This is a genomic window from Pseudomonas sp. ASL7 (assembly GCF_056680375.1).
The window spans coordinates 2,461,281-2,517,745 of sequence record NZ_CM155279.1; the positions used below are offsets into that span (position 1 = coordinate 2,461,281).

Annotated in this window: 53 protein-coding genes and 2 pseudogenes (2 of these 55 cut by a window edge); 29 read left to right on the plus strand and 26 right to left on the minus strand. The window is 59.3% G+C overall.

Translation table 11 applies throughout. The annotated features are described in order from the left end of the window. From AC1MDT_RS11175 to AC1MDT_RS11195, 5 genes are all read right to left on the minus strand, one after another. Positions 1–1,850, minus strand: partial view of an efflux RND transporter permease subunit gene (locus tag AC1MDT_RS11175; protein ID WP_480422761.1) — the 5' portion only. 580 nt of this gene lie to the left of the window's left edge; 1,850 of the gene's 2,430 nt are visible here — the first part of the coding sequence; its start codon is at positions 1,848–1,850; its stop codon lies beyond the left edge, outside the window. A 27-nt stretch (positions 1,851–1,877) separates the two neighbouring features. Continuing rightward, positions 1,878–2,954, minus strand: coding sequence for a WD40/YVTN/BNR-like repeat-containing protein (locus AC1MDT_RS11180; protein WP_480422078.1), 1,077 nt, complete (start codon positions 2,952–2,954; stop codon positions 1,878–1,880). A 74-nt stretch (positions 2,955–3,028) separates the two neighbouring features. Continuing rightward, a complete protein-coding gene (locus tag AC1MDT_RS11185) occupies positions 3,029–4,393 on the minus strand; it encodes a DUF1329 domain-containing protein (RefSeq protein WP_480422079.1) in 1,365 nt (454 codons plus the stop codon). A 32-nt stretch (positions 4,394–4,425) separates the two neighbouring features. Beyond that, a complete protein-coding gene (locus AC1MDT_RS11190; RefSeq protein ID WP_480422080.1) occupies positions 4,426–6,255 on the minus strand; it encodes a DUF1302 domain-containing protein in 1,830 nt (609 codons plus the stop codon). 293 nt (positions 6,256–6,548) lie between these two features. After that, positions 6,549–7,598 carry an AraC family transcriptional regulator gene (locus tag AC1MDT_RS11195; RefSeq protein WP_480422081.1) on the minus strand — a complete coding sequence of 350 codons (1,050 nt, stop codon included), beginning with the start codon at positions 7,596–7,598 and terminating at the stop codon, positions 6,549–6,551. A 209-nt stretch (positions 7,599–7,807) separates the two neighbouring features. On the opposite strand from AC1MDT_RS11195, the gene AC1MDT_RS11200 reads away from it, so the two are divergent. The 3 genes from AC1MDT_RS11200 to AC1MDT_RS11210 all read left to right on the plus strand — a co-directional run bounded on the left by AC1MDT_RS11200 (position 7,808) and on the right by AC1MDT_RS11210 (position 11,128). Then, positions 7,808–9,469 carry a GMC family oxidoreductase gene (locus tag AC1MDT_RS11200; protein WP_480422082.1) on the plus strand — a complete coding sequence of 554 codons (1,662 nt, stop codon included), beginning with the start codon at positions 7,808–7,810 and terminating at the stop codon, positions 9,467–9,469. Next, positions 9,438–9,797, plus strand: a complete 360-nt coding sequence (locus tag AC1MDT_RS11205) for a hypothetical protein (protein WP_480422083.1) — start codon at positions 9,438–9,440, stop codon at positions 9,795–9,797. The genes AC1MDT_RS11200 and AC1MDT_RS11205 overlap by 32 nt, the downstream gene beginning before the upstream one ends. A gap of 209 nt (positions 9,798–10,006) precedes the next feature. Next, positions 10,007–11,128, plus strand: a complete 1,122-nt coding sequence (locus tag AC1MDT_RS11210; protein WP_480422084.1) for a CaiB/BaiF CoA transferase family protein — start codon at positions 10,007–10,009, stop codon at positions 11,126–11,128. 152 nt (positions 11,129–11,280) lie between these two features. Here AC1MDT_RS11210 and AC1MDT_RS11215 read toward each other — a convergent pair whose 3' ends face one another. The 4 genes from AC1MDT_RS11215 to AC1MDT_RS11230 all read right to left on the minus strand — a co-directional run bounded on the left by AC1MDT_RS11215 (position 11,281) and on the right by AC1MDT_RS11230 (position 17,284). Further along, a complete protein-coding gene (locus tag AC1MDT_RS11215) occupies positions 11,281–11,832 on the minus strand; it encodes a DUF2889 domain-containing protein (RefSeq protein ID WP_480422085.1) in 552 nt (183 codons plus the stop codon). After that, positions 11,829–13,607, minus strand: a complete 1,779-nt coding sequence (locus tag AC1MDT_RS11220; RefSeq protein ID WP_480422086.1) for an arylsulfatase — start codon at positions 13,605–13,607, stop codon at positions 11,829–11,831. The genes AC1MDT_RS11215 and AC1MDT_RS11220 overlap by 4 nt, the downstream gene beginning before the upstream one ends. Positions 13,608–13,755: 148 nt before the next feature. After that, entirely contained in the window at positions 13,756–15,225 is a 1,470-nt protein-coding gene (locus AC1MDT_RS11225) for an aldehyde dehydrogenase family protein (RefSeq protein WP_480422087.1), read from the minus strand. A 10-nt stretch (positions 15,226–15,235) separates the two neighbouring features. After that, the gene (locus tag AC1MDT_RS11230) at positions 15,236–17,284 is read right to left on the minus strand and encodes an alkyl/aryl-sulfatase (protein WP_480422088.1); all 2,049 of its coding nucleotides are present in this window, start codon (positions 17,282–17,284) and stop codon (positions 15,236–15,238) included. 351 nt (positions 17,285–17,635) lie between these two features. Between AC1MDT_RS11230 and AC1MDT_RS11235 the strand changes: the two genes are divergently transcribed. The 5 genes from AC1MDT_RS11235 (at position 17,636) to AC1MDT_RS11255 (ending at position 23,350) form a co-directional block, all read left to right on the plus strand. Beyond that, positions 17,636–18,421, plus strand: coding sequence for an enoyl-CoA hydratase/isomerase family protein (locus tag AC1MDT_RS11235; protein ID WP_480422089.1), 786 nt, complete (start codon positions 17,636–17,638; stop codon positions 18,419–18,421). A gap of 34 nt (positions 18,422–18,455) precedes the next feature. Then, positions 18,456–19,703: a thiolase family protein gene (locus AC1MDT_RS11240; RefSeq protein WP_480422090.1), complete on the plus strand. Its 1,248-nt coding sequence runs from the start codon at positions 18,456–18,458 to the stop codon at positions 19,701–19,703. Between the two features lie 11 nt (positions 19,704–19,714). Further along, positions 19,715–20,872, plus strand: coding sequence for an acyl-CoA dehydrogenase family protein (locus AC1MDT_RS11245; protein ID WP_480422091.1), 1,158 nt, complete (start codon positions 19,715–19,717; stop codon positions 20,870–20,872). A 72-nt stretch (positions 20,873–20,944) separates the two neighbouring features. Next, entirely contained in the window at positions 20,945–21,721 is a 777-nt protein-coding gene (locus tag AC1MDT_RS11250) for an SDR family NAD(P)-dependent oxidoreductase (protein WP_480422092.1), read from the plus strand. Positions 21,722–21,763: 42 nt separating this feature from the next. Beyond that, positions 21,764–23,350, plus strand: coding sequence for a class I adenylate-forming enzyme family protein (locus AC1MDT_RS11255; protein ID WP_480422093.1), 1,587 nt, complete (start codon positions 21,764–21,766; stop codon positions 23,348–23,350). 19 nt (positions 23,351–23,369) lie between these two features. Here the strand turns inward: AC1MDT_RS11255 and AC1MDT_RS11260 are convergent, their stop codons facing one another. Then, entirely contained in the window at positions 23,370–24,044 is a 675-nt protein-coding gene (locus AC1MDT_RS11260; protein WP_480422094.1) for a DUF3313 domain-containing protein, read from the minus strand. A gap of 260 nt (positions 24,045–24,304) precedes the next feature. Here AC1MDT_RS11260 and AC1MDT_RS11265 point away from each other — a divergent pair, with 260 nt between their 5' ends. Beyond that, a complete protein-coding gene (locus AC1MDT_RS11265; RefSeq protein WP_480422095.1) occupies positions 24,305–24,760 on the plus strand; it encodes a glycine zipper 2TM domain-containing protein in 456 nt (151 codons plus the stop codon). A gap of 109 nt (positions 24,761–24,869) precedes the next feature. On the opposite strand, the gene AC1MDT_RS11270 is transcribed toward AC1MDT_RS11265, so the two are convergent. Together AC1MDT_RS11270 and AC1MDT_RS11275 are read right to left on the minus strand one after the other, a co-directional pair. Beyond that, positions 24,870–25,166: a hypothetical protein gene (locus AC1MDT_RS11270; protein WP_480422096.1), complete on the minus strand. Its 297-nt coding sequence runs from the start codon at positions 25,164–25,166 to the stop codon at positions 24,870–24,872. Between the two features lie 547 nt (positions 25,167–25,713). Further along, a complete protein-coding gene (locus AC1MDT_RS11275) occupies positions 25,714–26,478 on the minus strand; it encodes a DUF2092 domain-containing protein (protein WP_480422097.1) in 765 nt (254 codons plus the stop codon). A gap of 355 nt (positions 26,479–26,833) precedes the next feature. Between AC1MDT_RS11275 and AC1MDT_RS11280 the strand changes: the two genes are divergently transcribed. The 3 genes from AC1MDT_RS11280 (at position 26,834) to AC1MDT_RS11290 (ending at position 30,522) form a co-directional block, all read left to right on the plus strand. Beyond that, the gene (locus AC1MDT_RS11280) at positions 26,834–28,447 is read left to right on the plus strand and encodes an arylsulfatase (protein WP_480422098.1); all 1,614 of its coding nucleotides are present in this window, start codon (positions 26,834–26,836) and stop codon (positions 28,445–28,447) included. Between the two features lie 69 nt (positions 28,448–28,516). Beyond that, on the plus strand, positions 28,517–29,785 hold the full coding sequence (locus tag AC1MDT_RS11285; RefSeq protein WP_480422099.1) for an OmpP1/FadL family transporter: 1,269 nt from the start codon (positions 28,517–28,519) through the stop codon (positions 29,783–29,785). 47 nt (positions 29,786–29,832) lie between these two features. Then, a complete protein-coding gene (locus AC1MDT_RS11290) occupies positions 29,833–30,522 on the plus strand; it encodes a DUF3313 domain-containing protein (RefSeq protein WP_480422100.1) in 690 nt (229 codons plus the stop codon). On the opposite strand, the gene ligD is transcribed toward AC1MDT_RS11290, so the two are convergent. Beyond that, a complete protein-coding gene (gene ligD, locus AC1MDT_RS11295) occupies positions 30,523–33,075 on the minus strand; it encodes a DNA ligase D (RefSeq protein WP_480422101.1) in 2,553 nt (850 codons plus the stop codon). It lies immediately after the preceding gene. Between the two features lie 171 nt (positions 33,076–33,246). Between ligD and AC1MDT_RS11300 the strand changes: the two genes are divergently transcribed. Beyond that, positions 33,247–33,690 (plus strand): cupin domain-containing protein, encoded by a 444-nt coding sequence (locus tag AC1MDT_RS11300; protein WP_480422102.1) that lies wholly within the window; start codon positions 33,247–33,249, stop codon positions 33,688–33,690. A gap of 26 nt (positions 33,691–33,716) precedes the next feature. Here AC1MDT_RS11300 and AC1MDT_RS11305 read toward each other — a convergent pair whose 3' ends face one another. Beyond that, a complete protein-coding gene (locus AC1MDT_RS11305) occupies positions 33,717–34,160 on the minus strand; it encodes a hypothetical protein (RefSeq protein ID WP_480422103.1) in 444 nt (147 codons plus the stop codon). Between the two features lie 323 nt (positions 34,161–34,483). Next, positions 34,484–34,597, minus strand: a pseudogene (locus AC1MDT_RS11310) (carbon-nitrogen hydrolase); the annotation flags it as partial. 250 nt (positions 34,598–34,847) lie between these two features. Here AC1MDT_RS11310 and AC1MDT_RS11315 point away from each other — a divergent pair. After that, positions 34,848–34,943, plus strand: a pseudogene (locus AC1MDT_RS11315) (LysR family transcriptional regulator); the annotation flags it as partial. A gap of 112 nt (positions 34,944–35,055) precedes the next feature. Here the strand turns inward: AC1MDT_RS11315 and AC1MDT_RS11320 are convergent. Both AC1MDT_RS11320 and ggt read right to left on the minus strand, forming a co-directional pair. After that, a complete protein-coding gene (locus AC1MDT_RS11320; protein ID WP_480422104.1) occupies positions 35,056–35,586 on the minus strand; it encodes a cysteine hydrolase family protein in 531 nt (176 codons plus the stop codon). 254 nt (positions 35,587–35,840) lie between these two features. Beyond that, positions 35,841–37,568, minus strand: a complete 1,728-nt coding sequence (gene ggt / locus AC1MDT_RS11325) for a gamma-glutamyltransferase (protein WP_480422105.1) — start codon at positions 37,566–37,568, stop codon at positions 35,841–35,843. Positions 37,569–37,716: 148 nt separating this feature from the next. Here ggt and AC1MDT_RS11330 point away from each other — a divergent pair, with 148 nt between their 5' ends. Continuing rightward, a complete protein-coding gene (locus tag AC1MDT_RS11330; RefSeq protein ID WP_480422106.1) occupies positions 37,717–38,229 on the plus strand; it encodes a methylated-DNA--[protein]-cysteine S-methyltransferase in 513 nt (170 codons plus the stop codon). Between the two features lie 125 nt (positions 38,230–38,354). On the opposite strand, the gene AC1MDT_RS11335 is transcribed toward AC1MDT_RS11330, so the two are convergent. Both AC1MDT_RS11335 and AC1MDT_RS11340 read right to left on the minus strand, forming a co-directional pair. After that, a complete protein-coding gene (locus AC1MDT_RS11335) occupies positions 38,355–38,942 on the minus strand; it encodes an NUDIX domain-containing protein (RefSeq protein WP_480422107.1) in 588 nt (195 codons plus the stop codon). Between the two features lie 52 nt (positions 38,943–38,994). After that, positions 38,995–39,432: a hemerythrin domain-containing protein gene (locus tag AC1MDT_RS11340; RefSeq protein ID WP_480422108.1), complete on the minus strand. Its 438-nt coding sequence runs from the start codon at positions 39,430–39,432 to the stop codon at positions 38,995–38,997. 150 nt (positions 39,433–39,582) lie between these two features. Here AC1MDT_RS11340 and AC1MDT_RS11345 point away from each other — a divergent pair, with 150 nt between their 5' ends. Then, a complete protein-coding gene (locus tag AC1MDT_RS11345; protein ID WP_480422109.1) occupies positions 39,583–40,059 on the plus strand; it encodes a GNAT family N-acetyltransferase in 477 nt (158 codons plus the stop codon). Positions 40,060–40,111: 52 nt separating this feature from the next. Here AC1MDT_RS11345 and AC1MDT_RS11350 read toward each other — a convergent pair whose 3' ends face one another. After that, a complete protein-coding gene (locus AC1MDT_RS11350) occupies positions 40,112–40,462 on the minus strand; it encodes a hypothetical protein (protein ID WP_480422110.1) in 351 nt (116 codons plus the stop codon). Positions 40,463–40,626: 164 nt separating this feature from the next. Between AC1MDT_RS11350 and AC1MDT_RS11355 the strand changes: the two genes are divergently transcribed. The 9 genes from AC1MDT_RS11355 to AC1MDT_RS11395 all read left to right on the plus strand — a co-directional run bounded on the left by AC1MDT_RS11355 (position 40,627) and on the right by AC1MDT_RS11395 (position 45,653). Then, entirely contained in the window at positions 40,627–40,872 is a 246-nt protein-coding gene (locus tag AC1MDT_RS11355) for a hypothetical protein (RefSeq protein ID WP_092269990.1), read from the plus strand. 21 nt (positions 40,873–40,893) lie between these two features. Continuing rightward, a complete protein-coding gene (locus AC1MDT_RS11360) occupies positions 40,894–41,223 on the plus strand; it encodes a DUF6388 family protein (RefSeq protein ID WP_480422111.1) in 330 nt (109 codons plus the stop codon). Positions 41,224–41,251: 28 nt separating this feature from the next. Next, positions 41,252–41,956 (plus strand): YoaK family protein, encoded by a 705-nt coding sequence (locus AC1MDT_RS11365; RefSeq protein ID WP_480422112.1) that lies wholly within the window; start codon positions 41,252–41,254, stop codon positions 41,954–41,956. A 225-nt stretch (positions 41,957–42,181) separates the two neighbouring features. Further along, on the plus strand, positions 42,182–42,574 hold the full coding sequence (gene tusD / locus AC1MDT_RS11370; RefSeq protein WP_480422763.1) for a sulfurtransferase complex subunit TusD: 393 nt from the start codon (positions 42,182–42,184) through the stop codon (positions 42,572–42,574). Position 42,575: 1 nt separating this feature from the next. Then, complete coding sequence (gene tusC / locus AC1MDT_RS11375; RefSeq protein WP_480422113.1) at positions 42,576–42,938, plus strand: sulfurtransferase complex subunit TusC; 363 nt, start codon at positions 42,576–42,578, stop codon at positions 42,936–42,938. Continuing rightward, complete coding sequence (gene tusB, locus AC1MDT_RS11380) at positions 42,938–43,231, plus strand: sulfurtransferase complex subunit TusB (RefSeq protein WP_480422114.1); 294 nt, start codon at positions 42,938–42,940, stop codon at positions 43,229–43,231. The genes tusC and tusB overlap by 1 nt, the downstream gene beginning before the upstream one ends. Continuing rightward, positions 43,228–43,563: a TusE/DsrC/DsvC family sulfur relay protein gene (locus AC1MDT_RS11385; protein WP_201111723.1), complete on the plus strand. Its 336-nt coding sequence runs from the start codon at positions 43,228–43,230 to the stop codon at positions 43,561–43,563. Before tusB ends, AC1MDT_RS11385 begins: the two co-directional genes overlap by 4 nt. After that, a complete protein-coding gene (locus AC1MDT_RS11390; protein WP_480422115.1) occupies positions 43,560–44,561 on the plus strand; it encodes a glycosyl transferase family protein in 1,002 nt (333 codons plus the stop codon). Before AC1MDT_RS11385 ends, AC1MDT_RS11390 begins: the two co-directional genes overlap by 4 nt. 90 nt (positions 44,562–44,651) lie before the next feature. Beyond that, positions 44,652–45,653 carry a glutathione S-transferase family protein gene (locus AC1MDT_RS11395; RefSeq protein ID WP_480422116.1) on the plus strand — a complete coding sequence of 334 codons (1,002 nt, stop codon included), beginning with the start codon at positions 44,652–44,654 and terminating at the stop codon, positions 45,651–45,653. A gap of 116 nt (positions 45,654–45,769) precedes the next feature. On the opposite strand, the gene cysG is transcribed toward AC1MDT_RS11395, so the two are convergent. The 6 genes from cysG to AC1MDT_RS11425 all read right to left on the minus strand — a co-directional run bounded on the left by cysG (position 45,770) and on the right by AC1MDT_RS11425 (position 53,421). After that, positions 45,770–47,164 (minus strand): siroheme synthase CysG, encoded by a 1,395-nt coding sequence (gene cysG, locus AC1MDT_RS11400; RefSeq protein WP_480422117.1) that lies wholly within the window; start codon positions 47,162–47,164, stop codon positions 45,770–45,772. Continuing rightward, positions 47,165–48,445 carry a serine--tRNA ligase gene (gene serS, locus AC1MDT_RS11405; protein WP_480422118.1) on the minus strand — a complete coding sequence of 427 codons (1,281 nt, stop codon included), beginning with the start codon at positions 48,443–48,445 and terminating at the stop codon, positions 47,165–47,167. It lies immediately after the preceding gene. A 15-nt stretch (positions 48,446–48,460) separates the two neighbouring features. Further along, complete coding sequence (gene crcB / locus AC1MDT_RS11410) at positions 48,461–48,835, minus strand: fluoride efflux transporter CrcB (RefSeq protein WP_480422119.1); 375 nt, start codon at positions 48,833–48,835, stop codon at positions 48,461–48,463. Continuing rightward, the gene (locus AC1MDT_RS11415; RefSeq protein ID WP_480422120.1) at positions 48,835–50,157 is read right to left on the minus strand and encodes a replication-associated recombination protein A; all 1,323 of its coding nucleotides are present in this window, start codon (positions 50,155–50,157) and stop codon (positions 48,835–48,837) included. Before AC1MDT_RS11415 ends, crcB begins: the two co-directional genes overlap by 1 nt. A gap of 166 nt (positions 50,158–50,323) precedes the next feature. Beyond that, complete coding sequence (gene lolA, locus AC1MDT_RS11420) at positions 50,324–50,947, minus strand: outer membrane lipoprotein periplasmic chaperone LolA (protein ID WP_480422121.1); 624 nt, start codon at positions 50,945–50,947, stop codon at positions 50,324–50,326. 65 nt (positions 50,948–51,012) lie between these two features. After that, positions 51,013–53,421 carry a DNA translocase FtsK gene (locus AC1MDT_RS11425; RefSeq protein ID WP_480422122.1) on the minus strand — a complete coding sequence of 803 codons (2,409 nt, stop codon included), beginning with the start codon at positions 53,419–53,421 and terminating at the stop codon, positions 51,013–51,015. A 294-nt stretch (positions 53,422–53,715) separates the two neighbouring features. Here AC1MDT_RS11425 and trxB point away from each other — a divergent pair, with 294 nt between their 5' ends. The 4 genes from trxB to infA all read left to right on the plus strand — a co-directional run. Further along, complete coding sequence (gene trxB / locus AC1MDT_RS11430) at positions 53,716–54,675, plus strand: thioredoxin-disulfide reductase (protein WP_480422123.1); 960 nt, start codon at positions 53,716–53,718, stop codon at positions 54,673–54,675. 64 nt (positions 54,676–54,739) lie between these two features. Beyond that, positions 54,740–55,420, plus strand: coding sequence for a leucyl/phenylalanyl-tRNA--protein transferase (gene aat, locus AC1MDT_RS11435; protein ID WP_480422124.1), 681 nt, complete (start codon positions 54,740–54,742; stop codon positions 55,418–55,420). A gap of 57 nt (positions 55,421–55,477) precedes the next feature. Next, a complete protein-coding gene (locus AC1MDT_RS11440) occupies positions 55,478–56,185 on the plus strand; it encodes an arginyltransferase (RefSeq protein WP_480422125.1) in 708 nt (235 codons plus the stop codon). A 111-nt stretch (positions 56,186–56,296) separates the two neighbouring features. Continuing rightward, positions 56,297–56,465 carry the 5' portion of a translation initiation factor IF-1 gene (infA, locus tag AC1MDT_RS11445; RefSeq protein WP_002553999.1) on the plus strand. 50 nt of this gene lie beyond the right edge of the window, so only the first 169 of its 219 coding nucleotides appear in the window; its start codon is at positions 56,297–56,299; its stop codon lies beyond the right edge, outside the window.

A 56,465-nucleotide genomic window follows, 5' to 3' on the forward strand; every position in this document is an offset into this window, starting at 1 on the left:
GCCACCCGCACCACATTGTCGAGGGTCTCGGCCTTGTGATCCGACAGGTAGGCCACGATCGGCATCATCGAGCAATCGTTGTTGAACAGATCCGGGCTGCTGACCGAAGCCTGCTGCGCGCCGTAGTTCAGCACGTTCTGATTACGCGCGATGGTCAGCCACTTCGGGTTGCCTTCGTAGGAACCCGCCGTGATCTGCCGCACGGCATTGACCAGCGACACCGTGGTTTGCACCCCCGGTTGCTGCTGCAACAGCCAGCCCAGGCGATCAGCCTCCACCAGGGTTTCGTATTTCAGGCAACCTTCGTTGGGGGTCTTGAGCATGATCGCGAACTGGTCGCTAGACAGCGAATAGTTGGCGGTGATGTAGGCGTTGTCACGGTTATACCGCGAGTCGGAACGCAACTCCGGGGCGCCGGGGTCAAGATCTCCGATTTTCAAATGGCTGCTGACGACCAGGCCGCCGACCGCCAGCAGACCTGCCACCACTACCGCCACGGTGGCCCAGCGACGCTCGGTGAAGCGATCGAGAAAATTCCAGAAGGCGCCCAGGCCCTTGCCACGCAGCTCTTTGTTTTCCTGACGCAGGCTGCGCTCGGCAGCCTTGCGACTCACGCCGGTATAGGACAGCAGTACCGGCAGCAGCACCAGGTTGGTGAAGATCAGCACGGCGACACCGATACTCGCGGTGATCGCCAGGTCCTGGATCACCGGAATGTCGATCAGCATCAGCACCGCAAAGCCCACGGCATCGGCCAGCAAGGCAGTCAGGCCGGCGAGGAACAGGCGGCGGAAGGTGTAGCGTGCGGCGACCAGTTGGTGCGTGCCGCGTCCGACGTCCTGCATGATGCCGTTCATTTTCTGCGCGCCATGGGACACGCCGATGGCGAACACCAGGAACGGCACGAGGATCGAGAACGGGTCCAGGGCAAAACCGAACAGCGCCACCAACCCGAGTTGCCAGACCACGGCGATGACCGAGCAGAGAATCACCAGCGCGGTGCTGCGCACGCAGCGGGTGAAGTAAAAGATGATGGCTGTGGCGATCAGCGCCGCGGCGCCGAAGTACAGCATCACCTGCATCAGGCCATCGAGCAGATCACCCACCAGTTTGGCAAAACCGATCACGCGGATCTTGATCGGGCCTTTGCCCTCTTCGCCCGATACGCGAACGCTGCCGGCGAATTCGTATTTGTCGCGCAGTTTCTCTTCCAGGGTGTGCGAGAACTGGTGGTAATCGATGCCTTGCCCGGTCACCGGATCTTTATCCAGCAGCGGCACGAAGATCATGCTCGACTTGAAGTTGTTGCCGATCAGGCTGCCAACGATTCCCGAACGGGCAATGTTCTGCCGCAGTTGCTGCACGCTTTGGGCCGAGCCGTCATAGGAATCGGGCATCACCGGGCCACCCTGAAAACCTTCCTCGGTGACTTCGGTCCAGCGCACGGCCGGGGTCCACAGCGACTTCATCCAGGCACGGTCGACGCCTGGCGTGACGAACAGTTCGTCGTTGATCTCCTTCAAGGCGTCCAGATAATGCGGGTCGAAAATGTCGCCGTTGCTGCTCTCCACCACCACCCGCACCGCATTGCCCAGACCGCGCAAGGCCTGGCGGTTTTCCAGGTAGTTTTTGATGAAGGGCTGACTTTGCGGGATCATCTTTTCGAAGCTGGCATTGAGCGTCAGCCGGGTGCTGGCGAAGTAGCTCAACGCCAGGGTGACCAGCAGGCAAGTCAGCACCACCAGTAACCGGTTGTTGAAGATCAGGCGTTCCAGCAGGTTTCCGGAGCGGGCATCGAAGCCCTTGAGCTCGCGGATCACCGGCATCGTATCGGTTTCGTAGTGACCCATCATGGTGTTCTCTTCGTAATGCCGGACTTATTCAAGAGGCAACTGCCGCAGGCCACGGGTGCCTGCCAGTACCAGGGAACCGACAGCGGATATCTGCGCGGCGGCCACCGGAGCCTGTACGGTATGCGGCTGGAGCTTGAAACTGGCGCCATCGTCGGCGCTGACCAGCACGTGGCCAGCCTGGCTGACCAGCACGATCCGGCCATCGGCGGTCAGGGTGCTGGCGGTGATACTCAGCGGCAGGCCAAGGTCGATCTTGTTCCAGCTTGCCCCGCTATCGACGCTGCGATAGACATTGCCGCGCAGACCGAACACCAGGGCGACCCCCGGCTTGCCGGTGATGCCGAAAAAACTGCCGTTGTACGGCGTGGGAGTGGCGTTGAAGCGTTCGGTGCTGCGGTCCAGTTTCAGCACCAGCCCCTGTTCACCGACGATAAACAGATCATCACCGACCGGACGCAACGCGTAGAGGTTCAGCGCCGTCGGGTTGTCGGTACGGTCCAGCCACGGCGTCCAACTGTGGCCGCCGTCATCGGTACGGAAAATCAGGTTGAAGGCACCGACGATGTAACCGACCTGATCATTTTCGAACCAGACATCCAGAAAGGGTTTGTCGGCGCCCTCTTCCTTCATCCGTTGAGCATCGGCAACCCGCGCTTGCAGTTCCGGACTGTCCGGTTGTTTGGCGAGTTGCTTCTGGTAATAATCGAACAGGAGCGGACCCACCTGGCGCCCGTCCAGCTGACGGCTCCAGGTCTGCCCAGCATCGCTGCTGTGCAGGACCACCCCGTCATGTCCGACGGCCCAGCCCTGTTTCGCAGAAGGAAAATACACCGCGACCAGGTCAGAACTGACCGGCACTTGAGCCTGTAGCCAATGCTGACCCGCGTCGTCGGAATAGAGAATGTGGCCGCGCTGGCCGACAGCGATCAGACGCTCACCTGCGCGGGTAAGCCCTGTCAGCAGACCTTTGCCAGCAAGCTCACTGTGCACCGCCGGGGTGTCCAGCACATCGGCAAAGTCCGCCGCCACCACAGGACGGGTAAACGGCAGCGCCAGCGCTGTCGCCAAGGCGCAGAGCAGGATCCACTTGGAGGTTGTCATTATTATTATCTCGGTTGAAAACCACCGGGGAATGAGTGGAAACCCCCGGTGGTGTACAGCTGTTTCAGAGGCGGTTAGCGGACACCGGTGCCGGCCAGCGACTCGGCCGTCCACTGGGCCTTGGACAGGGGTTCGATGTACTTGAGGCCGCCATAAGGACCGTAGAAACCGTTGATGTTGTAGGAGCCTGCGACGAAGTCGTAGAGCATGTGGTTGATGCTGTCCGGCGCCTGCACGTCGTAGCTGTAGGTCATGTGGGCAAAGCCACCACGGAACAGTTGGCCGCGAGCGTCATACTCGTCAGAGGCCAGAACGGTCCAGCTGTCCTCGTCAATGTAGAAGGTGCGCTTGCTGTAGATGTGGCGCTTGCCCGGTTTCAGCGTGGCCTCGACCACCCACACGCGATGCTGTTCCCAGCGCACCAGATCAGGGTTCAAATGCTTGGCGGTGACCAGATCGTCGGCGGTCTTGTGGTAGTTCAGCTTGTAGGTGTTGTACGGAACAAGCATTTCCTTCTTGCCGGCCAGTTTGAAGTCGTAACGGTCCATGGCGCCGTTGAACAGGAAAGTATCGTCGTAGGTCATGATGCCCGAGGTACCCGGGTTCGGCGTGTCGTAGGCCAGATCCGGCGCCAGCTTGACTCGACGTTGCCCCGGCAGGTATTGCCAGGCACGGCGTGGCTGTTTCAGCGGATTGACCGCATCGACCAGCAACAGTGCTTCACCCACGCGACGCGCCGGCCCGGTGTAGGACACCTTGATTTTGTAGAAGGCTTCATCCCCGGCGATCGGGCCCGCCGGACGCTTCGGATCGGACAATGGGTTTTCAATGGAGAACATACCGGTCGAACTCAGCGTCGCCGTGCCGGAAGCATCGTTGATCCACGAGTCGTACTTGTTACTCATGGCCACGCCCTGGTAACGCAACAAGTGGTTCCACATCGCCTCGTAACCGTCGGCAGGGATCGGGAACGGCACCCCCGGCAGGGCATTTTCCAGCGCCAGACCGCCCTCGGTCGCCTTCGCACCCACGGCGTTTGCCGCTGTGTTTTCCAGCATTTTCTGCGGCAAGACCACAGTGCGGTGAGTCGGGTAGACGTCCACACGATAGGTCGGATACCGCTTGAGCAGTTCCTGGGTCGACACCGTCAGCTTGTCCGCATACTCGGCGGCATTTTTGCCGGTGATCACCACGCGCGGCTTTTCGCTTTCGAACGGATCGGGACGGAACGAATCACCCGCCTTGAAGCCTGCCGGGATCGCCATCGGGCTACCGGTGTACGCCGGGATGGTGCCATCGGCGTTGCCAGCCCGCTCGGCGCCGACAGGTGTCAGCGTGGTACCGAGCTTCGCAGCCTGGTCCGGAGATACGGCCGCCTGAGCGGCGCCGGCGACGACCAGCGCCAACGTAGTAGCCAGTAATGTTTTAACGAATTTCATGGGGTGTCTCCTGTTATCAGGCAACGCTTCGATCAGAAGGTGGTTTTGAAGGTAGCGGTGACCATGCCGCGATCACTGATCTGGGCAAATGTGCCAGCGAAAGCGGTGGGCTGACCAAGGGTGCAGTTGTACTGTCCGTTGGCCCCAGGCGATGTACCATCGCCGGGTTTACCCGCGCTGCCTGGCGAATTACACATATCGAAATCACCAAAGTTGGCCACGTACTTCAGGTCGAAACGGTATTTATTGTGTACATCCATGCCGACGCCGGCCGAGTAGTTGCCCGCGCCCTTGTTGCCGCCCAACTGGACGGAGGATTCGCCTTTGAGGCCGACGTTATAGGTGAGCGGCATATACATATCGATGCCAGGGAACACCTGGTACCAGGTCGGGTTGAAGTTGACGCCCAGTACGTAGTTATCCTTGGTGACCTTGTCGATGCCGTGGTACCAATCTTCACCTTTGAACAGTTGCTCGTTATCGGTGACGGACAGCCAGCGGCTGTAGGCCAGTTCGACCAGCAACGAAGAGCTATCCCACACCGGCGTCTGGCCAAAAGTGGTCAGCCCGTTGAGCACCGCGTGCACGGTATTACCGCGTGCGACGCCGTTTTCACCGTTAAAGCTTGAGATGACGCCGGGTGTACCAGCGGCCGCCGGCGAAGGATTGACGGTGGCCGGGACGCTGGTCAATGGCATGTTGTTGCGATAGTTCACGTCCAGCCCGACGCTGACGCCGGCGATGTTCTTCGACAGGCTGATGCCGTAGATATCGATGTCATCGACATAGAACTGGTTGTAGCTGCCGATATTGCCCGAGAGCAGTTGCGCTGTACCCACTGCGGTCGGCTGCAGGACCACGTTAGGCAGAATGTCGGAGGTTTTGCGGTAGTAGAAACCCAGCGTGCCATCCAGCCACTCCGGACTCCACTTGGCCATCAGGCCGAAATCGCCCGTCTTGCTCGGGGTAAAGGTATGGCCATTGTCCAGTCGCAGGAACTCGTTGGCACCGAGCGGACCCGGCGTACCAAAACGAGGATTCTGTGCGCCGATCAGCGACAGGTTGCTCCCGCCATTCTGGATAGCGTCATTGAAGCCCAGATAAGTACCTGATTCCGGCAGCCGCGCGGCGTTCCAGTCCAGGAAGTACTGCGCGCCGATGGTCCACTGCGGGTTGATCGTCAGGTTGGTGGAGATTTGGCTACGCGGTATAAACAATTCCTTCGCTTCGGTACCCGGCACCGTCAGTGCCTTGGTAATGTCCAGGCCAGACTGTCCGTAGCTGTTGCCATGAGCGAAGGACAAAATGCTTTCGCCCCAGTACTGGGTGGTTTTACCCAACCGGCCGCTGAGCAACGACTGATCACCGATTTCCGTATTGCCAAACACGAAGGCATCGAGAATCTCGGAAGAAGGACCGTTGTAGTAACGGTCGACATAACCGCTCTGGTGGTTCGAGTCCGGCTTGCCATTGTTGAGCTGGTTAGTCGACGGGTTGTTGCTGTCGACATCCTCATAGGCATGGTCGTACCAGCTGTTGGCGCTGACCCGAAAGCCGACTTTCTGCTTGTAGGCCACATCCAGCTCGGAGAGTACATCAGCGCGCTCGGTGACCGGCTTGCCTACGGCAAAATTGCGGTCGCCGTCGTTGTTGTTCCACGAATTGGTCAACTTGGAGTCGGCACCTTGCGCACGCTGGGCGTAGTTAAGCTTCACCGTGTTGTCGAAGCGTACCGAAAAATCCGGATTTCCTGTGTCGAGCTCAAAGGCTTGCACCGGAGTCACCCCTAGTCCCGCCAGAATGGCTGAAGCCAGCAGCCCGCGACGGAGATTTGGATGGCAGATCTTATTGTTGTTATTCATCTAACGTGCTCGCCTTCTCTGTGGACTCACGAAAAGTCATTCAGGAAAATGCCGATTCCAGCTGCGTCCTGCTCTAAGGGGCACACGCTGGATCGGTCGAGACTGTTGTATCGCGAGGGGTGGGTGGGTCGCCGGTCAATTGGGCCAAATCATCGGTCAGCACAACGTGGGCGCGATAAAGTACCCATGCCGCCTACATCGCTTTATCGACGCGCACGCGTGACCGGCCTCAGGAGCTCCTGAGGCGCGCCTGTTCAGGAGATGCAATCAGGTTTTAAAAAATGAAGAGATCGTCAACCCTGCAGACGAAAATCCGTCGGTGATAACCCCGTCCACCGTTTGAAGGCGCGGGTGAAGTTGCTGGTGTCGCTGAAGCCCAGCAGAAAGGTGATTTCCGTGACCGGGCGGGAGGCCTGGCTCAAGTAGCTGCAGGCCAGCTCCTTGCGCGTGTCGTCGAGCAATTGCTGAAAGTTTGTTCCGCGCTGGGACAGTTTGAGTTGCAGCTTGGTCGGGCTCATGCACAAGGCGCTGGCCACCTTGTCCCGGGTGCAATCGCCGTCCGGGAGGAACTCGATGATTTTCTGCGTCACACCCGTGATCACGTCACTTTTATCCAGGCGTGCCAGGTAACTGATAATGATGTTGTCGTTGACCTGAGCCAGCTCCGGGCAGGATCCGCTGAGTGCCTGCACAAGGTCAGCCTTGTCGAACACCAGCAAGCTGCAAGCCTGACCGAACAACACCGGCGCCCTGAACAACGCCTCATATGGGCCGGCGCCTTCATGCGGCATCGGCCGGCAAAATTCCACTCGTACCGGCTTGAAATCCTGCTTGTAGAGCAACCGCATCGTGCGTATCAGAAAGCCGAAAAAAGCATCTTCGGTCTCGTCGCATAGCTCAAGCAGGTGATCGAACCGCATCAGGACCTGGTCGTCGGCCTGGGTCAGGCTGGCCTTGGCGACCTGGGACACCAACCGGAAATAGCGCTCCAGCCGTCGACAGAAATCCATCAACGTGCCGCTGGCCGCCAGGGAATAGCCCAAGGCATGCAGGTGAGTCAGATGAATATGCTTGGCCACGGCCAGCCCGAAATACGGGTTGTTGGTTACATCGACGCAGGCTCGATACAGACGCGTCATCGTCGCGACCGGCAAACGGGTCATTGGATCGGTAGAGACACCCAGCGGAATCCCCATGGCAGTAAAAATCCGTTTGCTGTCCACACCACTGGCGTCCAGCGCCCGGGCGATGGCCACGGTGTAGCTGCCAATGGTGGTGGGTTGTAACGCCTCTTCATGCAACAAAAAATCGTCGCCCGACGTCTCCATTTTCGAATCGTCCATGTGCCTGCCTGTTAGGAATGCGAACGCAAATACTCGCTCTCGATCATGCATCGGTCAATGATCAGTCAACGGCATGCCCGTGATGTTCCAGTGCTTGGCGCGATAGTCACCTGCCCCGCTGACCAGCGAATTCATTCAATTGACCAGTGACAAATCGGCCATGTGCTCACAATGCGCTCAAGTTGTGCATCGAATAAAGAGAAAAAAGCATGAACCAGAACGCAGAATTCGACTACATCGTGGTTGGCGCCGGCGCTGCCGGCTGTGTGGTCGCCAGTCGACTGTCAGAAGACCCGACTGTTTCGGTGTGCTTGCTGGAGGCCGGCGGCCCGGACACTAATCCGCTGGTGCACATGCCGGCCGGCGTCGCGGCCATGGTGCCGACCTCGATCAATAACTGGCAGTACCAGACTGTGCCGCAATCGGGCTTGAACGGCCGGATCGGTTATCAGCCTCGTGGCAAGACCCTGGGCGGCAGTTCTTCGATCAACGCCATGGCCTACCATCGTGGCCACCCGGAAGATTTCGACCGCTGGGCGGCCTTGGGCAACCCAGGCTGGAGCTATCAAGAGGTGCTGCCGTTCTTCAAGCGCGCCGAGCACAACGAACACTTCAAGGACGCGTTGCACGGCCAGAACGGCCCGCTCAATGTGCGCTTCCACTCCTCGCCCAATCCGTTTGGCGAAACCTTCGTCGAGGCGGGTGTGCAGGCGGGTTACCCGGCGTGCCCCGATCAGAACGGCGCGAGCATGGAAGGTTTCGGCCGCCTGCAAGTGATGCAAAAGGACGGACAGCGTTGCAGCGCGGCCAAAGCCTATCTGACGCCTAACCGCCACCGGACGAATCTGCACATCGAAACCCACGCCCACGCCACGCGAATCATCTTTGACGGCAAGCGGGCCGTTGGCATCGAATTCGTGCAGAACGGCGTCAAACGCCGTGTGCATGCGCGCCATGAGGTGATTCTGAGTTCCGGCGCCTTCAACTCGCCGCAGCTACTGCTGCTGTCCGGTGTCGGCCCGACCAACGATCTGCTCAAGTTCGATATCCCGGTGGTGCATGAACTGCCGGGCGTAGGCCAGAACCTGGTCGATCACATCGATTACGTGCACTCCTACCGCATCAAGTCGCGCCACCTCATCGGCTTGTCACTGGCGGGAGCCTGGGACTTGACCAAAGCGGCCATCCGTTACTGGCGCCATCGCAGCGGCCCGCTGACCACCAATTTTGCCGAGGCCTGCGCGTTCGTCAAAACCTCCCCGGAGTTGCGTCAGGCCGACATCGAACTGGCGCTGACCATCGCCATGTTTGCCGACCATGGTCGTACGCTATATGGCGGTCACGGCCTTAGCGTGCATGCCTGCCTTCTGCATCCCAAGAGCGTCGGGCAACTGAAACTGGCGAGCGCCGACCCCATGGTGCCACCGTTGATCGACCCGGCGTTCCTGACCCATCCGGACGACATCAAGACGCTGATCCAGGGCTATCGAGTGATTCAAAAAGTCATGGCGACCAACGCCTTCAAGGCGTTCAATCCACGGGATGTGCTTGAAACGCCGATGAACACCGACGCCGAGATCGAACAGGTTCTGCGCAACCGTTCCGACACGCTTTATCACCCGGTGGGCACGTGCAAAATGGGTACAGATGCCATGGCGGTGGTGGACGCAACGTTGAAGGTTCACGGCATGGAAGGATTGCGTGTAGTCGACGCCTCAATCATGCCGACTATCATTGGATGCAGCACCACGGCAGCCACCGTGATGATCGGCGAAAAGGCCGCCGAGTTTATCCGCCAGGACCGCGCGGCCAGCGCCTCCACCTCATCGGAAGACAATCATGAATCCAACACGCCTCATCACTGCGCATAAGCTGCTGACGGTTTCAGCCGTCGTGGAGCTCGCCACCGGGCTGGCATTGCTGCTCACCCCCGGACTGATCAGCCATCTGCTGCTGGGGATTGGCGGAACCGACGCCACCAATCTGTTTGCGCGGTTCCTTGGTCTTGCGCTAATCGCCTTCGGCATTGCCTGTTGGCCACGGCCGGACAGCATCGCCGCGATTCGCGCAATGCTGTTCTACAACGGGGCCATTGCATTGTATCTGGCGTATGTCGGTGTGTTTGTCAGCAGCGGATTGTTGCTGTGGCCAGCCGTCGTGTTTCACGCCGTGATGACCGCGTTGTTCCTCCGTCGTTAAGGTCAAAAGATAGCAGCCTGCGGCAGCTCCTACATGGATCGGCATACACCTGTAGGAGCGAGCTTGCTCGCGATGAATTCGAAGGCGGCGCGTTTTTCCAGACAGTACGCGTCATCGTTCACGTCCATCGCGAGCAAGCTCGCTCCTACAGGTGCCAGGAGCATTTTGATTTTCCTCATCACTTTCTATTGATTCAAAGGAGTACTCGCATGGGCGTATTGGACGGCGTTCGTATCGTCGAAATCGCTGGCATTGGCCCAGGGCCGTTTTGTGGCATGTTGCTCGCCGACATGGGCGCCGAGGTGATTCTGGTCGAGCGTGCCGGCACCAAGGGTGGCGACATGCTGGACCTTGGCAAGCACGCCATCGTCAATCGAGGCAAGCAGTCGATCGCCCTGGACCTGAAGGACCCCGAAGCCATCGAAGCAGTGTTGCGCCTGATCGAAGGCGCCGATGCCCTGATCGAAGGCATGCGCCCAGGCGTCATGGAACGTCTGGGCCTCGGTCCGCAAGACTGCCTGGCACGCAACCCAAGGCTGGTCTACGGACGCATGACCGGTTGGGGCCAGCAAGGTCCATTGGCGCAAGCAGCCGGTCACGACCTCAATTACATCGCGCTGTCCGGCGCCTTGTGGTTCAGCGGCGAGGCCGGCCAGCCGCCAATGGCGCCCCCTACGTTGGTGGGCGATCTGGGCGGCGGTGCGCTGTACCTGGCGATGGGTATTCTGGCCGGGATCATCAACGCCAGTACCAACGGCGTCGGCCAGGTGGTGGACGCGGCGATTGTCGATGGCAGCGCCAACCTGATGAACCTGTTGCTGTCAGCCCACTCTGCCGGTCAACAACCCCTGGAACGCGGTTGTGGACTGCTCGATGGCGCGCACTGGGCCCGCACCTACGCCTGTGCTGATGGTTTGTTTGTCAGCGTGCAAGCCCTCGAACCGCAGTTCAATGCGCTGCTGTTCAACAAGCTCGGCCTGGGCGACGACCCGGATTTCAAGAACCCCTACGATCCACGCCTGTGGGCACCGTTGCGCGAGCGATTGACGGCCGTGTTTGCCAGCCAACCGCGTCAGCATTGGATCGACCTGCTGGAAGGCAGCGATGCCTGCTTCGCGCCAGTACTGACGCCGGCCGAAGCCCTGACGCACCCACACATGGCCGAACGTGGTGTGTATTCGCGCAAGGACGGTGTACTGCAAGCGGCGCCGGCACCACGGTTCTCGACAACCCCTTCGGTGGCCGGCGTGGTGCCCAAACGCGGCGCACATGGCGCACAGATACTGCGCAAAGCAGGATTGAGCGAAGAGCAAATCCAGCGACTGATCTGACCTGTTGTAGCAGCTGGCGCAGCCTGCGTTCGGCTGCGCAGCAGTCGCAAATCAGACGATGCGGTGTTTCAGGAAGACCTCGCGCTCAGATCTCACGGCTGCTGCGCAGCCGAACGCAGGCTGCGCCAGCTGCTACAGGTCGCGTTCAGATCTTAATTTTTAAGGAATACCGCTACTGGACTGTCCTCGCGCAATGCGTGACAGGTGTTGAGCAGGTGGCCCGTGGCGTTACGATACGCCTCGACATCTTGCGCCGTGCGCGGCGCAACCATCGCCCGCGCCATGGGAATGGTCTGAAACGCTGTCGTGGCCATCGGCAGTAGCAACTCGGTCAAATGCACGCAGCCGCCGACCCCGCCAAACAACTCTTTGATTCGTCGCGAAAACCCCGGGCCGATCCGCTCGCCGACCAACTTCTGATAAGCCGGGGCCGCGCCACGACATTCGCTGGTCGGGACGTCTGGCATGCCCACCTGCACCTCACACACGACGAAGTCATCGTCCAGCGTGAGGCGGATCAACATGCCGTGATAGGTCTGCCCCGCCACCACCGTCCGCCCTTCAGCGAGGGTAACGGGGTGGGTTTTGCTATCGCATAATCGGCCTTCGATGTCCCACAACCCATCGGCACGCAAGTACCCCTGGCACTCGACCTTGCGCCGATGGATCAGGCGACGACCCCACTCATCCACTTCATCGATCATGATTTCGCCACCTTCTTGCAACGACGACGCCATACCAGCACACCCACCAGCGCCACGATGATCGCCAGAGCCGGCGGCGCGGCGGCCTTCAGTTTCGGAATCACCACGTGTTTCAAGGCGTACATCTGCCCTTGGTGCATGTAGTCATAACCGACCGGCATCGGCAGCACGCCGTTGACGCGGGCATATTCGGCGTAGTCAGCCTGCATGCTCTGGAAACGCTCCGGCATCTGCTGCTGCAAGTCGACCACTTCGCCGGGATCGGTCGCGATGTTGTAGAGGTGCCATTGTTCGTTGCCGACCGGTTTGAGGCTTTTCACCAGTTTGTAATCGCCCTTGAACAAGGCGGCGCTGCCAGACAACTCATAACCGATGGCCTGGTCTTCAGGATGGACCCGCTCGGATAAACCCTTGAGTACCGGCACCAGGCTGCTGCCAATCATCGGCTCCACAGTCTTGCCCAGATACTGGCCGTTATGAGGCGCAACCCCAGCCACGTCCAGTATCGTCGGGACAATGTCGGTCACATGGGCAAAGGCCTTGGAAATCCGGTTGCCCTGCATACCCGGTACGCCGGAGACAATCAATGGCGTGCGCAGTCCGCCCTCGCCCGCAAAGAACTTGTAACCGCTCAAAGGCGACGCCGCAGCGCTGGCCCAACTCGGGCCGATACTGTTGAACGCACCCTTGGCGCCCAAACGGTCCAGCTCGCGGGTGTATTTCATTTCCAGCCACATTCTGATTGCCGGAATGGCGTAGGGGTCCGTCGGCTCGCTGCCGTTATCGGAGAGAAACACGAATACCGTGTTCTCGTACTCCCCCGCTGCTTTCAGATTCGCCACGAGCCGACCGACTTCCTGGTCCATGGCGTCTCCCATGCCGGCATACACCTCCATTCGCCGAGCTTCGTAACGTTTTTGATCCGCACTGAGTGCGTCCCAGTCGGCGGTACTGCCCATGGTCACCATACCGGCACTTGCGGGAATCAGCCCCAGCTCGACGGCTTTGGCTCGGCGGGCCTCGCGCAGCGCCGTCCAGCCTTTGTCATAAACCCCCCGGTACTTTTCGATGTTTTCCTTCGGAGCCTGCACCGGGATGTGGTTGGCCTGGAACCCCAGATAAGCGAAGAAGGGCTTGCCGTCCTGACGACCTGCCGAGATGTAGTCGATGGCCTTGTTTACAATAAATGTCGAAGAGTAATAGTCCTTGGGTAAGTGCGCGGGTTTGCCATCCTCGAACCAGGATGCCTTGTCATACAACGGCGCGTAGGGGCGCTCTTCCCAGTTGTCCGAGCCACTGTCGGCCTGAATGAACGAACGCTCGAAACCGCGATTGTTTGGCAACGTATCAGCGGTCTTGCCCAGGTGCCACTTACCGCTGATGTAGGTGTGATAACCACTGTCCTTGAGCTGCGTGGCCACGGTGATCGCATTGTCGTTAAGCACGCCGCTGTAACCGGGTTTGCCCAGGTGCTCGTCGGGCATGGTTTCCGGCATGTTACCCACGCCGTTGCGGTGGTTATCGACGCCGGTCAACAACATTGAACGAGTGGGCGAGCACGAGGCCGTGACGTGAAAGTCTGAGAAGCGCACACCTTCACGAGCGAGGGTGTCGATGTTCGGCGTAGCGATTTCGCTGCCAAAGGAGCCGACGTCGCTGTAGCCCCAGTCGTCGGCCACCAGGACCACAATGTTCGGGCGCTTGGGTTCGGCGAGGCAGTGGCTGCCAAACGTCACACACAACAGGGCCAGAGCAAGTTGTTTGGAAGAGATCATTCAGGGTTACCTTGTTTTTGTGGGAGCGAGCCTGCTCGCGAAAACGGCCTCTCAACCACATCGATGTTGGATGTGCCGACCCAATCGCGAGCAAGCTCGCTCCCACAGTTGATCCAGGTGAAAACACTATCTGCGTACGGGGGTCAACTCAGGGTTTCAACAGCGTGCGTATCACCCGTCGAAACAACCTGCCGTAGGGCGGACGCAGCAGGCCCATGACGTCCCATCGCGGCGGCATGAACACCGGACGCTCGAGGCTGAACGCCTTGAATCCATACCCGCCGCGGTAACGACCAAACCCGGAGTTACCGCAGCCACCAAAAGGTAAATCGGTCTGGAACAGATGCTGCATGACTTCGTTGATGCAGGCACCGCCCGAATGGGTACGTTCCAGCACATGCCGGGCCTCGGCGCGGTCATCACCGAAGTAATACAGCGCCAGAGGCCGCGGACGCGCATTGATGTAATCCAGCGCTTCGTTGATATGGCGATAGCCGCGAATCGGCAACAGCGGCCCGAATACTTCCTCTTGCATCGCCAGTGTCGTGTCCGACGGTTCAACCAGCAGCGTCGGAGCAATCTTGCGTGAAGCGCTCAAGTCCTCGTTGGCCGGGTTAACCTCGATAACGCGTACGCCCTGCTCCCGGGCGTCTTGCACACAGGCTTGCATCCGCTGGTACTGCCCCGGCGTTGCCATGGCCGTGTAGTCCGGATTGTTCAGTAGCGTCGGGAACATCCGCCGCAGTTCGACCTGCATGCAACTCAACAGGCGCTCACGGTCATCCTCATGCACCAGCACATAATCCGGTGCAATACAGGCTTGCCCACTGCTGACGCCCTTGCCGCCCCAGATGCGTTTGGCGGCGTTTTCCAGGTCAGCGCCACGACCGATAATGGTCGGCGATTTACCGCCCAGCTCAAGGGTCAACGGCGTCAGGTTTTGTGCCGCAGCGCGCATCACCAACCGTCCGACCCGTGGGCTGCCGGTAAACACCAGATGATCCAGTGGCAGGGCGGAGAATGCCGCCCCCAGTTCGGCATCGCCGATAAAGGCCGCCACCTCGTTTTCTTCGAACTGTTCGGCCAGCAGCTTGATCAACAGACCTGCCGTTTCCGGTGACTGATCGGAGAACAGGATGATGGCGCGGTTACCGGCCGCCAGTGCTTCGGCGAGCGGCCCCAGCGCGATGGCGATGGGAAAATTCCACGGCGAAATAATGCCGATCGTACCCAGCGGCTGGAAATGTATGGCCGCCCGTGCACCCAGCCAGCCGCTGCCCAACTCGGCCCGCCGGCGCTCAGGGCGCATCCAGCGACGCACATGATCACGCGCGTATTTGAGGCCCTGGACGGGCAACAGGACATCCGCCAACAGCGACTGGTCATGACTGCGCCAGGTAAAGTCGCGGGCCAGCGCCTCGCAGAGTCGCTGCTGATTTTTCAGCAACAGGTTGATCACCCGATTGATACGCTCGATGCGCAGCTCGGCCGAAGGCGGCCCCTCGGACAACGAGGCGGCCTGCTGAGCGGCGAGCACCGCCGCTACCCGCTCGGAGGCCGACAAGGCCTGCGCTTGAACATCGGAACTTTTGGTCAGATCGTATAGCGGCGAGTGCATGGTCGTGATCCTATTTTGCAGGCGCATTAGGCCCGATCAGTTCAAAGTCCGGAGAGAATTTGTCCAGCGAACCAAGCACCTCATAGACCGCCAGTTTGCTGCCATCGATCTTCAGGTCACCTTTGAACACCGCCTCAATCGGCGTCACTTTCTCCGCCAGAATGGCGTTGAGCGTTTCGCGCGTCAGGGAAATCGTGGCATCGGCCTTCTCGGCGTTGTAGTCGGCGATATAGGTCAGCGCCGAGTTTTCCAGATTGAGCGTGTAACGCTTGCCCGATGGACCGATGTCAGTGAAGTTCCAGTTCAGGACAATGTGTTTGCCCTCGACATCCGGCGCCTTCAGACGCACCCCCAGGTAATCGAAAATATTGTCGATAGTCAGCGCCCGAAGCATGTCGGGACTGGCTGTGCGCAGCGGCGAGGCGAGCTTCTTGCCACCGCTGCGATGCTCCATGGCCGCTGCCAGATAGCTATTGCGCTCGACGGCCGACTCGGCCTGATAACCCAACTGTTCCAGGGCATCGGCGGCCAACTCTCGCGCCGCAGCGTTGTTCGGTTCGGCGTAAATCAGATGGCTCATCGCTTGTGCCACCCAACGGTACTCACCGTTGGCAAAATCAGTCCGCGCATGGGCCAGAACCGCATCGGCACCGCCGCCATACTCAACGAATTTCTTGCCGTAATCGCCGTCAGACAACGCATCCAAATTGGCTGGATTAGCGTCGTACCAACCCATGTATTGCTGATACACCGCCTTGGAGTTTCGCTGTACCGAACCGTAGAAACCATGGGTGAAGGTTTCAGTAGCGAGGCTTGCCGGCACGTGGTCGCGCATGTATTCGGCAATCTCGACCGGCTTGTAGCCCTTGTTGATCAGGCGCAATGACTGGTCGTGCAGCCACTTGTACATGTCCCGTTGCTTGGTCAAATAGTTGACTACGCGCTCATGCCCGAACACCGGCCAACCGTGCTGCCCCACCAGGATGTCGGCACCTGGGGCGAACTGATGCAGCGCCTCGTTGAGGTATTTCGACCACGCCAGGCCATCGCGGATGGTCGCTCCACGCAACGTCAGCAACTGATGCTGGGTAGGCAGCGCCAGTTCACCGGTATCAAGCACCTTGAACTGAGGGAAGTAGTGGATGAACTCGGCCGGCGCCTCGGTGCCGGGGGCAAGCATGTTGACGATCTCCACGCCATCGATGGTCAGCGTCTGCACGGGCTGATTGAGTTCGATGGTCGGTGGAATCATGGTGATGGTGCCGCTGGACAATGCCTTGGCCCCGCCGAGGTCGATCTGGCCTTGAGCACTGCGTGGCAAAGTTGTACCAAACTGGTACTCGGCGCGTCGACTCATGGCGTTGCCGGCCATCACGTTCTCGGCCACCGCTGTCTGCATGAACCCGGCCGGGGCAATGATCTGCACCTTGCCCGATTTCACATCCTCTTCATCGACGATGCCGCGAATGCCCGCAAAGTGATCGACATGGCTGTGGTTGTAAAACACGGCCACCACCGGTTTTCTCGGCCGATGCTGGTAATACAGTTCAAGTGCGGCATGCGCCACTTCGGTGGCCAGATTACAGTCAACAATGATCAGACCGGTCTTGCCTTCAATGATGGTCATGTTGGTCAGGTCGAGGCCGCGCACCTGATAAAAACCGTCGGTGACCTTGAACAGCCCGTTGGCCATGCTTTTGCGGGCTTGCTGCCACAGACTCGGATTGACCGTTGCCGGCGCATCAGCACTGCCGAGGAATTCGTAGCCTTTAAGGCTGTACACCACATGACCATCGGCGGCCGAGGTTTCGGCGTCGGGGATGCTGGCAATAAAGCCGCGCTGGACGTCGGCTTCTACATCGGGATCCACTGCAGGCATGGCGTGCGCCGTGGTGGCGTTGACCGCGATGGTCGCCGCCGTCGCCGCTTTCTGGCCGCCCTGGCCACTGTTTTCGACCGTTTGCCAATGAACGCCGGCTTGACCTCGCGACCATTGCAGCGCCCCGACAATGCTGGCGGCTAATACTGACACCGTCAGCACTACACGGATTTTTTTCATCGGACGGTCTCTCTCTCATTGTTATTCGAATGCCGTTTCGATGGTGCAAGCAAGTGCGTGCGGATTGCTGGTCTTCTCGATCAATTCATCTGTCTTCGCAGGCCCTGCCAGCGAGTCAGGCGCGCAACCTGTGGGAGCGAGCCTGCTCGCGAAGGCGCACTGTCAGTCAATACAAATATGCCTGTCACACCGCCTTCGCGAGCAGGCTCGCTCCCACAAGGATTGCAGAGTCTTGGGCCTCCCCTGCGGACAAGCGCTTTCGTTGCAATGACCTGCGCGGCGTTGGGCAGCGTTCCTACTATCGGCCCCATCAACAACGCCAACAGAGCGCTAACAATAAGGGGAGTTGTCATGAGTGAAGATGTCTTGCTGTATGAAATCGTCGGCCCGGTGGCACGCCTGACGCTCAATCGGCCCCGCGCCATGAACGCGCTGAACCTGGCGACCCTCGCCGAGCTCGAACGCTGCCTTAACGAAATCGCGGGCAATGACGAATTGCGTGCGGTGATCCTCACCGGCAATGGCCCTGCCTTCTGTGCCGGTGCCGACCTTAAAGAAGTGCTGGCCGGCAGCAGCCTGCCCGCGGGCGAAGCCGACTTTCTCGACCGTGCCAATCAAGTCTTCGGTCAATTGCGCAACTTCCCCAAACCAGTGATCGCCGCCCTCAACGGCGTGACCATGGCCGGCGGCCTGGAACTGGCCATGTGCGCCGACATCGTGGTCGCAGCAGAATCTGCGACGCTCGCCGACGCCCACGCCAACTTCGGCGTCTACCCTGGGGCTGGCGGTGCAGCCGTCCTGCCACGCCTGATTCCGTTGAACATGGCGATGTACTTGCTGATGACCGGCAAATCCCTGTCGGCGACGGAAATGAAAGTCTACGGCCTGGTGTGCGAAGTCCATGCCGATGACGAACTGGCCAATGCCGCCCTCGCGCTGGCCAACCAGATCGCCAAGAAGAGCCCGATTGCCCTGCGCCGCATGAAAGAAGTGGCCCGTGCCTCTTCCGACAAGTCCCGCGACGACGCCTTGCAGCACGAGCAAGTGATGTTGCGCCAACACCTGCGCACCGCCGATTTCCAGGAAGGCTTGCAGGCCTTTGGCGAAAAACGCGCACCGAACTTCAAGGGCCGCTAGGCCACAACGTCCCAAGCATCATCAGGAACAGACAATGAACGATATCTACGTAGTAGGCGTTGGCATGACGCCGTTTGGGCGGTTGCTGGATCGCAGCGTCTACGACATGGTCGAAGAAGCCGTCGGCCTGGCCTTGAAAGATGCCGGCGCTACCAGCGCTGACGTCGGTTCGGTGTATTACAGCACCATGACCAATGGCATGTTGCAGGGCCAGACCGGCATTCCGGGGCCGATCGCCATGCGCCGCATCGGCATTGAAGGCGTGCCGGTGTTCTCGGTGGAAAACGCCTGCGCCTCCGGTTCTTCGGCGTTCAACCTCGCCACGCTGGCGTTGCGTGCCGGTCAGTGCGACATCGCCCTGGCCGTCGGCGCCGAGAAAATGAACATCCCCGACAAGGCCAAGATGTTCGCCGTGTTCGATGGCGGCTGGGACGTCTCCACGGTCGAGCAGAACAAGCAGACCTTGCTGGCCATGGGCGAAGGCATCGTACCGCCGCCGGGCACCGTTTCCGAACGTCCGTACAGCGTGTTCATGGACGTTTATGCCGCGATTTGCCGCAACCACATGCTGCGTTACGGCACCACGCAACGGCAGATCGCAGCTGTTGCGGCGAAGAACCACCAGCATTCGGTGCATAACCCGCTCGCACAATTCCAGCAAGCCTTCAGCATCGAAGAAGTACTGGCCTCGCCACCGATCTGCTACCCGCTGACCACTCTTATGTGCTCGCCGATCAGCGACGGCGCGGCGGCTGTGCTGCTGTGCAACGCCGATGGTCTCAAGCGTTTGAAAAACTCCGGCGACCGTGCCGTTCGGGTACTGGCCAGCATCGTGCAGACCGGCACCAATCGCGGCCTGGATGAGCCGGAAAAAATCGTTGCTCACCTCGCCGCGAAAAAAGCTTACGCGCAGGCCGGTATCAACCCATCCGACGTCAATGTCGCGGAAGTCCACGACGCCTCGGCCATCGGCGAAATTCTCAACGCCGAATCGCTGATGCTGGTGCCATTTGGCGAAGGCGGCCCGGCGGCTGAACGCGGTGACTTCACCGTCGGCGGCCGCATGCCAATCAACCCGTCGGGCGGCCTCGAATCCAAGGGCCACCCAATCGGTGCCACCGGTCTGGGGCAAATCCATGAACTGGTCACGCAACTGCGCGGTGAAGCCGGCAAGCGCCAGGTCGATGGCGCCCGTATCGCCATTCAGGAGAACGGTGGTGGGCTGTTCGGCATCGAAGAAGCCGTGGTCGCCGTCAACATTCTCGCCAACAAAAATATTTAAGGAGCCCCCTCATGGGACACGTCATGCGCACCCCGGAACAACTCGAAGCCGTCGAGAGTTTCCGTCGTTTCCTGGCCGACAAGATCGACCCGGTGTTCAACAAGGAATACCGCGACAAGTTCATGCCAAAAGAGAAAATGGCCGAGATGATGCGCCAGCTCTCCGAGTTCGGCATGGTCAGCGGCGCGGTCAGCGAAGCCAACGGTGGTTTGGGCCTGGACTGGCCGACCATGACCATGTTGTTCGAAGAGGTGGCCGCCTGCTCGGTAGACCTGTCGACGCCGGTGGTCATCAACTCCTTCGGCGCACAAATGCTGGAAAAACTCGCCCCCGATCACCTGCGCGAGCGTTACCTGCCGGGCCTGATCAGTGGCGATTCGTTCGTCAGCGTCGGTATCTCGGAACCGGATGTCGGCTCCAACGTGCTGGAAATCAAGACCCGCGCCCGTCGCGACGGTGACGACTACATCATCACCGGCGAGAAAACCTGGATCAGCAACGGCTCGTACTCGGACTTCCTGATCTGCACCTGCCGCACCGGCGAAGATCCGCGCAAGGGCCTGACGCATTTCCTGCTGGACCGCAAAGAACACCCGTACGAAGTTCAGAACATCCACAAGATGGCCTGGAACAGCCAGTCCACCGCGCAGATCTTCCTCAATGACGTGCGCGTTCCGGCCAGCAACATCATCGGCGGCGAAGGCCAGGCACTGAAAAACACCCTCTCCTTCTTCGAACGCTCGCGCGTGTTCGTCGCAGCCCAGGGCCTGGGCATCGGCCGTCGCGCACTGGAAGAAGCGGTGCGTTACGCCAAAGAGCGCAAGCAGCACGGCAAGGTCATCGCCGGCCACCAATTGATCAGCGGCATGCTCGCGGAAATGGCCACCAACGTCGATGCCGCCCGCCTGCTGACCTACCGCGCCGCCGAGATGATCGGTGCCGGCGTCCCGGCAGAAATGGAAGCGGCGATGGCCAAGTACTTTGCCTGTGAAATGGCCGTGACCGTCGCCCGTCAAGCCGTGCAGATTCATGGCGGCGCCGGTGTCACCACCGACTTCCTCGTTGAGAAGCTGGCCCGCGAAGCCATCATCGTGCCGATTCCGGAAGGCACGTCGCAGATCCAACAACTGATCATTGGTCGCGCCCTGACCGGCGTCAACGCGTTCTGATTAACCGTCAGTTCCATCCCTAACAATAACAACCCGGCTCCTTCGAGCCGGGCAGCGAACAAGGACACTCTCATGCGTATTCAAGACAAAGTTATCGTCATCACTGGTGGCGCTTCGGGCCTGGGTCTGGCCACTGCGCGTTACATGGCGGGCGAAAAAGCCGCTCGCGTGGCGATTTTCGACCTGAACATCGAAGCCGGCGAAAAAGCCGTCGCCGAGATCGGCGCCGACCGGGCGATGTTCGTGCAGACCGACGTCAGCGATGAAGCCTCGGTGCAGAACGCCGTCAATGCCGTGATCGCCAAATTTGGCGCAATCCATGTGTGCATCAACGGCGCTGCCGTACCGAACGGTTTCAAAGTGCTGGGCAAGGAAGGCAAGGCTGCGCCGCTGTCGAAATTCGCCCTGGCCACCGCGATCAACCTCAATGGTGTGTTCAACGTGATGTCCAAGTGCGCCGAGCACATGGCCAACAACGAAGCCGAAGCCGGTGAAGAGCGCGGCGTGGTGATCAACGTCTCGTCCGGTGCCGCCTATGAAGGCCAGGTCGGTCAGTGCGCCTACGCCGCCACCAAGGCGGGTGTAATCGGCATGAACATGCCGGCCGCGCGCGAGCTGGGCGCTATTGGCGTTCGCGTCAACGCCATCGCACCGGGCCTGTTCCTGACCTCCATGGTTGCCGGTCTGGACGAGAAGGTTCTGAACTCCCTGAAAGAGCAAATGGAAGCGCCGAAACGTCTGGGTGACATGCGCGAGTTCGCTCATTGCTGCGCTTTCCTGATCGAGAACGCCTACGTCAACGGCGAGACCATCCGTCTCGATGCCGCCTCGCGCATGCGTGCCCGGTAAGCGTCTCGTTCTCTTGAGCCAGTCATACAGGGCCAACACACCATGAAAATGAACTTCAGCCGAATTATGCGCTTGCTCGCGCTGCGTCATCGCGACCAGGAGGCGATCGTCAACGTCGAGCGCAATCGACGTTTCACCTACGAGCAATATCACCTGCTGACCAACCGCATCGCCGATGTCCTGCGCTCCGTGCTGCAGGTGCGTGCAGGCGAGCGTTTCATGCTGATCCTGGAAAACGACAACCTCAGCCTGATGATGTTTCCCAGCACCTTCAAGCAGGAAGGCACGGTGGTCATGACCAACCTGCGCGACCCGCTTGAGGAACACGCGCGGCAAATCGAACTGGTCAAACCCCGAGTAGTGTTTCTCGAAACCCGCTTGCTCGACAGCTACTACGACACGCTGCGCAGCCGCGATTGCGAGATCGTGGTGATGGACCCGCCCACTGCCGAGCAAGCCGCCCTCCCCGGCGTGCACAGCTTTTGGTCGTTGGTGGACGCCGCCTCCGATCTCGACAATGACGTGACCCTCGATACCGACCAGCACATTTGCATGTTGCGCTTCACCGGTGGCACCACCGGCAAGGGCAAGTGCGCGATGTACTCCATCGACAACTGGATGGCCTGCCGCGACGCGGCGTTCATCAACACCGATCTGGGCTTGTCCAGCGCGACACGGTTGCTGCACGTCTCGCCACTGTCCCACGGCACGCTGATGCTGTTTTTCCCCACGGTTTACGGCGGTGGCACCAACATCACCCTGAACCAGCTGGACATGGAAGTCTGGCGGCAGATTGTGGAAAGCGAGCGCGTCACCCACTCGTTCCTGGTGCCGACCGTGCTGTATCGCTTGCTGGAGTTGCAGCGGGCAAATCCGAAAGACTTCTCGTCCCTGACCACGCTGATCTACGGCGCTGCACCGATGAGCCCGGACAAACTCGGAGAACTGGTGGGATGCTTCGGGCAGATCTTCGTCCAGGGTTACGCGGCTACCGAGTCGCCGATGATGATCGCGGCGCTGGACAAGGCTGCGCACCAACCCGGCAATGCCGCCGCGCTGAAACATCTGTCGTCGGCTGGCCGGCCTACCCCCGGTGTCGAAGTGTTTATCGCCGATGCCGACGGCCACGCATTGCCGATTGGCGAAACCGGTGAAATCCGTATTCGCTGCAAAGCCATCATCAAGGGTTACTACGAAAACCCGGAAGCGACGGCGGCCGAATTCGACGACGGCGCGTGGAAGTCCGGTGACCTGGGCTACATCGATACCGAAGGCTACCTGTACATCGTTGACCGGCTCAAGGACATGATCATCAGCGGTGGTTTCAACGTGTATGCCGTGGAAGTCGAAGCGGCGCTGGCAGCACACCCCTCGGTGCTGATGGCGGCCGTGGTCGGCATCCCGCATCCCGAATGGGGTGAAGCGGTGCACGCCGAAGTGATCCTGCGTAAGGGTGAAACGGTCACCTCTGAAGAATTGATCGCACAAACGCGCACTCGACTGGGGGGCTACAAGGCGCCGAAGTCGCTGGTGTTTGTCGATGAATTGCCCACCTCGGTAGTCGGCAAAGTATTGCGCCGGCAAGTGCGGGAAAAGTATTGGTTGGGGACGCTGCGCAAGATCAGCTGAGTCCCGGCGCTTTCTACCTTTACATCATCAACGTCTGAATATCGCTGGTCATGCCTCTGATCGCCGCTTTGAAATCCTCGGCGGTAACGGGCTGACTGGCGTTCTTCAGGGTCTTGCCAAACATTTTGCGCACCGCCTTAAGCACCGGTAAGCCGGAAGCGGCATCGATAAGCTCCGCTTCGATAAACAACTCGGTGTTCTGATCTCGATGTCCCGTGGCCGCCTCGGTCGCGCCCACCACTGCCGCCACCGGCACAATTTCATACCAGCGCATGCCCTCGTTGGAGGCCGTTACCCCGGTAATCGCCGCCCGCAGGATCAGCGTCCGTTGACCCGCGCGAACATCACTTATCGCCGGTACGACGCGGTATTTTTGTTCAAGGACGCTTTTCACATTAGCACTGGTGTAGGCCTGCAAGTCTTGCAGTGTCTGCATATTTACCCGTTCGTTGGGCTGGGGGGCAGGATAAAACTGCAATCCGCTGAACACCACCGTCGAATAGGCGCCGGGGGCGAAACCGGGTGCCACCCACCGCAACACTGGCTCGCCGGTGGGCGATTCCAATTGCTGTAAACCGTCGTAGCTGGGCAAAAAACCTGAATATTGCTGCTGCTCAGTCACCTTGGAGGTACAGCCTGAAAGCAGTAGTCCACCCAGTACCACACTGGCCAACCATTGACGGTGTATGTTCATTGATCCGATCTCCTGCACTAAAACGGTTGGGAGAATGTACTGACGGGGGGGAGTCACTAGTGAGTATTGTTGAGTCCGCCGGAATTTCCATGTCGCATTGTGAAAGTTCCTGGCCGAGTCGTGTCCTGCTGTAGGGCCGTCGAGTGAAGCGACTTTTTCAGGTCGGGACCCGTGCCCCCAAAAAACCCTGTGCTAGGCTTTTTTCTCACGCGATGCGATGCGTATGAATCTACCCATCCTCTGGATGACGGAGTTCGGCAATGAATATCACTGTTTCCCGGCTAATGATCACACTGACAAGTCTGTTGCTTACCGCCTGCGCCACCGTAGGAGCCACTAGCGGAGGTGCCGGTGAGACGGAGATCCGCTCAGGCCGGATCGAGCAGATCGTGCTGACACAGATGCAGACTAACCACGACAGCGGCGTCGGCGCCATTCTTGGCGGGATCGCCGGTGTCGGCATCGGCAGCCTGATTGGCCACGGTACCGGTCGAGATGTCGCCATGGTCGCTGGCGCCCTGGCTGGCGCAGCCGGTGGCAACTACGCCGAAAAGAAAAAGTATGACCGGCCTCAGGAAGCGCAGCAGATTATCGTGCGGGTGAGAAATGGCGTGCTGGTGTCGGTGACCCAGCCGATCAACCCGGCGCTGAACACAGGCATGAACGTGTACATCGAGGGGACCGGCAACGATGCCCGCGTTGTTCCACAAAGCTAGAACGCGTCAAATAGAGCGACCCGGGCCACGGCCCGCGAGTCGCTCTTCTCTGGCAGGCCTTGGTCAACGTCGATATCGAGTTATGCCGGCTTCCGTCTCGTTGAATTGATTACGGCATCGGCACCACGGTGTAGAAAACGCCATTGGCACCGTAAGCAGGTCGCACCCACGAGTTGCCGCACTGATAGTAAGTGCCGCCTGAGACGGTCCTCAACCCACACCCTTGGGGAAGACTGACAAAGGTCGTACCCATGGGCATTGTCGGCGGTGCGGAGGCCACCATCCCGGCGTTATAGCCTGTGCCATAGGCGTTATTGCTCGCATTCGCTACTGCACTCTCATTGGCCACCGTGGCCATGGTCGCTCCGGCCGCCATGCCAACGGCGGCCGCTGCAGCGGGATTCACTCCTTCGTTATAGCCACAGTTGTAGCAACCGCTACTGGCATATACCGCGGTGGGCGGATGGTAGTAACTCGTACCGTATGTAGTCGGATGATAGGCCGTCGCACCATACCCCTCCGCGTGGTAGCCGCTGGCAGTGGCGCCAGACTCACCTTGTGCGTGCCACGACCCTTCACCTCCGTATGCCGTTCCACCTTCTGCCCCGGTGCCGTGCCAGCTGCCCTCTCCGCCCGATGCAGAGCCGCCATTTTCGTCTTTGGCACTCCAACTGCCGTCACCACCGGAAGCCGAGCCGCCGCGATAGCCAGAGCCGCTCCAACTCCCCTCCCCGCCTGAAGCCGAGCCACCGCGATTGCTTTCGCCACTCCAACTGCCTCCGCCGCCTGAAGCAGAGCCGTACTCACCAGAATGACTCCAGGAGCCGCCACCACCGTATGAGCGTCCAAAACTGGAAGCGTGAGACCATGCCAACGCATGATTACAAGTCAGCGCCGCGATTAACATGCCGGCGAATTTCAAGGTAGATCTGTTCATGGTTCAGTCTCCTTGTTCAGGGATTTGCCACCGGCGATTTAACCCCTTCCGGGGCGCGCATGTCTGGCGGCGGAGCAAACTGAATCCGCTGCGCCGATTCAATTTGGTCGGGCTTGAAGAAGTCCGCAGGCATCGACGAATTGAGCTTCCAGTCGCTGAATTCAACCTGATGCCGGGATTGTGTCGGATCATCGCGGAACACCGCGCGCAACATCCGCGGGAGCTTGTCTTGCGCACCGATCCACGCCTGAACGAACACGGTATCGCTGGCGTAAGCAATGACATCGGTCGTGGTATCACCGATCACCGTGGACTGGCCGATGTAAAACGCCAAACGCATATCTCTGGCCAAATCCTTGTACGGATCGGCAACGATCACGTCGGTAAACGGAAAGTAGATCGCTGCACGCTGATACGCGGCTTCAAGGGTCGCATCGATGGTCGGTGGCGCATCCGCTTGCGCCAGTAGATTTTCCTTGCGTGCAAAGGCATAGGCTTTCTTGCCGTCGTAGTAAAACTCGGTCGCAGGACCATCTCCCGAGGTCAATACGCGCAGTCGGTCTGGCCGCTGCATGTTGACTAACGCCACTGTGCAGTAGGCCAAGGGCGGCCCCAACCGGCTAGGTTTCTCATAAGTGGTGACGGCTTTGAAGCTCATGCCCTGAGCACTTGCCAGCCTCGCGCTCATGGTCTTCAGAATCTCCAACGCCTTGGGCTCCAGTTGCACCGCTGGCGCGTCAACAGCAGGCGTCTGGGCCGCATGCAAGGAGGCAGCAAACAAGCCTAAGACCAAAGTGAGGGAAGACAACCGGACAAACTGTTGGAGGGAAGACATTGTTTGTACCCCGAAGAGATCAGGTCAGGCTTTAAGCCTAGCAACGGAAGTAGAACCGGGACGGATTTTTTCCGGGGCTCCTGCTGCGAAAGCTATGCCAGGCAAGCGCAAAGCCCCGTTTTATGACGTTCGCTTTCCCATCAAACAATAAATGGCGGTAGCTGGAGTGAACCCGGCCCGGTTTCCGATAGCTATTACTGGATATTTCACAATTCAAACCTACGCTCACTCGCGGGGGATCCAAAATTAAAAGGCGGTGGGGTCCGTCTCACGTGCTGGCACTAGTACATAGGATCTACATATGAACCGGACAACGTTATCTTCGCTATTCGCTCTACCCATACTGTTATCAGCTATGGCTATACCCGGCATGGCTCACGCAGCCGACAAGCCGCCGAACATCGTGGTGATCATGGGCGACGATATTGGGTGGTCCAATATCGGCGTTTATAATCAGGGCATGATGGCCGGTCGAACACCCAACCTCGACCAACTGGCCGCCGAAGGCATGCGTTTTACCGACTATTACGCCGAGGCCAGTTGCACAGCCGGGCGCGCCAACTTCATTACCGGTGAACTGCCGATCCGCACCGGCATGACCACCGTGGGTCAGGCTGGTTCTCCGATTGGCATTCCCGCCGAAGCCGTGACCATTGCCACCACGCTTAAAGCCATGGGTTATGCCACCGGCCAGTTTGGCAAAAACCACTTGGGCGACCTCAACCAGTTCTTGCCAACCGTGCACGGTTTTGATGAGTTCTTCGGTTACCTCTACCACCTCGATGCCATGGAAGACCCTGCGCACCCCAACTACCCGCAGGCTGAGCTGGAGAAGTTCGGCCCTCGCAACATGGTTCACAGCTGGGCAACCACTTCCGATGACCCGACCGTGATGGAACGCTGGGGCAAGATCGGCAAACAGAAAATCGAAGACGCCGGCACGCTCTACCCAGAACGTATGAAAACTGTCGACGACGAAATCCGCGATAAGGCCTTTGCTTTTGTAGACAAGGCCAAACAGGACAACAAACCGTTCTTCCTGTGGCTCAACCCGACTCGCATGCACATCGTCACGCACCTTTCCGACAAGTACGAAAAACTGCGCAACTCGGAAAATGGCTGGTCGGAGCAGGAAGCCGGCATGGCACAGCTTGACGATATCGTCGGCGAAGTCATGGCCAAGCTGAAAAAAGAAGGCATGGATGACAACACCATCGTGGTCTTCACCACCGACAACGGCGCGGAAAACTTCACCTGGCCTGACGGCGGCACCACCCCGTTTGCCATGGGTAAAGGCACGGTGATGGAAGGCGGCTTCCGGGTTCCGGCGATCGTTCGCTGGCCTGGCAAGGTACCTGCGAACACGATTGGCAACGGTATCATGTCCGGCATGGACTGGTTCCCGACCTTCGTCGCGGCAGCAGGCAACCCGAACATCACTCAAGAACTGCTCAAGGGCAAACAGCTGGGCGATACTACCTATAAGGTTCACCTGGATGGCTACGACCAGACACCGATGATTACCGGCAAAGGTCCGTCAAATCGCCATGAGATCTTCTACTTCGGTGAAAGTACACTCGGCGCTATCCGCGTCGATGACTACAAGTATCGCTTCATCGATCAGCCTGGCGGCTGGCTCGGGGCAAAAGTACAGCCAGACATGCCGGTCCTGACCAACTTGAGACTCGATCCGTTCGAACGCATGGGCTGGTCTGAAAATCTGACAGCCAATGGCTCACTGTCCTATTTCGAATGGTTCAAATTCCAATTCTGGCGTTTCGTGTTTGTGCAGGATCAGGTGAGCAAACTGGCAATGACTGCAGTTGAATACCCACCCATGCAAAAAGGCGCGAGCTTCAACCTCGAGGCCGTCAAGGCCAAGATCGAAGCAGCTCGGGCGGCCATGGCCAAGTAAGCGGTCGAGTACACGGGTGGCCAACGCTGGCCACCTGCGTTCACAAAGGACATTCGCTGAGGTGACCCAATGCAGATAAAAACAACCACACTGCCCGCCATCACCCTGCTTGCACTGTGCTGCCAGCATGCTCACGCCGGCGGCCTCCTGCTCTACGAAATCGGCACCGATAACACCGGCCTGGCCAACGCCGGTGCCGCCGCCCGAGCCCAGGGTCCCTCGACAATTGCCAGCAACCCAGCGGGCATGAGTTACCTGCCAGGCACGCAAATCACCGCTGGTTTGCAAGTGTTGTACGGCGACCTGACTTTTGATCGCGATTCCAACACCAATGGTACTGGCAGCGGCAGTGGCAACATCCTCGCCCCCATTCCCGGCGGTAGTTTCTTCATCAGCCATGAACTCGACGACCATTGGAGCATCGGCTTCGGCCAATATGCCGACTTTGGGTTGGCGGAGAATTACGGCAATAGCTGGTCCGGGCGCTATTTCGTGCAGGACGCCAGCCTCGCCGGTATATCTTTTGTACCCAGCGTGGCGTACCGCTTTAACGAACAATGGTCGGTCGGCGTCGGCGTGAAAGCCATGTACGGCATGCTGAAAGCGCAAACAGCGATTGACCGCTCGCCCTTCGGCCTCGCCGACCGCACTGACGGCCAGTTCAAGTACAGAGACAACGATTGGGGTTTTGGCGGGAATGTCGGGGTGATCTATGCCCCGCAACCCGGCACCCGCATTGGCCTGGAATACACCAGCAAGGTCGATCTGAATTTCGAAGACCGGCTGCAGGTCTCCGGCAACGGCCCGCTGCTACAGCGCCTCAATGGCCTGAACACCAAGCTCGACATGACGGTGCCGCAAACCGCGACCCTCAGCCTGTTCCAGCAACTTGATCCCAAGTGGGCCTTCCTTGCTTCGGTGAACTGGCAGGACTGGTCACAGTTCGGCGACGTCGCGGTGCAAGTCGACACCACGGCGGTCGGCGCCCAATCGACCACGGTCCAGGCCCACTACAAAGACACCTGGCAACTGGCACTGGGCGCGCAGTACCAGGCCACCCAGCAACTGTTGTGGAACTTCGGCGTGGCCTACGACAGCAGCGCCGTCTCGGACGCCAATCGCACATTCACCGTGCCTATGAGCGATTCCTGGCGCCTTGCGACAGGAGCCACCTATGCTCTGAACAAGGACACCGACGTCAACGTCAGTTGGGCGCTGATCTGGCTGGGTGATATGCCGGTCGACCAGACCAAATCCACGTCAGGCATTCAAACTTCCGGTCAGTTCGACAATGCCTGGATTCAAGCCCTGACAGCAAACATGACTTGGCGATTCTGATGCCCTGCTACCGAAAAAATGACTTTATCCATGGAGCACACACCACTATGAACCTGTCCCGAAAATTGTTCATTGGCGCCGCGATGGCCAGTCTGTTGCTAGGCGGTTGCACCTCGAAAGTGACTGAGCAAAATCAATACTCCGGCTTCCTGTCCAGCTATAACGACCTGCAAGAAGTGACCACCCCCAGCGGCGGAACAGCCATGCGCTGGGTGAGCCCGTCGTGGAACCCGAATGCCTATGACACCGTGGCGTTCAATAGGCTGGAACTCTATCCGGCGCCCAAGCCCAATGAGCGGGTGAACCAGCAGACGTTGAACGACATTCAGAACTACATGACCAGCAAGGCCAAAAATATACTGGGTCAGAAATACCGGGTGGTGTCGAGCGCCAGCTCGGCCCCCGCGGGTTCAAAAACCTTGATCATGCGCGCGGCGATCACCGGAGTGAGTGCCTCCAACGAAGGCATGAAGTGGTATGAAGTGATACCGGTCGCGGCGGTGGTCGGGGCTGCACAGGCCGCCAGCGGACATCGGGATCAGGACACCAACCTGTTCATCGAAGCCGAGTTCATCGACGCGAAAACCAATCAGACGGTGGCCAAAGTGGTGCGCAAAGTGTTCGGCACCCAGCTTTCGAACGAGAGCCAGCAGGTTACCGCCAAGGATTTCAAAGCGGCGATCGATAAACTGGGCACCGATATGCAGGCGTTCATCAGCCAGCCCCCTGCCTACTGATTATTGCTTCATCCCGACCCGCCGACGCATGTCGGCGGTGATGGTTTGACGGGTTTTCTCAAGATCCGCCCAAGGCTCATCCCCGACTTCGGCCAGGCGCTCATACACCGTGTGCAGGTTCCACTGATTGCCGCCCTTGAGCTCTGCAACCTCTTCACGAAAGATCGGCACCGACACCGGCAGCCCCTCACGGGTGCGCACGGCGTAAGCGCAGATGGTGGTGGCACCGAGACCGTTGCGCAGGTAATCGATGAAGATGCGCCCGACCCGGTTCTTCGGGCCCGACACCGCCGAAAAGCGCTCCGGCAGCAACGCGGCCATGTGGCTGACGATAGCGTGACTGAAGTCCTTCACCTCATCCCAACCGAGCTTGCGGGTTAGCGGCACCACCAGGTGGATGCCTTTGCCGCCACTGGTTTTGAGGAACGCCTTGAGCCCCAGTTCATCGAGCACCGACAGCGTCAGCTGCGTCGCCTCGACCATGCTTTTCCAGGGCAGCGCCGGGTCCGGGTCGAGGTCCAGGACAAAGCGGTCAGGTTTGTCGAGGTTATCCAAGGTGGCATTCCAGGTATGCAGCTCCACAGTGCTCATCTGCACCGCGCCAATCAAGGCTTCGGCGTTGTTGATGATCATCACCGGCTGGCCGGTGAGTTTCTTGTCCAGGACGGTGATGCCGGGAATGGCCAGGCGCTCGGCGTTCTTCTGGAAAAACAGTTCACCGGCAATGCCGTCCGGCGCGCGAACCAGCGCCACCGGCCGGTCCTTGAGTTCGGGCAATATCCATTGGGCGACACGGGCGTAATACTCGGCCAACTGCATTTTGGTGGTGCCACTGCTGGCGTCGATGACCCGGTCTGGATGGGTGATGCGCACCTTGCCTTTGTCCAGGCCAAGTTGTGACGGTGCGGATTTTTCAACAGTTTTCTCTTTGGCCTTCACCACGGTCGGACGCTCCTCGGTGATGTCTTGGGCGGGTTTGTCATTGCGCAGGCCATGGAACACCGCGTGACGGACCGACCCTTCCTTGGTCATTTCCGCGAATGCGATTTCCGCCAGCAAGGCAGGTTTGAGCCAATGCACGCCCTTGGCGTCAACGCCACTCGGCGGGTTGACCACCGACGGCTTTTTCGCTTTCAAGGGTATCAATTGTTCATAGAGGCTGTTGAGGGTCGACTCGTTGAACCCGGTGCCGACCTTGCCGGCGTAACGCAACTTGCCGCTGTCACGGTCATGCAGCCCGAGCAGTAAGGCCCCAAAGGCGCTGCGCGAGCCTTTCGGATCGGTGTAGCCGACGATGACAAATTCCTGCCGGTGCTTGCACTTGAGCTTGATCCAGTCGCTGCTGCGCCGAGACACATACGGCGAGCCCAAGCGCTTGCCGATCAGTCCTTCCATCTGCATTTGGCAGGCGCTGTTGAGCAAAGCGTCAGGGTTCTCAGCGAACGCGTCGGAGAAGCGCAGCAGCGGGTTTTTATTGGGTTTAAGCACCGTCGCCAGTGCCGCTCTTCGCTCCTCGACAGGCACTTCGCGCAAGTCCACGCCATTGAGGTAAGGCATGTCGAACAGGTAATACACGATGTTGGCGCTGCGGCCCGCGTCGAAAGCGTTTTGCAGGGCCTGAAAATCCGGTACGCCCTGCTCGTTGGCGACCACCATTTCGCCGTCGAGCCAGGCGGACTCCAGGTTCAGCGCTGCCAACGCCTCGGCTTGACCGGGCAACTTGTGGGTCCAGTCATGACCATTGCGGGTGAACAGTTTGACCTCGCCGTGGTCGATGCGCGCCATGATCCGATAGCCGTCGAATTTGATCTCATAGCTCCATTCGCCCTGTGGAGCCCGTTCGACCAGTGTCGCCAGTTCCGGCTTGAGCTGATCCGGCAGTTTGGCCTTGTGCGCGCCGGTTAGTGGTGCCGATTGCGCGTTAGGCGCCACCTTGCGCGCCGGCTTCTTGACCGGCTTGGGCTTATCGGCTGCCTTCGGCTTTTGGGTCACGAGGGTTCGGTCACTGAGCACGCTGTCCGGCTCGGCTGAAACCACGTCGTAATCGCTTTCAGGTTTGGCCGCGCCGTCCTGATGTTTGATCAGAAACCATTGCTCCTGCTTCCCCGGCATGTGCGTGCGCACCAGGTTCCACAGACCGCTGAGCTTCTCGCCTTGCAACTCGAATTTGAGTTTGCCCTTGGCGTAGGCCTGGGCCGGATCCTCCTGGGGAATCCACACGCCACGGTCCCAGACAATCACATCACCGGCGCCGTAATGCCCTTCGGGAATGCTGCCCTCGAACGTGGCGTAATCCAGCGGATGATCTTCGACATGCACTGCCAGGCGCTTGACCTTGGGGTCCAGCGACGGCCCCTTGGGCACCGCCCAACTCTTCAGCGCGCCATCGAGCTCGAGGCGAAAATCGTAATGCAGGTGCGAGGCGTCATGCTTCTGGATGCAAAACTGCAAGGCGTGGCTTTTCGCCGTTTTCTTGCCCGAACGTTTAGCGGCCGGTTCAGAGGTCGCCGAGAAGTCGCGCATGCGGTTGTAATCATCCAGATTCTTGCTCATCGCTCACCCACCTGATGCCGATTCAACGCCTCTCTACATCAGCAGAGCGATTCGCCCGGAAGAAAATTCAATTGGTGTTGAAATTGCCCGGACAGACGGGCTTGTTCGCGGGACGTGGTTAGTATTTGAGTGAATATACTCAACGAGTGAACGTATCCCCGGAGAGCAATCATGCGAACGGTTCATGTCATCGAGTCCGAAAAAAAGCCAGGGCCGGTCAATGTCGTTGGCGAGAGGATCACCATTCTCGCGGGCGGCGATCTGACCAAACCCTTTGAAGTGCATATACAGGAAGGCGTCCAGGGAGGTGGGCCACCGCCGCACTTTCATCCCTGGGACGAGGCTTTTTACGTTATTGACGGACAAGTCGAAATCACGGTTGAGGGCAAATCAACCACGATCTCGAGCGGCGGTTACGTGCATATTCCCGGTGGCGCCATTCATGCCTACAAGAACATCAGCGCGACCGCGAAAATGATCGGTGTAGTGTCTGATCCGCGGGGTGGCCAGTTCTTTGCTGCAATGGATCAGCTTAAGGTGCCAGAGGATATGCCGCGAATACTTGAGATCGGTGAAGCCCACGGTGTCAGGTTCCTGGTGCCGAAACCCTTGTAGGAGCGAGCTTGCTCCTACAAGGGTTGTCAGCTCAGGTTCCCGCAGAAAATATTCTGGTTGCCATCAGCCGGGCTTTCACGCACAACCACCGCATAGCCACCGGCGCGAAGCGTATCGATGGCTACAGGCGCGCTTTTCCAGAAATACTGGAGCGATGCCGACGAATAGAACCGGGCGTTCGGGCCGTCGTTCATGTCAAAGGCTGGTTTCGGACCCAGGTTCGTACAGCTTCCCTGATAGATGTAGGCAGACAAACGGCCCGGTAATGCGCTGCCCATGGGTTCGCCAGTGACGGCAAACCAGAAGACTGTCGCATTACCGTCGGCCATCATGACGGGGCTGGCAATTTTACCGGCGTTGATGGGGGTAGCATGGAGGGGAACGTTGATGACCTGGCTGTCAGGAACTGATGAACACCCAGAAATACACCCGACTCCTACCACCAACGCCAGCGAAGATACGATTTTCATCGTGATACTCCCGCTTTTTAACGCGTTGAAGTGATCCCCCTTCTCAATTTTAGCTGTCAGCGCAAAGCTGGCATTTCTTCGGATAGTCGGTCTGGTGCCGTAACACTTTGGTGGCGAGGGCGCTTGCTCCCGCTCGAGTGCGCAGCTTTCGCATCAGCCCTATCGACGTGAATAACCCGGAACACAGCCCATAGTGGGTCCACCATGCCCCCGCACACCTGTCCACCCTGTCTGCGGTCCATACACAGCCATCACCAAAAACCGGATATATACCCAATCAAAGCCCCAGGTGAGCCACCATAAATAGGCAGACGCGCCTGAGACTAGCCATACAACTCAGCCCGCCGATCCCGATGCAGGTCATTACGCTCGCTGATCCGCTTATTACGCGCCTCAGCGAGGTTCAACGACGCCAACAACATCTGCTCGCCGCGCTGTCCTTATCCGAAGCAGTCGGGATGTAATCGATCGAGTGGCCTTCGATGGCCAACCCGCTACTCGCCTCTGTGGCGTGCGCAGACTGTGGGGACCCTGACATGCGATTGTTCCTATGCTGGTAATTGTTGTTTTTGTGGGCAGAGCGCCGGCTTCCCTGCAATGTATGGGGTTGGTCAGGCCTATAAAATATCGCAGGCACACTGCTTACATAGATTTACGTCTATGTGAGTGAGCATCGGGGGGGTACGCATGCTGGGAACTGTATCGGAACTGGATCTTCGTTTGATCCGGGTATTTTTGACCGTCGTTGAGGCCGGTGGGATTTCCGCCCCGCAGAACGCGCTTTTTGCACCCGCGTAAAGGCGCGAACAACTGATAGCCAACGTCGCGACTGGCTCCCCGAGCGCGGACCGACCCAACGGCGGCAAGCTCACTTGCTGCAGGGTGAGCGGTCGTTTCAGATGAGGATGTCTTTGGCCGGCACCACGTCAATTCGAGATACGGCACCTGTCAGGTGCGCCAAATCCTTATTGTGCTCGCAGATGATCTCTTCGGCGGTAAGGTTGCCGTTATCGACGGTGGAATGCGTGTCAGCAGCGAGTACCACGTCATACCCCAGTCGGAGCGCCTGCCGCACGGTAGCGTTAACGCAATAGTCGGTTTGCAAACCGCAGATGATCAGGCGTTCGAATTCTTCCCTCGGTAACAGCTTTTCCAGGTCGGTCTGGTAGAACGAATCCGCAGCGGTTTTGCGCACACGCAGATCGTCGGATGAAATTTTCAGGCCTTCTGCCAGTTGCCAGTCTTGGGAGCCGTACTTCAGCAGGCCATCCTCCTCGTGCTGGATAAAGATCACCGCAACGCCGGCTTCGCGGGCCCTGGCGCTCAGGCCATTGATGTTCTCGATGACGCGCTGGATATCAAAGCATTCGTACTTGCCAGCGCACAAGCCGCGCTGGACATCTATGATCAGCAGTGCGGTAGTCATGGTTCTGTCCTTGATAGGTCTGTGGATCCGAGGCGGATTTCGAATCCCCCCCCTTTGTAAAATGTAGCAGCTGCCGAGCCTGCGAGGCTGCGTTCGGCTGCGCAGCAGTCGTCAATCCTGTGCATGCGGTTTTCCTGAAAGACCGCAGTGTTTGAATTCACGACTGCTGCGCAGCCGAACGCAGCCTCGCAGGCTCGGCAGCTGCTACGGGATCGGGGGCCATCCTCACGAAGTTGGATGACCCCGTATCTGCCTCAATAACCGAGAGACAACCCGGTATTACGCCGAGGATCGTTCGCCCCATAGAAACGGTTCTTGCCCACCGGTTTGCCTTCCAGCGAAGGCGCTCCGACGAGAATCGCTTCGACATGGTTGGCGTCTTGGGGACCTGTAAATTTGTGGCCCCAGCTTTCGAGGATTTTCACCGTATCCGGACTGGTGGTGAAGGTTTCCAGGTTGGTTGTTTCCGGCAACCATTGCTGGTGGAAACGCGTCGCATCCACCGCTTCCTGGATGTTCATCCCGTAGTCGATCACGTTAAGCATGGTCAGCAAGGTAGCGGTGATGATGCGACTGCCGCCGGGGGTGCCGACGACCATCACGACTTTGCCGTCCTTGGTGACGATGGTCGGGCTCATGGACGACAGCGGTGCCTTGCCGGGAGCGATGGCATTGGCTTCGCCTTGCACCAGGCCGTACATGTTCGGCACGCCGACTTTCGAGGTGAAGTCGTCCATTTCATCGTTGAGCATGACCCCGGTTTTGCTGGCCATGACGCCGGCGCCGAACCAGTCGTTGAGGGTGTAGGTCATCGACACCGCATTCCCCCATTTGTCGACGATGGAGAAGTGCGTGGTGTTGCTGCCCTCATGCGGCGCTACGCCGGGTTTGATCTCGCTGGACACGCCAGCCTTTTGCGGTTGGATAGCGGCGCGCAGTTTGGCGGCGTAGTTTTTGTCCAGCAGGTGCGCGATCGGATTTTTCACGAAGGCCGGGTCGCCAAGGTAGCTGTTGCGGTCCACATAAGCGTGGCGCATGGCTTCGATCTGGTAGTGCATGCCCTGGGCCGAGTGGTAACCCAGGTCTTTCATCGGGTAGCCATCGAGGATGTTCATGATCTCGCAGATCACCACCCCACCGGAGCTTGGCGGTGGTGCCGAGACTACGTGGTAGCCGCGGTAATCGCACTCAATCGGAGCCAGTTCGCGAGTCTTGTATTTGTCGAGGTCAGCCTGGGTGATGATGCCCTTGTTAGCCTGGCTGGAGGTGACGATGGCGTCGGCGACCCAGCCTTTATAGAAACCATCGGCGCCCTTCTCGGAGATTTCCCGCAGGGTTTTGCCCAGGTCTTTTTGCACCAGTTTCTGGCCGACCTGCATCGGCTCGCCGTTGCTCAGGAAGATCGCGCCGGAATCCTTGATGTCTTTCTTGAACACGTCGGTGGCGTAATCCAGCAAATCCACATCGCCTTGTTCCAGTACGAAGCCTTCTTCGGCGAGTTTGATGGCCGGGGCGATCACCTCTTTGCGAGGTTTAGTGCCGTATTTCGACAGCGCCAGCTCCATGCCTGACACGGTGCCCGGTACAGCGACGGCCAAGTAGCCGCGCGTACTCAGGTCTGGAACGACGTTGCCCGCCTTGTCGAGGTACATGTTTGCGGTCGCAGCCAGCGGCGCTTTTTCGCGGAAATCGAGGAAGGTCTTGCGCCCATCCGCCAACTGAATGGTCATGAAACCACCGCCACCCAGGTTGCCCGCCGCGGGGTATACCACCGCCAGCGCATAAGCCACCGCGACGGCGGCATCGACGGCGTTGCCACCGCTTTTGAGCACGTCCACGCCCACGTGGCTGGCCAGATGCTGGGCGGTGACCACCATGCCGTTTTCGGCGGCGACCGGGGCCACGTTGGCCGCGTACGTGCTGAGGCAGCTGAGCGCCAATGAGGTCGCAATCAGGGATTTGGCAAAAGGCTCAAACTTCATGAGTGGGTCTCTTTTTGTTTTTAGGCTCTGTACAAAAACAGAGGGGACGGTTCAAGAGCACAGGCAAGTATGGCTCGGATTGCGTATTGCGCCTCCCCGACCAGGCAGTATGCTTGCCCCATTCAGCACTTCTGCGGAGTCCGCCGGCATGTCCTTCACCTGCACCTTCCTCGCCTCCCCGGTGGGTGAGCTAAAGCTCGTAGCGAACGGTTCGAGACTGGTCGCCATCCTCTGGGAAAACGATAAACCGGATCGGGTACGGCTTGGCCCCATGAGCGAGGTCGCAGACAACCCGATCCTCTTGCGCACTGCACAACAATTGAAGGAATACTTCGCTGGAACCCGCAAATGTTTTGAACTGGAACTGGACTTTGCCGGGACGCAATTCCAGAAAAAGGTCTGGGCGGCGTTGTTGACGATTCCGTTTGGCGAGACCCGCAGCTATAGCCAGATTGCCGAGCAAATCGGCAACCCCGGTGCGGTCCGGGCGGTAGGCGCGGCAAATGGCAAGAATCCGATTTCGATTGTCGCGCCGTGTCATCGGGTGATTGGCGCGTCGGGACAGTTGACGGGGTTTGCCGGGGGGCTTGAGGCGAAAGCGTTGTTGCTAACGCTTGAAGGCGGACAACAGGGCGAAACCGGCCGCCTGGAAGGCTTTTGATCTTTGTGTAGGAGCGAGCTTGCTCGCGATGGACGTCAGGGCGCGGCGTTCATCCAGGCAGTAACCGTCATCGTTTACGTCCATCGCGAGCAAGCTCGCTCCTACAGGTAACGGGAGTATCAGGTTCAGGCGAAGATGTTTTTCATCGCAGCGTACTGCAGCAACATGATGGTCTTCGCATCGCAGATTTCCCCGCGATAAAACGCGTCAAGCGCTTCCTCGAACGTCCACTCCAGCACTTCCAGCTCTTCGGTTTCTTCCTCCAGCCCACCGCCTTCGCTGACCTTCGAAGTGGCGTCGTATTCGGCGATAAAAAAGTGCAGCTTTTCGGTCACCGAACCCGGGCTCATGTAGGCCTCGAATACCTTCTGCACATGGTGCACGCGGTAACCGGTTTCCTCCTCCGCCTCACCGCGAATGCGCTCTTCAGGCGCGGCTCCCTCGAGCAGCCCCGCCGCCACTTCGATCAGTAAACCGTCGTGGCCGTTGACGAACACCGGCATTCTGAATTGCCGGGTCAGGACGACGGTTTTCTTTTCCCGGTTGAACAGCAAAATCGCCGCGCCATTGCCCCGGTCGTAGACCTCACGGGTCTGACGCTGCCATTCGCCGTTGTTGCGCAGGTAATCAAAGGTGAATTTCTTGAGCAAGTACCAGTCGTGGGACAACACCTGAGTCTCGATGATGTTGACCCGCTCGGCTGTGTTTAACATGACAACGCGTCCTTATTTCGTCAGAAGGCCGACATAGTAGACGAAAACTCCCTTACGGCAGCTGAGCCTTGTACTCTTTCACATACTGCCCCGCGAGCGTCTCTTTCTGGGTGTCGTCAAGCAACTTGCCGGCCATCTGGAAGAACTTCTGTTCTTCCTCCTTCAAGTGGTGATGAACCTTTTCGACCAGTTTCTTCGCCGTCGCCAGCCAGGCCGGGCTGGACATCTCGGTCTCGTCCAGTTCCTCCATCATTTCATCCATCTCGTGATGCTCGGAAATCCCATGGCGGCTGAGGTCGACGCCGTTATCGAACGCCATCAGCGGGATGTAAAAATGCCGTTCTTCAGCGGTTTCGTGAGCCTGGAGTTCGGACTTGAGTTGTTTGTAAGCCTCGACTCGTTCCGGGGTATCGCCGCTGGTCTTGACCAGCGCGTCGGCGTAGGAGCGTTGGCGATCATGGCTTTCGCGCAGTGCTTCAAAAATGTTCACGGGGCGTCCTCATCGGCCGCGTCTGGAATGACGCTATAAAGGCTAGACAGCTACGCGTGGGTGACGGTTCCAGTTCAAGGACTGGAACACCGACCGCTGGCCGAGATAGGCTTGGTCTGCTGCCCCCTCATAACCATAAGGATTTAGTTGATGAACCTGCGAATCGAACGATCGCAAAACCCCACGGATGAAGAGCGGCAAGCGATCCTGCTGCCATTGCGGGCCTATAACACCTCAAAAGCCGGCGTCACCGTCTCAGAGCCGATTGCCTTGCTGATCCGCGACGAACACGACGAGATTCTCGGTGGTCTGTATGGCCGGGTGTTTTACCAATGGCTGTTTATTGAATTGCTGTCAGTACCGGAACAGGCCCGGGGCCAGGGCATGGGCTCGAAGTTGATGCAGATGGCCGAAGCGCTGGCGCGGGAGAAGGAATGCATCGGGATCTGGCTCGACACCTTCGACTTTCAGGCGCCAGGGTTTTACAAAAAGCTGGGCTACAGCGAGCTAGGCCAGATCATTGACTACCCGCCGGGCCACAAACGCTTCTTTTTCCAGAAGCGCCTGACCTGTGGGAGCGAGCCTGCTCGCGAAGTCGGCGGGCCAGTCGACATCGATGTTGATTGATAATCCGCCTTCGCGAGCAGGCTCGCTCCCACAGGGGATAGGGGTCAACCCATCAGAGGCAGGTCGCCAATGCCGCCAATCGGCGCTTGGCGACAAAGTCTTCATGTTGCGTGTAGTAACTCAACACCGTGCCTGAAGCATCGGTGGTCACGTCCACAAAAAATTCTGCCGAACGCGTGTATACGGTGGAACCGCCCTTCTTGCCCGGTTGCAAATACGCGGCGGCATCGACGCCAAACACCGCCTCGTCCTGCCAGGAAAACTGCACGCACTGGGCGACGTCTTTTTCCGGTTTGTCCGAGTGCAGGACTTTGTACGGCGTTCCAGTGCGGGCATCATCCATCACCGAACCCGCACATCCCGCCAGCAACGTGACGGCCAGCGCCACCATCAGAATTCGCATTGCGTTCGCTCATTCAATAAAAAAGCGGACTGTATCACCGTGGCACGGCGTATCGTTCTGCTTTACTTTATTTATACCGCGACACAGCGTGGCGATTCACGCACCCTGTTGCGCCATTAACGCCACATCGCCCATTTTCCCGGGCTCATTTTTCTGGAAAGGCCATGACACCCAACGCCGAGTTTTACAAACCGACTGCTGAATACGCTGACAAGCTGATCAGCCAAATCGGTCAGACGCCTTCCTGGATCGCCAAGCGAATCGGTGTCACCGACAAACGGATTCGTTACATCCTCGACGGCGAAAGAACCGTCAAAGGTGAAACCACGCCGATCCAGATGACTTACCCCGAGCAGTTTGCGCTCGAATGCCTGGCCGCTGCAGCCAAAGCCAAGAAGCAATCTGCGTAACCCCGGCCTCAAGGAGCGACCATGGCGGCAACCGAACAGCAACACGAACAGGCACTGAAGAAGTTTCTCGATGCGTGCCCTGAACTGCGCGCTGAACTTGATAACCTCAATCCGCTGTTGGCTCAAGCCAAGGGCGAAACGGCGCAGCAGTACCGCGAAGAGCGCTTGCATGAAGCCTTCGAAGCCGAAGCCGAGCGCCGGGGTTTGTTTGCCTGGGAACTGACGCTGCAACTGATGTCGACCTCGGACGAGGACTATCAGGCCCAACGCCTGGAAGTGCACAAGGAAGTGGCCGAAATGGCCGGCATGTCCTGGCTGGAGTATTGCGAGCTGTATGGCTTAAGCAAGTAACCGTCGCCGCTCAAGGATGCCATCACCGATGCTGCCTTCACCCTCCAGTCACCGCGCCAGCCCGGGTCATCTGCACACTCAGAAATGGCGCGGACGCATCGGCCTGTCGCTGGTCGCCAGCCTCTCGGTGCTTGCGGGCATGACCGACGCCATCGGTTTCATGGCCAGCGGCGATTTCGTTTCGTTCATGAGCGGCAACACCACGCGCCTTGCCGTCGCGATCAGCGACGGCAATTTCGGGCTGTCCTTGCGCCTGCTGATCCTTGTGGCCACGTTCATCATCGGCAATGCCATGGGCATCATCGTCAGCCGTCTCGGCGGGCGTCGCGCGCTGCCCTTGTTGCTGTGCATCGCCACGCTGCTCTGCGGTGCCGCAGCCTGGCCGTATGACGAACAACTGCCGGCGTTGCTGGCGGCGATCATTGCCATGGGCATGCTCAATGCGGCGGTGGAAGATGTGAACGGCCTGCCGGTCGGCCTCACTTACGTTACCGGGGCGCTGTCACGCTTCGGTCGTGGGCTGGGGCGCTGGATGCTCGGCGAGCGGCGCAATGGCTGGCGGGTTCAACTGATCCCCTGGACAGGCATGTTTGCCGGCGCGGTGCTGGGTGCTGCGCTGGAACATCAGCTTGGGCTCAAGGCGTTGTTTGCCAGCGGGTTGCTGGCGGGTGCACTGGGGTTGCTGTCGCTGAAGATTCCACGGCGTTGGCAGTTGGGCTACATGCCGCGCTAAGCGGAGACTACCAGTCCCCCTTTGTAGGAGCGAGCTCGCTCGCGATGGTCGTCAACGATAACGCTGCAAACCTGACACCCCCAGGCGTTCTCAGGGTTTTCGCGAGCGAGCTCGCTCCTACAGGGGATGGTGTACAGCAGGTAGATTGCCTTCACGGCAAACACCCCTTCGCCGCCCCGACGATAAAGCTTTATCATGGCCGCAGTTTTGCTGACCGAGTCCGTCATGAAGTTCGCCATCGCGCTATTTTCCGCCGCCCATGCGCCCTCCTCGCGCCGCGCCTTGTTGTTCGCCCAGGCCGCGCTGGCCGGCGGGCATGAGATTGTCCGGCTGTTTTTCTATCAGGACGGCGTCTACAACGCCTCCGATAGCGTGGTCACGCCTCAGGATGAGCTGGACCTGCCCAAACAATGGCGTGCCTTTGTCATCGAACACCAACTGGACGGCGTCGTCTGCATCGCTGCCGCCCTGCGCCGTGGCGTATTGAATGAAGAAGAAGCCGGGCGTTATCAGCGTGAAGCCGTTGCGGTGGGCGCGCCGTGGGAATTGTCCGGCCTCGGCCAGTTACATGACGCGGTGCAGGACGCTGACCGCCTGATCTGTTTCGGAGGCGCTTGAAATGCCTAAATCCTTGCTGATCATCAGCCGTCAGGCGCCGTGGTCCGGACCGAACGCACGGGAAGCGCTGGACATCGTGCTGGCCGGCGGTGCCTTCGATTTGCCGATTGGCTTGCTGTTTCTCGATGACGGGGTGTTCCAGCTCGCCGCGAAACAGGACGCCAAGGCCCTGCAACAGAAAGACCTGAGTGCCAACCTGAAAGCGTTGCCGATGTTCGGCGTTGAAGACCTGTTTGTCTGTGGCGACAGCGCTGCAGCGCGCGGTCTGGACCCGAAAGGTTTAGCGCTCGAAGACGCTCAAGTGTTGGCCGCCCTCGAAATCACTGCACTTATTGACCGCTACGACCAGGTGATCACCCTCTGATGTCGACTTTGCATGTGTTGTCTCATTCCCCGTTCAGCGACGATCGCCTGACCAGTTGCCTGCGCGTCATTGGCACGAACGATGCGCTATTGCTGACGGGCGACGCGGTATATGCCTTGCAACCGGGCACCGCGCCATTCAACGCGCTGGCCGCCCGGCGTCCGACGCTGTTCGTGCTGGCCGAAGACGCCCAGGCTCGCGCTCTGGATGTTCCTGACACGGCCAAGGCCATCGATTATCCGGCCTTCGTCGAGCTGTCGATTCACTACGACAAGGTCAACAGTTGGCTATGAATTCCCTCACGGTCGGCGCTCGCGCCATCCCGTTGGACAAGGACGGATTCCTGGTCGAACTCAGCGACTGGTCTAACGACGTGGCCACCGCCCTGGCCGCCGCCGAAGGCATCGAGTTAAGCCCCGAACACTGGGAAATCCTCGAACTGCTGCGCAGCTTCTACGCCGAATTCCAGCTGTCCCCGGCCACCCGCCCGTTGATCAAGTACACGGCAACGAAGCTGGGCCCGCTCAAAGGCAACAGCCTGCACCTGAACCGACTGTTCAAAGGCACCCCTGCCAAACTCGCCGCGAAACTGGCGGGCCTGCCCAAACCGACGAATTGTTTATGACCGACTCTCCAGCACTGACCCTCGAAACGCCCGCCGAGCACCCGTTCGCCCAGTTCGTGCGAATTCTCGGCAAAGGTAAACGCGGCGCCCGCGACCTGACCCGCGAGGAAGCCCGCGAAGCCATGGGCATGGTGCTCGACGACAAGGTCGAAGACACCCAGCTCGGCGCGTTTCTGATGCTGTTGCGGCACAAGGAAGAGAGCGCCGAGGAAATGGCCGGGTTCACCGAAGCCTTGCGTGAGCGTTTGCAGGCCCCCGCGTTAAATGTCGATCTGGACTGGCCGACGTATGCCGGCAAGAAGCGTCACTTGCCGTGGTATCTGCTGGCCGCCAAGTGCCTGGCGCAAAACGGCGTGCGGATTTTCATGCATGGCGCCGGTGCGCACACGGCGGGTCGGCTGTACAGCGAACAGCTGCTGGACGAATTGAAGATCCCGTTATGCCGTAACTGGCAGCAGGTCGGATCGGCACTCGATAACGGGGGGCTGGCGTTCATGCCGCTGGTGGATTGGGCGCCGCAACTGCAGCGCATGATCGACTTGCGCAACACCCTGGGTCTGCGTTCGCCGATTCATTCGCTGACGCGGATTCTCAATCCGTTGAACGCGCGCTGTGGCCTGCAAAGCATTTTCCACCCCGGCTACCAGGCTGTGCATCGCGATGCCAGCGGCTTGCTCGGCGACACCGCGATTGTGGTGAAAGGCGATGGTGGCGAGATCGAAATCAACCCGGACACCGACAGTCACTTGTACGGCACCACCGGCGGCGAAAGCTGGGATGAGGAATGGCCGCAGCTGTCGAGCCAGCGCCACGTCAAACCTGCCTCGCTTGAGCCTGAGCATTTGAAAGCCGTGTGGCGCGGCGACGTGGTCGACAGCTACCCGCAAATGGCGCTGATTTCGACCATCGCCCTGGCCTTGCGCGGCCTTGGCCAGACCCGTGAACAAGCCTTCGAAACCGCGCAGCAGTATTGGGATGCCCGTGACAGATCGATTTAACCGATCATAACCGCCCAACCTTTGCGCTTTTTGTTCGAACCTATGCGCATAGACTCCATTCCAACGCTTATCAGTTGAGGAGTCCTGAACATGGGTTTGTTAGTTGAAGGTCGCTGGCATGACCAGTGGTACGAAAGCAACAAGGACGGCACGTTCCAGCGCGAACAGGCGCAGCGTCGTAATTGGCTGACCGTCGACGGCAAGCCAGGCCCCAGCGGCCTCGGTGGCTTTACCGCCGAGGCCGGTCGCTATCACCTCTATGTGTCCCTCGCCTGTCCGTGGGCCCATCGCACGCTGATCCTGCGCAAACTCAAAGGCCTGGACAGCCTGATCGACGTGTCGGTGGTCAGTTGGCTGATGCTGGAAAACGGCTGGACCTTCGACCAGAACCTCGGTTCAACTGGCGACAAACTCGATCACTTCAATTTCATGCACCAGCGCTACACCGCCGACACCGTCGACTACACCGGCCGCGTCACCGTGCCTGTGCTCTGGGACAAACAGCAGAATCGCATCGTCAACAATGAATCGGCGGAGATTATCCGCATGTTCAACAGCGCGTTCGATGGCCTGACCGGCAATGACCTGGACTTCTACCCGTCCCCCCTGCGCGGTGAAATCGACGCGCTGAACGAACGGATTTATCCGGCGGTGAACAACGGTGTCTATCGCGCCGGGTTTGCGACATCGCAGACGGCTTATGAAGAGGCGTTCGATGGGTTGTTTGCGGAACTGGATCGACTGGAAGCGCTGCTCGGCGCCAATCGCTATCTGGTAGGCGAATACCTGACCGAGGCGGACATTCGGCTGTTCACTACGCTGATTCGCTTTGATGCGGTGTATCACGGGCACTTCAAATGCAACCTGCGGCGGATTGTCGATTATCCGAATCTGTCGAATTGGCTGCGGGAGATTTATCAGTGGCCGGGGATTGCCGAGACGGTGGACTTCACCCACATCAAGCATCACTACTACGGCAGCCACAAAACTATCAACCCGACCGGGATTGTGCCGAAAGGGCCGGCGCAGGACTTTACGGCACCGCATGATCGGGCGCGGCTGAGCGGGAAAGGAGTTTGGCGCAGGGCCTGAGGTTTATGTAAGTCTTGAGGGCCCCTTCGCGAGCAGGCTCGCTCCCACAGGGGATTTGTGAACGGCACAAATCAAATGTGGGAGCAAGCCTGCTCGCGAAGGCGACGACGCGGTCTTTAGACTTGCGCCTGAGCCCCTTCGAACCACGCCAGTTTCTCGCGCAACCGCACCACTTCCCCAACAATCACTAGCGTCGGCGCATGCACTTCATGCTCCGCTACCAGCCGTGGAAGATCGGCCAAGGTGCCGGTAAACACCCGCTGATTAATAGTGGTGCCCTGCTGAATCAAGGCGGCCGGGGTGTGCGCGGCGCGACCGTGTTTAATCAACTGTTCGCAAATAACCGGCAAGCCCACCAGGCCCATGTAAAACACCAGGGTTTGCGCGGGCGCGACGAGGTCTGCCCACGGCAAATCAGTGGTGCCATCCTTCAAGTGCCCGGTGATGAAACGCACGGACTGTGCGTAATCGCGATGTGTCAGCGGAATCCCGGCATACGCCGCGCAACCGCTGGCCGCCGTGATACCCGGCACGACCTGGAACGGGATGCCATGGGCCGCCAGCTCTTCGATCTCTTCACCGCCACGGCCGAAAATGAACGGATCACCGCCCTTCAACCGCACGACGCGCTTACCCTGCTTGGCCAGATCCACCAGTTGCTGGTTGATCTGGTCCTGAGGCACGGCGTGATCGGCGCGACGCTTGCCGACATAGACCCGCTCGGCATCGCGACGGCACAAATCCAGAATCGCAGGCGCCACCAAACGGTCGTATAGCACCACATCGGCCTGCTGCATCAGACGCAAAGCGCGGAAGGTCAGCAGATCCGGATCGCCCGGCCCGGCGCCCACCAAATAGACTTCGCCCGTGGAGACAGGGGCTTCGCCGTTGATTTTTGCCAACATCAAGCGCTCGGCTTCGGCGCCCTGCCCGGCCAGCTGCCGATCGGCAATCGGCCCCTGGAACACATCTTCCCAGAATGCACGACGCTGCTGCACATCCGGAAACAGGCGTTTGACCTGATTGCGAAAACGCGCCGCCAGCCCCGCCAGTTGCCCGTATGAGGAAGGAATCCAGGTTTCCAGTTTGGCCCGGATCAACCGCGCCAGCACCGGCGCATCGCCGCCACTGGAAACGGCGATAATCAGAGGCGAACGGTCGACGATCGCCGGGAAGATCACGCTGCACAGCGCAGGCGCATCCACCACGTTGACCGGCACGCAACGCCGATGAGCATCGGCGGAAACGCGAGCGTTCAACGGTTCATCGTCGGTGGCGGCAATGATCAGCCCGCAACCGTCCAGATCCGCTTCGAGGTAGCCACGCAGCAGGCACTCGCCACCGCTGCCGACAACCAACTCACGCAGTTGCGGTTCGATTTCAGGTGCGACCACCCGCAGCAGCGCACCGGCTTCGGCCAGCAGGCGGGATTTGCGCAAGGCAATCTCCCCCCCACCGACGACCAACACACGACTGCCGCGAAGATTATGAAACAGCGGCAGATAGTCCATTTAGCCGATGACCTCAAGGCCACCCATGTACGGTTTCAGCACGTCTGGAACGCGGATCGAACCGTCGGCTTGCTGGTAGTTTTCCAGCACGGCGACCAAGGTACGACCGACGGCCAGGCCGGAACCATTGAGGGTGTGAACCAGTTCTGGCTTGCCGGTTTCCGGGTTACGGAAACGCGCTTGCATACGACGGGCCTGGAAATCGCCGCAGTTGGAGCACGACGAAATCTCGCGGTACTTGTCCTGGCTCGGGATCCACACTTCCAGGTCGTACGTCTTGACCGCGCTGAAGCCCATGTCACCGGTGCACAGTGCAATCGTGCGATAAGGCAGTTCCAGCAGTTGCAGGACTTTCTCGGCGTTGGCGGTCAGGCCTTCCAGCGCCTCCATCGACGTCGATGGCTCAACGATCTGGACCATCTCGACCTTGTCGAACTGGTGCTGACGGATCATGCCACGCGTATCGCGACCCGACGCACCGGCTTCACTGCGGAAGCACGGCGTGTGAGCAACGAACTTGATCGGCAGCAGTTTCGAGTCGACGATTTCGCCGGCCACGATGTTGGTCAAGGACACTTCAGCCGTCGGAATCAGGTATAGATCGGCTTCGCCTTCGCGAGCGATCTTGAACAGGTCTTCTTCGAACTTCGGCAGCTGCCCCGTGCCTTGCAACGCCGGCGCCTGGACCAGATAAGGCGTGTAAGCCTCTTCGTAACCGTGTTCGCTGGTGTGCAGGTTGATCATGAACTGCGCCAGGGCGCGATGTAGACGAGCAATAGGCCCACGCAGCAGCGAGAAGCGTGCACCGGACAGTTTGGCGGCGGTTTCGAAGTCCAGCCAGCCGAACTTCTCGCCCAGGGCGACATGGTCCTGAACCGGGAAATCGAAGGGAGTCGGGGTGCCCCAACGGCGTACTTCGACGTTGTCTTCTTCATCTTTGCCGACCGGCACGGATTCGTGTGGCAGGTTCGGGATGCCGAGCAGGATCGAATCCAGTTCGGTCTGGATCGCGTCCAGCTCGACTTTACCGGCGCTCAATTCGTTCGCCATGCGCTCGACGTCAGCCATCAACGGCGCAATGTCTTCGCCGCGCTGCTTGGCCTGACCGATGGTTTTGGAGCGTGCATTACGTTCAGCCTGCAATGCCTCGGTGCGGGTCTGGACGGTCTTGCGCTGTTCTTCCAGCGCTTCGATGCGCGCAACATCCAGGGCAAAGCCACGGGATGCCAGGCGGTCCGCTACGTCCTGAAGGTTGCTACGCAACAGTTTGGAATCGAGCATGTCGGTCTCTCGTTATCAAAGTTTGGTCAAGGATAGGCCAGCCCAGGTGGCGAGCAGCCCGCCGAATACGCTGATGGCCAGATAACCGAAGGCTATCGGTGCCTGCCCGCTTTCCAACAGGCGCAGCGTATCCAGTGAAAAGGATGAAAAGGTCGTCAGACCGCCTACAAAGCCGACAATCAGACCGGCGCGGATTTCGATCGGCACTTCCGGGCGAGTCAAAAACAGCCCGTAGAGCAAACCGATGATCAAGCAGCCCACCAGATTGACAGCCAGCGTCGCAAAATAAAAATGCCGTGGCCAGTTGGCGCTGACCCAGTTGCTGGTGGCAAAACGCAATAATGTACCAGCGATACCGGCGACGGACACCGCAAGAATAGTTCGAATCACTATTTTCTCCGCTGACGGGGGCTTAAACGGTCAAGTTGTGCGAGGTGGTTGAGCTTCTCGCCAATCTTCAGCTCCAGGCCACGGGGCACCGGCTGATAAAACGGTTGTGGCTCGAGCTCTTCCGGGAAATAGTCTTCGCCAGCGGCATAGGCATCCGGCTCATCATGGGCATAACGGTATTCGTCGCCATACCCCAGCTGTTTCATCAGTTTGGTCGGCGCATTGCGCAGGTGCAGCGGCACTTCCAGTGAACCGTGTTCGGTGGCGCTGCGCATGGCCGCTTTGAACCCCATGTACACCGCGTTGCTTTTCGGTGCGCAAGCCAGGTAAGTAATGGCCTGGGCCACCGCCAGCTCACCTTCGGGGCTGCCGAGGCGCTCCTGCACTTCCCACGCGGCCAGGCACAGGCTCAAAGCCCGCGGGTCGGCATTGCCGATGTCTTCGCTGGCCATGCGCACCACGCGCCGGGCCAGGTACAGCGGATCGCAGCCGCCATCGATCATCCGCGCGAACCAGTACAACGCACCGTCGGGATTGGAGCCGCGCACCGATTTATGCAGCGCGGAAATCTGATCGTAGAACGCTTCTCCGCCCTTGTCGAAACGCCGGCGGGTATCACCGAGCAGGCTTTGCAGCAAATCTACGCCGATCTCGCTGTTGTCATCCGCCAGATCCGAAGCGTTTTCCAGCAGGTTGAGCAAACGCCGGCCATCGCCATCGGCGGCGGACAGCAGCATCTGGAAACCTTCATCGCTGAGGGTCAGTTGCCGCTTGCCCAAGCCGCGTTCTTCGGTCAGCGCGCGATGCACCAACTTGCGCAGCGCCGCTTCGTCGAGACTTTTGAGCACATAAACCCGGGCCCGGGAAAGCAAGGCGTTGTTCAGCTCGAACGACGGGTTTTCGGTGGTCGCGCCGATGAAAATCAGTGTGCCGTCTTCAACGTAGGGCAGGAACGCGTCTTGCTGCGACTTGTTGAAGCGATGCACTTCATCGACAAACAGGATGGTACGTTTACCGTACTGACCGGCCTGTTGCTTGGCGATTTCCACCGCCTGACGGATTTCCTTCACACCGGCCAGTACCGCCGACACCGTTTCGAAGTGCGCGTCCGAGACTTCCGCCAACAGTCGCGCCAAGGTGGTTTTACCCACGCCCGGCGGCCCCCAGAAAATCATCGAGTGCAGGGCACCTTGCTCCAGCGCTTCGCGCAAAGGCTTGCCGCGAGCGAGCAGGTGTTCCTGACCGACGTACTCGTCCAGATTGGCCGCACGCAAACGGGCGGCCAGGGGCTGAGCTATCGGGGCACTGCGAAACAGGTCCATCACAACTGTTGAAACCTCACTGGGTCTTGATGCCGATCAACACTGCGATCCTGTGGGAGCGAGCTTGCTCGCGATGGTCGCCAACGATAACGCGGCAAACCTGACACCCCGCGGCGTGCTCTGGTTTATCGCGAGCAAGCTCGCTCCTACACACAGGTTTTGCGTCTTATTCCTGGATCACGTCGGCACCCTTGGGGATGTCGAACTTGAACTTGGACGCAGGGATGGGCTCGTTGGCCTTGACCCCGGTGAACAGGATATTGGTGCGCTGACCGACGCTGTCGATCAGTTGCATGTCATTGACCAGGCCATTGCGGAACGACAGGCGCAGGCTGTCGAACAGGGTGTCCTTGGTTTTCGGCTTCAAGGTGAAGTCGATCACACCGCCCGCTTCCTTGGCGCTGATATCGAAGCTCTGGCTGATCTTGGACACGTCTCCGGACAGCAGCAGTGCCGGTGTCTGGGTCAGGCGCAGGTCAAGGTTCTTGATCGTGACCTGTTCCAGATCCGGGTCCCACAGGGTCACTTTCTTGCCGTCGGAGACCATGGTTTGTTCAGCCGGCGCATTGGTGTGCCAGTAGAACAGTCCAGGACGCTGCAGCGACATGTCGCCGGCAGTTTCCTGCAACTGAGTGCCGCTGCCATCGAGCGTCAACTGCGAGAAACGTGCAGTCAGGGTCTGGGATTTTTCCAGCAATTGGGTCAGACGCGCCACGTCCTTGTCATCGGCGTGGGCCGAGAGCGTGGTCAAAGCCAGTACCGGCAGCAACAGCATGCGGATAAGACGCATGGGAGTCCTCATAACATTCGTGGGAGAGCGGGTAGCGCATGTGCACTACCCTTTTTCAATTCAAATCAGTCGCGTACCGGGCCGGGGGCCAGGACTTCACGCGAACCGTTGGTATTCATGGACGTCACGACCCCGGCCATTTCCATGGCTTCGATCATGCGCGCGGCGCGGTTGTAGCCAATCTTCAGTTTGCGCTGAACCGCAGAGATGGATGCACGACGGCTTTCCAGAACGAACTGCACCGCTTCGTCGTACAGCGCATCGGTTTCGGCATCGTCATCACCGCCACCGCCACCATTCTCAAAGCCACTGCCCGCCTCTTCGACACCGGCGAGGATCTCGTCGTTGTATTCCGGCGCGCCGCGCAGTTTCCAGGCTTCAACCACCCGGTGAACCTCGTCATCGGACACGAAGGCACCGTGAACGCGAATCGGCAGGCTGGTGCCCGGTGGCATGTAGAGCATGTCACCGTGGCCCAGCAATTGTTCGGCGCCGCCCTGGTCGATGATGGTCCGGGAGTCGATCTTGCTCGATACCTGAAACGCCATGCGCGTCGGAATGTTCGCCTTGATCAGACCGGTGATCACGTCCACCGATGGACGCTGGGTCGCGAGGATCAAGTGGATACCGGCAGCACGGGCTTTCTGGGCGATACGGGCGATCAGTTCTTCAACCTTCTTGCCGACGATCATCATCATGTCGGCGAACTCGTCGACCACCACGACGATGGTTGGCAGCTTGGTCAGCAGCGGCGCTTCATCGTGAATGCTTTCGCGCTTGTACAACGGGTCCGTCAGTGGCGTGCCGGCGTCCTGGGCTTCCTTGACCTTGGCGTTGAAGCCCGACAGGTTACGCACGCCCATTTTCGCCATCAGCTTGTAGCGACGCTCCATCTCCGCCACGCTCCAGCGCAGGGCGTTGGCCGCGTCCTTCATGTCGGTCACGACCGGGCACAGCAAGTGCGGAATGCCTTCGTAGATCGACAGCTCAAGCATTTTCGGGTCGATCATGATCAGTTTGGCGTCTTCCGGGCCGGACTTGAACAGGATCGACAGGATCATCGCGTTCACACCTACCGACTTACCGGAACCGGTCGTACCGGCCACCAGCAGGTGAGGCATTTTCGCCAGGTCGGTGATCACCGGTTTGCCGCCGATGTCGTGGCCCAGGGCCAGGGTGACCGGAGATTTGAAGTTGTCGTACTCCGGCGTCGACAGCACTTCAGAGAAGCGCACGATCTGGCGGTCTTCGTTAGGGATTTCGATACCGACGGTGGTCTTGCCCGGAATCACTTCCACCACCCGCACGCTGGTCACGGCCAGGGAGCGCGCCAGGTCTTTCGCCAGGTTGGAAATGCGACTGACTTTGACGCCGGCCGCGGGTTGAATTTCGTATCGGGTAATCACCGGGCCCGGGTGAATCGAATCCACCGAGACTTCAACGCCGAACTCCTTGAGTTTGATTTCCAGCAAGTGGCCAACCGCAGCCAGCGACTCAGGGGAATAGTTGAGTTGTTTCTTTTCGGCCGGGTCGAGAATCGAGATCGGCGGCAAGGTACCTTCGACGGCACTGTCAACGAACAATGGCGTCTGTTTCTCTTTTTCCACGCGTTTGCTGGGAGCCGCAGGCGCAGGTGGTGCGGGCGCAATGACTGGCGGCACCTGCTTTTCGCGCTCGGACATGTGCTTGCTCAGCGCTTGCTCACGCTCGATCAGGCGCTCCTTGACCTTGGCCTGCTCACGTTTGTCGGTGACGGTCGGGGCCACCACCTCATGGACGCGGTCGTCGACTTCACGCAGCTGTGCAACAAGCTGCTTGCGCTCGACACGGGCCGCCCACCAGCGATTGGCCGCACCCTGGAACAGTTCGAACAGGTCGAGGGTGATCTTGCCGGTGACGTCCATCACCTTGAACCACGACAGGTCGGTGAACACCGTCAGGCCGAACAGGAACAGAGCGATGAACAGCAGTGTGCTGCCCTGAATATTCAGGGCGTTCTTGGCCAGGTCGCCGAGGCTTTCGCCCAGCGCGCCGCCCGCGCCGGCCGGAAGACCCGTGGCAGCATGAAAATGGATATGCGCCAGTGCTGCGCCCGATAGCACCAAAAACACCAGGCCAATCAGGCGCCAGGAGAACAGCCAGCCGCTCCACTGCCACTGCTCGTGGCGTTGACGGAAGATCTGCCAGGCCTTGATCGCCAGCAACAACGGGAAGATGTAGGCAAAGTAACCCAGCACCATGAACAAAATATCAGCGCTGTAGGAGCCGACCGGCCCGCCGAAGTTCTGCACATCGTCGATCTTGCTGTTATGGCTCCAGCCCGGATCGTCCTTGCCGTAGGTCAACAAGGCCATCATCAGGAACAGGCACAAGCCGCCGATGGCGATCAATGCACCTTCCTTGAGTCGGTAGTGCAATTGTTGACGCCAGAGCGGAACGACGACTGTTTTAGGTGCTGCGGTGGATTTCTTCAAAACGCTTCTTTTCCTGCGCCTGTGGCGCGTCCATCTGTTGAAAGACTATAAAAAACTGCCCAATCCAGGCAGGTAAAAAAGTTAACAGGCGTAACTGGGACTACTTTTAACACTGCGCCCCGGTTTTTATAAACACGGTGCGCACTGAATATTGCATAACAGGCGGCATTGTACGGGTTTGTTCGTCCGATGCCATGCTTGAAGCCTTGGGCGTAGCCTAACCAACAGCACATTACGCACAGCTCAATTTGAGCATGCATTCTCTTTTGTGACAAAGGCTTATGAGGTGTTTTTATGAGCGAAGCGAAGCATTCCCGCCTGATCATTCTGGGTTCCGGCCCTGCCGGTTACAGCGCAGCCGTGTATGCCGCCCGCGCCAACCTCAAACCGGTTGTCATCACCGGCATACAGGCAGGTGGCCAGCTCACCACCACCGTCGAAGTCGACAACTGGCCGGGCGACGTCGAAGGCCTCACCGGCCCGGTGCTGATGGAACGCATGCAAAAACACGCCGAGCGCTTTGACACAGAGATCGTTTACGACCACATCCACACCGCCAAGTTGCAACAGCGCCCTTTCGAACTTATCGGCGACAGTGGAACTTACACTTGCGATGCGCTGATCATTGCCACCGGCGCCTCGGCGCAATACCTGGGGCTGCCATCGGAAGAAACGTTTGCCGGCAAAGGGGTTTCAGCCTGCGCTACTTGCGATGGCTTCTTCTATCGCAATCAAGTGGTGGCGGTCGTCGGTGGCGGCAATACAGCGGTTGAAGAAGCCCTGTACTTATCGAATATTGCCAAGGAAGTTCACCTGATTCACCGTCGCGACAAATTGCGCTCGGAGAAAATTCTTCAGGACAAACTCTTCGAAAAATCCGCCAATGGCAATATTCGTTTGCACTGGAATCAGCATCTGGACGAAGTCCTCGGCGATGCCAGTGGCGTGACCGGCGCCCGCCTGCGAGACAGCCGCACGGGCGAAACCCGTGACTTGACGCTGGCCGGCGTGTTCATCGCCATCGGCCACAAGCCCAACACCGATCTGTTTGTCGGCCAGCTTCCCATGCGCGATGGCTACCTGCGGGTCAAAAGCGGCAACGAAGGCGATGCCACTGCCACCGAAATCCCGGGGGTGTTTGCCGCGGGGGATGTGGCCGATCACGTTTACCGCCAGGCCGTCACGTCTGCCGGTGCCGGTTGCATGGCCGCCCTGGACGCCGAAAAATACCTCGACGACATTCCAACCGTTTGAAGGCACACTTCACCGCGGGCCAATCAGCCCGCCACTGCCCTCCCCTTTCGCAAGCCCGGATACCATGCTGACTTGGTTACAACGCAACACCCTGACATTTCCACCGCTGGAAAAAGCCATGCGCGATCCCAACGGGCTCTTGGCTGCGGGTGGCGATCTATCCGCCGATCGCCTGATCCAGGCCTATCGCCACGGCTGTTTTCCATGGTTCTCGGAAGGCCAGCCGATTCTCTGGTGGTCACCGGACCCGCGCACCGTCCTGTTTCCCGACGAACTGCACGTTTCACGCAGCCTGAACAAGTTACTGCGCCAACAACGCTATCAAGTGAGCTTTGATCAGGATTTTTCCTCGGTCATCCGCGCCTGCGCCGCCCCCAGGGAGCACGCCGACGGGACCTGGATCACCGAAGCGATGCAGAACGCCTACCTTGACCTGCACAGGCGCGGCTACGCGCATTCGGTGGAGGTCTGGGACGAGGGCGAACTGGTTGGCGGCCTCTATGGCCTGGCGATGGGTCAGCTGTTTTTCGGCGAATCCATGTTCAGCCGTGCCGATAACGCCTCGAAATATGGCTTTGCCACCTTGGTCCGCCACCTGAAAGCATCGGGTTTTGTGCTAATTGACTGCCAAATGCCTACCGATCATCTGCACAGTCTCGGCGCCCGAGCGATTCCCCGCCGCACGTTTGCCAGCTACCTTGCGCAGCATCTGGACCAGCCCAACAGTGCCACCTGGGTTTGCTGAGCGACTTTTGCGCGAGTGGCTTACACTTAATTCAAAAGCTTATCCCGAGGGTTGATCATGACCGAGTTGGCGCGTTTGAAGTTCTATGCCACTCAGCCCCACTCTTGCAGTTATCTGCCCGAGGAGCAGGCCACCACCCTGTTCCTCGACCCTAGCCAGCCCATGGATGTGCATGTCTATGCAGACCTGTCCGAAATGGGTTTTCGTCGCAGTGGCGATCATCTTTACCGGCCTCATTGCCAAAATTGCAATGCATGCGTCCCGGCACGTATCCCTGTGGCGCAATTTCAACCCAACCGCCAGCAGAAGCGTATTTTCAAACGCAATGCCGACTTACAGGTACGCCCGGCCAAACCGCAGTACAGCGAAGAATATTTCGACCTGTATCAGCGCTACATCGAACAGCGCCACGCCGATGGCGATATGTACCCGCCCAGCCGCGATCAGTTTTCGACGTTCCTGGTACGTGACCTGCCATTTTCCCGTTTCTACGAGTTCCGCCTCGAAGGCCGGTTGCTGGCTGTTGCCGTCACTGACCTGCTGCCCAACGGCCTGTCGGCGGTTTATACCTTCTACGAACCTGCCGAAGAACGCCGCAGCCTGGGACGTTACGCGATTCTCTGGCAAATCGCCGAGGCCCAACGGCTGGAGCTGGAAGCGGTCTACCTGGGCTACTGGATCAAAAACTGCAAAAAGATGAGCTACAAGACTCAATATCGCCCTATCGAACTGCTGATTAATCAACGCTGGGTCATCCTGAACTAGAGCAAGCCCTAAACCCCTTGGCTTAAACCCCATTTTTCGGGCACAATGCACGCCGCTTTTGCCTGGCGCAGTTGCACCGGGCCACTCATTGGACACCGAGGGCTTTACTGCATGTCGAAAGAAGACAGCTTCGAAATGGAAGGCACTGTCGTCGACACCCTGCCCAACACCATGTTTCGTGTGGAGTTGGAAAATGGGCACGTCGTAACCGCGCATATTTCCGGCAAGATGCGCAAGAATTACATCCGTATTCTTACCGGTGACAAAGTGCGCGTCGAGC

Coding starts and splice junctions, on each gene's coding strand:
- AC1MDT_RS11190 (WP_480422080.1), bottom strand. CDS start 6,255: ATGAATAACAACAATAAGATCTGCCATCCAAATCTCCGTCGCGGGCTG.
- lolA (WP_480422121.1), bottom strand. CDS start 50,947: ATGCGTCTTATCCGCATGCTGTTGCTGCCGGTACTGGCTTTGACCACG.
- AC1MDT_RS11330 (WP_480422106.1), top strand. CDS start 37,717: ATGTCCTTCACCTGCACCTTCCTCGCCTCCCCGGTGGGTGAGCTAAAG.
- AC1MDT_RS11220 (WP_480422086.1), bottom strand. CDS start 13,607: ATGATCTCTTCCAAACAACTTGCTCTGGCCCTGTTGTGTGTGACGTTT.
- AC1MDT_RS11210 (WP_480422084.1), top strand. CDS start 10,007: ATGGGCGTATTGGACGGCGTTCGTATCGTCGAAATCGCTGGCATTGGC.
- AC1MDT_RS11240 (WP_480422090.1), top strand. CDS start 18,456: ATGAACGATATCTACGTAGTAGGCGTTGGCATGACGCCGTTTGGGCGG.
- AC1MDT_RS11225 (WP_480422087.1), bottom strand. CDS start 15,225: ATGCACTCGCCGCTATACGATCTGACCAAAAGTTCCGATGTTCAAGCG.
- AC1MDT_RS11335 (WP_480422107.1), bottom strand. CDS start 38,942: ATGTTAAACACAGCCGAGCGGGTCAACATCATCGAGACTCAGGTGTTG.
- AC1MDT_RS11415 (WP_480422120.1), bottom strand. CDS start 50,157: ATGGACCTGTTTCGCAGTGCCCCGATAGCTCAGCCCCTGGCCGCCCGT.
- tusC (WP_480422113.1), top strand. CDS start 42,576: ATGCCTAAATCCTTGCTGATCATCAGCCGTCAGGCGCCGTGGTCCGGA.
- tusB (WP_480422114.1), top strand. CDS start 42,938: ATGTCGACTTTGCATGTGTTGTCTCATTCCCCGTTCAGCGACGATCGC.
- AC1MDT_RS11300 (WP_480422102.1), top strand. CDS start 33,247: ATGCGAACGGTTCATGTCATCGAGTCCGAAAAAAAGCCAGGGCCGGTC.
- AC1MDT_RS11265 (WP_480422095.1), top strand. CDS start 24,305: ATGAATATCACTGTTTCCCGGCTAATGATCACACTGACAAGTCTGTTG.
- AC1MDT_RS11235 (WP_480422089.1), top strand. CDS start 17,636: ATGAGTGAAGATGTCTTGCTGTATGAAATCGTCGGCCCGGTGGCACGC.
- AC1MDT_RS11250 (WP_480422092.1), top strand. CDS start 20,945: ATGCGTATTCAAGACAAAGTTATCGTCATCACTGGTGGCGCTTCGGGC.
- ggt (WP_480422105.1), bottom strand. CDS start 37,568: ATGAAGTTTGAGCCTTTTGCCAAATCCCTGATTGCGACCTCATTGGCG.
- AC1MDT_RS11285 (WP_480422099.1), top strand. CDS start 28,517: ATGCAGATAAAAACAACCACACTGCCCGCCATCACCCTGCTTGCACTG.
- AC1MDT_RS11320 (WP_480422104.1), bottom strand. CDS start 35,586: ATGACTACCGCACTGCTGATCATAGATGTCCAGCGCGGCTTGTGCGCT.
- AC1MDT_RS11345 (WP_480422109.1), top strand. CDS start 39,583: ATGAACCTGCGAATCGAACGATCGCAAAACCCCACGGATGAAGAGCGG.
- AC1MDT_RS11205 (WP_480422083.1), top strand. CDS start 9,438: ATGAATCCAACACGCCTCATCACTGCGCATAAGCTGCTGACGGTTTCA.
- cysG (WP_480422117.1), bottom strand. CDS start 47,164: ATGGACTATCTGCCGCTGTTTCATAATCTTCGCGGCAGTCGTGTGTTG.
- AC1MDT_RS11230 (WP_480422088.1), bottom strand. CDS start 17,284: ATGAAAAAAATCCGTGTAGTGCTGACGGTGTCAGTATTAGCCGCCAGC.
- tusD (WP_480422763.1), top strand. CDS start 42,182: ATGAAGTTCGCCATCGCGCTATTTTCCGCCGCCCATGCGCCCTCCTCG.
- AC1MDT_RS11195 (WP_480422081.1), bottom strand. CDS start 7,598: ATGGACGATTCGAAAATGGAGACGTCGGGCGACGATTTTTTGTTGCAT.
- AC1MDT_RS11390 (WP_480422115.1), top strand. CDS start 43,560: ATGACCGACTCTCCAGCACTGACCCTCGAAACGCCCGCCGAGCACCCG.
- serS (WP_480422118.1), bottom strand. CDS start 48,445: ATGCTCGATTCCAAACTGTTGCGTAGCAACCTTCAGGACGTAGCGGAC.
- AC1MDT_RS11215 (WP_480422085.1), bottom strand. CDS start 11,832: ATGATCGATGAAGTGGATGAGTGGGGTCGTCGCCTGATCCATCGGCGC.
- AC1MDT_RS11360 (WP_480422111.1), top strand. CDS start 40,894: ATGGCGGCAACCGAACAGCAACACGAACAGGCACTGAAGAAGTTTCTC.
- AC1MDT_RS11365 (WP_480422112.1), top strand. CDS start 41,252: ATGCTGCCTTCACCCTCCAGTCACCGCGCCAGCCCGGGTCATCTGCAC.
- AC1MDT_RS11185 (WP_480422079.1), bottom strand. CDS start 4,393: ATGAAATTCGTTAAAACATTACTGGCTACTACGTTGGCGCTGGTCGTC.
- AC1MDT_RS11255 (WP_480422093.1), top strand. CDS start 21,764: ATGAAAATGAACTTCAGCCGAATTATGCGCTTGCTCGCGCTGCGTCAT.
- AC1MDT_RS11180 (WP_480422078.1), bottom strand. CDS start 2,954: ATGACAACCTCCAAGTGGATCCTGCTCTGCGCCTTGGCGACAGCGCTG.
- trxB (WP_480422123.1), top strand. CDS start 53,716: ATGAGCGAAGCGAAGCATTCCCGCCTGATCATTCTGGGTTCCGGCCCT.
- AC1MDT_RS11280 (WP_480422098.1), top strand. CDS start 26,834: ATGAACCGGACAACGTTATCTTCGCTATTCGCTCTACCCATACTGTTA.
- AC1MDT_RS11200 (WP_480422082.1), top strand. CDS start 7,808: ATGAACCAGAACGCAGAATTCGACTACATCGTGGTTGGCGCCGGCGCT.
- AC1MDT_RS11440 (WP_480422125.1), top strand. CDS start 55,478: ATGACCGAGTTGGCGCGTTTGAAGTTCTATGCCACTCAGCCCCACTCT.
- AC1MDT_RS11290 (WP_480422100.1), top strand. CDS start 29,833: ATGAACCTGTCCCGAAAATTGTTCATTGGCGCCGCGATGGCCAGTCTG.
- AC1MDT_RS11350 (WP_480422110.1), bottom strand. CDS start 40,462: ATGCGAATTCTGATGGTGGCGCTGGCCGTCACGTTGCTGGCGGGATGT.
- AC1MDT_RS11260 (WP_480422094.1), bottom strand. CDS start 24,044: ATGAACATACACCGTCAATGGTTGGCCAGTGTGGTACTGGGTGGACTA.
- AC1MDT_RS11385 (WP_201111723.1), top strand. CDS start 43,228: ATGAATTCCCTCACGGTCGGCGCTCGCGCCATCCCGTTGGACAAGGAC.
- AC1MDT_RS11355 (WP_092269990.1), top strand. CDS start 40,627: ATGACACCCAACGCCGAGTTTTACAAACCGACTGCTGAATACGCTGAC.
- AC1MDT_RS11245 (WP_480422091.1), top strand. CDS start 19,715: ATGGGACACGTCATGCGCACCCCGGAACAACTCGAAGCCGTCGAGAGT.
- ligD (WP_480422101.1), bottom strand. CDS start 33,075: ATGAGCAAGAATCTGGATGATTACAACCGCATGCGCGACTTCTCGGCG.
- aat (WP_480422124.1), top strand. CDS start 54,740: ATGCTGACTTGGTTACAACGCAACACCCTGACATTTCCACCGCTGGAA.
- AC1MDT_RS11395 (WP_480422116.1), top strand. CDS start 44,652: ATGGGTTTGTTAGTTGAAGGTCGCTGGCATGACCAGTGGTACGAAAGC.
- AC1MDT_RS11305 (WP_480422103.1), bottom strand. CDS start 34,160: ATGAAAATCGTATCTTCGCTGGCGTTGGTGGTAGGAGTCGGGTGTATT.